The organism is Legionella maioricensis, assembly GCF_023618015.1.
Lineage (GTDB): Bacteria > Pseudomonadota > Gammaproteobacteria > Legionellales > Legionellaceae > Legionella > Legionella maioricensis.
This window is the reverse complement of sequence record NZ_JAJKBJ010000021.1, coordinates 1-57671: the sequence shown is the minus strand read 5'-3', so window position 1 is coordinate 57671 and position 57671 is coordinate 1. Positions and strand designations below refer to the sequence as shown.

Genomic DNA, 57671 nt, shown 5'->3' with positions numbered 1-57671 from the left:
TCAATTCCCAAATTATTTTACCAATTACCGTCAGGAAAGAGTAAAGACTATCTAACTGACCGTCCTTTAAGTTGCAATGAAAATTGATTAACTATAACCTGACTTGGCAGTAGTTATTTATTAGATTGTAACGCTTAATATTAGACGCTTTTTACTTAAAAGAGGTTATTATGCTCAAAAATATATTTGCGACAACGTTATCCCTAGTGGCTGTTATTGCCCCACACTATGCTTATGCTAACGACGATTCTTGCGAAATCCAGGTTGCTGTTTCCAGTCCTCCCATCCTTCCCAATAATAGCGTTGCTTTTAATGTAACTAATGATGAAGGTTTAAGTAAATCAGTGACTCTTCGCGGAGGAAGTGCTCCGAAGACCATAGAAAAACTCAATTGTTCTCCGCGTCCTTATACGGTAAGTGCTACTCTCTACTCCAATGCCCCCCTTGCAAAACTGGCTCCCCCTATTGGTGAATGCACATTAAAAGCAGGAAATGTAATCCTGAATGGTTTTAACAATAGCGTTGCGGTAGTTTTTCCCAATGATTTTATTTGTAATCAATAAATATCTGGTTTGCTATTAAAGAGAAGACGAGTGTGGATAAAAATCCACACTCATTGGAAGAATTAATAAACGGGTACATAACCTTTTAATTGCTGAGCAAATTGTCTTAATACATCAAGGCCTGATTCTTCAGCTTGACGACACCATTGTTGTAGTGCCTCGATCAATTCTTTTTGACTTGATGCGGTTTTCAACCAGACATTTTGTAATGATTGTTTATAGCTATAAACCAATCGCAATTGCTCACGAGCCTCTAACAATGTTTGTAAGCGAGTCTTGGCCTTAGTTGTTAATAACTTATCTTCACGACGCAGCAAACTTCCTGCACGTTGAAACAACTTTTTATCCGCTTTAGTTTCTATGCTGTTGCTCTTTTCGTATTTTAATATTGGTCTAATCACACTTTTATAATAATTAGACATCACTTGAAATCTATTAGAGATCACAGCTTTAACTGTATCGATGTCCACCTGAAGCTTGCCTTCATCCATAGCCAGCTTGGGTGGTAATTTTTTGACTTTGGCCAAACCTAAAAAAGACAGAACACGAATGTACATCCAACCAATATCGAACTCCCACCATTTTACTGAAAACTTGGCTGATGAAGCAAAAGTATGATGATTATTATGCAGCTCTTCGCCCCCGATCCAAAATCCCCAGGGGAAAACATTAGTTGCGGCATCTGGACATTCAAAGTTCCTATAACCCCAGTGGTGACCTACACCATTAACAACCCCCGCAGCCCATAAAGGAATCCATATCATTTGGATTGCCCAAATAGTAATTCCGGGAGCACCAAAGAAAAACAAATCCAGCAAAAACATTAACAAAATGCCTTTTGCAGAATGGCGAGAATAAAGATTGCGCTCAATCCAGTCTGTTGGAGTACCATGAGAATATTTCGCTACCATATCTCTGTCTTTACGAGCAATACGATATAATTCAGCGCCTTGCCAGAATACCTTTTTAATCCCTAACACAACAGGACTGTGCGGATCGCCTTCGACATCGGTGGTGGCATGATGTTTACGATGAATAGCCACCCAATCAGCAGTGACCATACCCGTAGTCAACCATAACCAGAAACGAAAAAAATGACTGATAATAGGGTGCAGGGTTAACGCTCGGTGCGTTTGGTTACGATGAAGATAGATTGTTACAGATGCTATAGTAATTTGAGTTAATACTAGTGTTGCAAGTACATACCCCCAAAACGTCAGGTTCAAATAGCCGAAAACCATAGTAACTCCAAATTAAGTAAAAACAGTTTATAATATTGATGAAAATCAAAAAATATTACATCCAGATAGTATAATCATAACACATTTTCAAGCATTATATTGCATGATTTCACTATGTGGCCGATAATTAATTAAATATTTACTTCAGGATGGAGCTATGAACGATAAATTGCAAAAATTTTTTGAAAATTTACTTCCGTTTGTACTGGTAGGAGTTGCCATTGCATTAGTGATAGGTTTACTGTTTATGTTTTTTTACATTGCAGTTTGGGGATTAATTATCGGTGGAATACTCTGGCTCATCGCTCTAATAAAACAATATTTATTTCCTGATAAAACCATTAAAAACGAAGAAGAAGGCAGGGTAATTGAACATGACGATAAAAAATAATGCCTGAATTACCAGAAGTTGAAACCACAAAACAAGGAATTAAGCCTCACCTGGAAGATCAAATAATTACTCGGATTGTAGTGCGAAATCCTAAACTTCGCTTGCCTGTTCCCTTAAATATCAATGAATTATGTGCAGGAAAAAAAATAGTCGCCCTTAGCCGCAGGGCTAAGTATATTCTCCTGCATCTTTCCCAAGGATATATTTTAATTCATCTTGGCATGTCTGGTCATTTACGCATTGTACCTAGTGACACCCCTCCTGCAAAACATGATCATCTTGACCTGATAATGACTAACGGACTCAGTCTAAGGTACTGCGATCCACGACGATTCGGCTTGTTTGTGTATCTCCATGAAAACCCGAATCAGCATCCATTACTTGCTCATTTAGGCCCGGAACCACTTTCGCAGGATTTTAACAGCGATTATTTATATAAAAGGACTCGTAATAAAAATATCTCAATCAAGTCGCTGATTATGAATAATGAAATCGTCGTGGGAGTGGGGAATATATATGCCACTGAAAGCCTTTTTTTGACCGGTATACATCCCCTCACTCCAGCAAACAAAATAACGGAGCTTGTCTGTCACTCATTGACCATGCAAATCAAACAAATACTAAAGTCAGCAATTGAGGCGGGAGGCACTACTCTGCGTGATTTTTATACGTTTGATGGCAAACCTGGTTATTTCAGTGTAGCCCTGAAGGTTTATGGTCGAAAAAAACAACCCTGTTTTCAATGCAATGCACTAATCGAGACTGTAGTCATTGCAGGACGCCATTCCGCATTTTGTCCTCAATGTCAGCCCCCCTGCCATTGATTTAAGCCACTTTCCATCATTCCGAGGGAGTTTGGTCGAGGGAGCCTGAAATAGACATCGGCCACATTTTAGAGATCCTTCGCTTCGCTCTGGATGACGTTTCTTAAGTCAATGGCAGTGTTCCTCAGCCCTGATGATAAAATGTGATAATTAAGGTCAGTTTATGAGTTAATTGTTCAACAATGCCATATCGGGTAAAATGCGCCCCTTTAAACTCACTTATAGGATTTTTGATGTTGCGTTTAAGGTTAGGGGGACGTTTAACAAGACACTATAAAGCGGAAGGCTTAGTTTATCTTCCTGATTTTATGATCTACACCATTGATGAAAGAGAATATAAAGCTTTTTGGCATGGAATAAAAAGTCATCCCCAAAACCGCTTATACACTGATGGATTACAGGTATATAGAGTCAATTGGCTTCAATCGCTCTTTCAGTTATTCAAAGGATGGCTGGGATTTGATAACCATTGCGATCCGAATAAAGTAGAAATGACATTGGCAAAAATTGCCTATTATGGTTATTTAAGAGGATTTCATCCCGTTGAATTTGAAGAATATGCTCCTTCAATAATCTCTGATCGCTTTAAAGCATTAATTAGCTCCGAACGAAATAATCAAAATTCTGCTGAACTGCAACAACTATTAATGAGTTACTATTTAACTCACTCTCCTAATTTTCCGGCATTAAACCAACCCATTCTCCAAGCTTATCCATTCGGCCATACCTTGGTTAATGAACAATTATATACTTTGGTTCCTTCAATAGATCCTCAGGACGCAGAGATTATTTCCCAATCGATTAGAGGGATGTACTATCAAAATACATCAGCACATTCATCTGATTGTTTTGAGTTAAGCCCCTTTGCCGAAGCCTATGCAGCCCATCTTGTGGGGGAACGCAGATTTAATGAAGCTCTTATCTGGTCAGAGCGGGTTAAAATTAATTTTAAAGAACAATTTATTGTTTTTTATATATCCCAAAGATACCACGACCCTGAAGCACTTCAAAAAGCAATTGAACTTATTGCACTATTATTCCGTTCACTCAATGAGTCAGAACAAAGCAGGGCTGTAAATTATATAAGACAAAATTTCAACATTGAAGAACAATTATACTATCTGCAATCTCATCCTGAATTAAGAGCCAAAGTAGCTGACGCCTATTTAGAAGAGGCAAAAACAGAAAAAAACAGATTTACCATAACCAAATTTATTCTGGGAGATAAGGTAATTCCCCTGCTGGCCCATGCAGTAAGGCTGGAGCCCCATATTCTGGACCGGGATAGCTCGATGCAAGACATTCTCATGAAGGAAGAATGGACTACATATCAATTTAATGAGGCAATTAAAGACAAGCGTTTTCATGAGGCAAAAGAGTTGTATAAAAAACACCCTCACTTCAAATTTGACAAAAATAAACTACTGGAATTACGGAATTATTTTGTTTCAGAAATAGAGAGTAAAACCGCATCAATCAAAACAGCACTGGAAAAAGAAGACCTACATCTAGCAGAAAAAACCGCATTGCAATTAGTAATAATTGCTAAATTAATAGCGCGCATTACCCCCCAAGACAATCCACTTTTAGCCGTTACCGTAGAATATGCTCTGACTCTCTTTAACATTGACAAAATCCTCCATCCTGAAGTTAAAAATGCAGATCTGAAACGGCTGAATAAGGCTCAGGAGGTACTCAATCAATTGAATTTACTTAATGCTTTTCCCGCATCCAGGTCAGCCCTTAATAAAGTGTTATTACGTAAAATTAATTGTCTTATTGAAAAAGTCAGAGTGCCAGTTACCTTTGACGACTCGTGGGAACTACGATCAGACTTTGTAAAGGAACATAAGGCAGAAATAGACGCATTAAAAAATAACTTGCAGACATTTATTGCTCTAAATGAAAAAAACAGATCCAAAGAGTTTCGTCCTATTTTAGGTAAAATGCATTACTTGCTGGGTGACGTCATTTATTATTTCACCCGCAATAAACAAGACGCCCTCCCTCATTTTGAAAAGGCCAGTGAGGTCATGTCAGAAAATCCATACTATCGCTTACGCTATTTTGAGATAACAGAAGACGAAAGACGCCATGACGTGGTAAATGAAATAGAGGAAATGGGGTATCTGCAGCATTCTAAATATAGGGATTGGATGACTGAAAGATGGCATGATGAGCAATTTATGTCTGAAGGAATGGATATACACAATATATCCGCTCAAGATCAGGGAATATTTTCTAGCCTTACCAGAATGTTCGCCTAATTGAATAGTCCTGATTCTAACAGGGTCTCCAGTAAAGAGACCCTGCTCATGAAATCAACTAGGCAAGTTAATCGACTTGCTGTAAGATTACCCGTCATTAAACCTGAATGTCTGACAATGAAAATAAGCCGCATAAAAACTTTTTGGATAGTTACCACATTATTTTTTTATACAGCAATAGTTTCCATCCGCTCAATACTTAAATATATTTTTAGTACGCCAACCCGCCCTTGGGTAGATAAAACCATCCACCATTGGATCGATCAACTATTAAATAAAGTCCAAGTTCAATATAGAGTAGTTAATCCATATAATGTCCAGCCCCAACCAGGCCAGGCAACTATTTTAATGTGTAATCATTCAAGCGCTTATGATATTCCTCTTGGGTTTAAAGTATTTCCTAATCATTCCATACGCATGCTTGCGAAAAGAGAACTGTCTAAAATTCCCTTATTGGGAAAAGGTATGGCTGCTGCTGAATTTCCTTTCATAGACAGAAAAAATAGATATCAGGCGATTAAAGACTTGGCCTATGCGCAGCAATTAATGGAAAGCGGCATCATTATCTGGATTGCTCCTGAAGGTACTCGCTCAAAAGACGGAAAACTCGCCCCCTTCAAAAAAGGTTCCTTCATTACTGCAATTCAAGCAAAGGCAACGATTATTCCCATCGGGATTAGAGGTGCATTTAATATCCTGCCGGCACGAACTTTTAGAATTAATCTAAAACAAAAAGCAGAAATTCATATTGGTAAGCCCATCGACGCAGCACAATTTACTGTTGAAAATAAAGATGAACTGATTAACCAAACCTACCAAAGTATCAAGGAACTCATGGGGGAAGATCTATCCTAATGTTTTACTCCATAGCCGCCCGAACTGGTCACTACTTTTGCAGCTAAACCTATATTTCTTGGGTCTGAAGTGGCAGTCAAGATGTTTCTCTCTTTATCCCAGGTAATAGCCTGCATGTCGCCATAATTCTGATTGAGTGGCATAAGTTGATAGCCCATTGCCTTCAATCCTTCCTGAATAGCAGGGGAAAAAGTATCCGGTTCAAATTGGATTACATCGGGTAAATATTGATGATGAAAACGCATCGCTGAAACCATACTAATCGCCCCGTAGGAATCATTAAAAATTAATGATGCAATTAACATCATGGTAGGAATACGACTCCCTCCTGGCGTACCAAGAATTGCAACTCGCCCAGGTAACTCTAAAAAGGTGGGGGTCATGCTCGACAGAGGCCTTTTGCCGGGCGCAATGATATTTTTCTCACTGCCAACTAAGCCAAATACATTCTGCTCGCCTAACTTAGTAGAAAAATCATCCATTTCATCATTCAACAATACACCTGTTCCCTTTGCAACAACGCTCGAACCAAAAATAAAATTCACCGTCATTGTCGCAGCTACCCGATTACCTTCGGAATCAATAATGGAAAAATGGGTAGTATTTGCTTGTTCCTGACTCGGCGGAGGGCCTTGCAATAGTTTACTGTCTATCGCCTTATCAGGAGAAATTAAAGTACTTAATAGTTTTGCATTATCTGCTGCAATTAATTTATTCACTGGAATAGTTATAAAATCCGGATCACCTAAAAACTGGTCCCGTTGCCAATAGGCTAAACGCATGGATTCAACCAGATAATGCACCCATTTCAACTTGGGAAAGGAAGATAATGGGTAATTCGCCAGAATATTAAGCATGGTTAACAGCCCCACTCCTCCAGCAGAAGGAGGAGGGGCAGTGATAATTAGCATATTGTGATAAGCACCCACCAATGGCTCTCTAATTTTGATTTTATAATCTGCCAAATCATCAAGAGTCCAAATGCCGCCTGCTGCGTTGACGTCATGTACTAAACGCTCGGCCACTTCACCGGTGTAAAAACCTTGCTCTCCCTTAGTTGCAATTAAACCCAATGTTTTAGCCAGATCCGTTTGAATAAGACGTTCACCAATGGCATAAGGTTGATTATTGTTCAAAAAAATTGCGGCTGTTGCTGGATATTTCCTTAAGAAGCTCAACCGATCATCCATCATGGAAAAATATCTAAATTGCTTGTCTACTAAAAAGCCTTCTTTAGCAAGTTTAATAGCAGGAGCAAGAGTTTTTGCAAGGGGCAATTGCCCATAATTCTTTGCAATATAAACCAAGGCAGCGGGCTGTCCGGGAATAGCAGCAGCTAACCCTCCATTCAATGATAAGCCAGGAATAACTTTGCCATCAGCCCCTAAGTACATGTTTTTTTTTGCTTTTTTTGGAGCAGTTTCTCTACCATCTATAAATATATTTTTATGATTTTTTTCCTGATGTAATAACCAGAATCCCCCTCCACCAAGACCAGAGTGATAAGGCGCCACTACTGCCAGGGTGGCTGCTACAGCCACCGCGGCATCAAAGGCATTACCGCCTTGAGCCAGAATTTCTAAACCGGCGTTGGTTGCTAATGGATGAGCGCTGGCTATAGCATAACCGGGTGGATAGGAATGCAATGGTTCAGAATGTAAAGGACTGCTCAGGAACAGTAAAAAAAAGCCCAAGCCTTTTAAGTTTATACGCGGAAACTGGAATAAGTGATACTTATGTTTCATTTTGTCTCTTATGTAATTCCCTCACCACTGCAGCCGGCACAAATTGAGAAATGTCACCATTTAATGCCGCAATTTCACGTACCAGGGTGGATGAGATAAACATCAGGTTTTCAGAAGGAGTTAAAAATAAAGTCTCCACTTGTTTGGATAATTTTCTGTTCATTCCTGCTAATTGAAACTCATATTCAAAATCCGATACTGCTCGTAAGCCCCGTAAAATAATTCCAGCTTTTTGCTCAAGAACAAAGTCGATTAACAGACTATCAAATCCAACCACTTGTACCCCAGGAATATCGCCTACCACTTCCTCCAACAATTGAATTCTTTTTTCTAAAGACAGATAGGGTCGTTTTGCTTTATTGCTGGCTACAGCGACTACAAGTTCAGGAAAAATTTTGGCGCCCCGGCTAATGATATCAATATGGCCATTAGTTACGGGATCAAAGGTACCCGGATATATTGCTTTTTGTTTCATATTCTTTAAACATCAATTGATTATAAAAGCAGTCTAGCGTATTGTTAATTGAAAAACTACAGAAATGGAATTGAGGTGAGTAATGAATACTACAAAACACTTAGGTATCCTGTCTTTTTGTTTATTAACCGCTTGTGCCCCACCCCCGCAGCCAGCTGAAGAACTGCCGACCAATAAAGTGATTCCCTTGGAAAAACGCAAATCTGAAACAGCAACTATTTCATCCTGGCAAATTCAGGGAGCAATGGCAGCCAAGAATAAAGCCAAAGGGTGGTCTGCCACAATGAATTGGGTACAACATGGCCCCAGCTCCTATCAAATACGCTTAATGGGACCTTTAGGCGGTGGTACTGTCGTCATTAACAAAAATGGCAGTGTTATCACATTCAAAGATGGGGCTAAAACTTCTACCTCCACCAATGCAGATGAATTGCTTCTAAAACAAACGGGTATTAGACTGCCAGTCAATAATCTTTACTATTGGGTCAGAGGATTACCGGCACCGGGAGGAGTTCAATCCGAACAACATGATAAATACAATCATTTAGTACAATTAAAACAAAATGGTTACACCATTAACTTTACAAAATATACCTCTGTTAAGGGTATTGATCTGCCTAGCATGATTCGCTTGGATGGTAATGGAGTAATGGTTAAAGTAGTAATAAAAAACTGGACGGTATAATTTATAAGAGTTCCGTTATCACTCATGGCGAAAAAACTGTCGTCTTTGTGGACCAAGTGAATAAATAAAGAACTGAATTTCAATTTTAACTCAGTCAGGATTGCTTCGCTAATGCTCGCAAAGACGGTTCAACTAATCGGCTCACCAATAAACGCCCGGTTATAAGTAGATTAACCAAGTACAATAAAAAAACAGCAGCCTAAATTTAATCCAACTAATAGGCGGTATAGAAAAGACAAATTTTATAAACTTAGGAAATCCGTCATTAAAAATTTAATTAATTTGCGTTCTAAAGTTGACATCATCGTAAAACCACTGCAAAATACGCAGCACAACGCAGGGATAAAAATTTTAGCTCAAGGATGAATTAAGAATCTACAAATTTTAGGGGTGTCGCCAAGCGGTAAGGCACAGGGTTTTGATCCCTGCATACCTAGGTTCGAATCCTAGCACCCCTGCCACTTTCTTGTTGATTCAAGTAAACAGACGGCAGAAGATACCCTGGAAGGATGCGTTCTTCGTATCGCTCAAATAATAATAATATCTTTCTGGCTGTCTTCTGCTATGTGTTTAAGTTAAGTGATTCACCTAATCTAAGGCTTTTTACACATGTCCACAATGATGATTTTTACGGGAAACGCTAACCCTGAATTAGCACTAAAGATTTCCTCTCACTTGCAAATACCCATTGGTCAAGCTACGGTCGGAACGTTTAGCGACGGGGAAACCATGGTTGAAATATTAGAGAATGTCCGGGGTAAGGACGTTTTTGTGCTCCAATCAACCTGTGCTCCTTCAAATAACAACTTAATGGAACTGCTGATTATGGCAGATGCCTTAAGAAGATCTTCCGCCGCGCGTATTACCGCTGTTGTTCCCTATTTTGGTTATGCTCGCCAAGATCGAAGAGTACGTTCTGCACGTGTTCCCATCACTGCTAAAGTGGTTGCTGATATGATGGCATCGGTTGGAATTTGCCGTGTACTTACTGTTGATTTACATGCCGATCAAATCCAGGGTTTTTTCTACATGCCCGTTGATAACGTTTATTCAACACCTATTCTTCTTGAAGACATTATGAGCCAGAATTTAAGTAATATTATGGTTGTCTCTCCGGATGTCGGCGGCGTAGTCAGAGCCAGAGCAATGGCCAAAAGACTGGAAGATGCAGAGCTATCAATAATTGATAAACGTCGTAGTGGGCCCAATAAATCGGAAGTGATGCACATCATCGGTGAGCCTGCTGATAAAAACTGTATTATTGTAGATGATATCGTTGATACAGCCGGAACTTTATGTACTGCTGCGCATGAACTAAAGAAAAATGGTGCAAAAAGCGTGCGAGCATACATTACTCACCCAGTGTTATCTGGTCCAGCCGTCAATAATATTAAACACTCCGGACTTGATGAAGTTGTAATAACAGACACTATTCCTTTATCAGAAGAGGCGCGAAACTGTGAAAAAATTCGCGTAGTTAGCCTTGCAGATATGCTTGCCCAAGCCATCAAAAGAGTTAACGTAGAAGAATCTGTCAGCTCAATGTTTGCTGAATAAAATTGAGTAGCCCGTATTGACGCAGTGTAATACGGGCTACACGCCCCTCCGAATATAATCCAATTTTGCTATGTCTCATTTCTATAAAGACATGCCAATTGTTTTTCTAAAACGTCTAAGCGTAATGGTGAAAAAAGCCGCTCCTATGAGAATAAGAATAGTAAACTGTGGCCATACTACTGGAAAACCCGCACCACGAAATAAAATTGCTTGAGCCAGACTGACAAAATGAGGAGTGGGTGTAAACATCATTATAAATCGAACTGCTTTCGGCATACTTTCCTGAGGGGTAAATCCTCCGGAGAGAAGCTCCATAGGTAACAAAATTAAAATTAAGAGGAGAGCAAACTGGGGCATTGAACGTGCTACTGTTGCCATGAATATGCCCATAGAAGTGGTGGCAAAAAGATTCAGGCTTACCCCGATAAAAAATAAAGTCAGAGAACCTTCAATAGGCACTGATAAAATTCCCTGGACAACAATTAATAACGAGAAAATGGAAGCAAGCAGCACGACCAGAGCCATAGACCATATTTTACTGACCATAATTTCGAAAGGAGTCACCGGCATCACCAATAGATGCTCAATAGTGCCGTGTTCCCGCTCTCGTATTAAAGCGGCTCCGGTTAATACGATAGATAGCATTGTAATCTCATTAATGATCTGCATAAGAGCGCCAAACCACACTTTGGTGAGCGCTGGATTAAAGCGCATCCGTATGGCTAAATCAACTGATGAGAAGGGGGCGGCGCGATAACGACTAATAAATGCATTAACTTCTTGATTAATAATCGTGTAGATATAACTATTGCCGTTAAAAGCTTGGCTCAGACGGGTAGCATCAACATTAAGCTGAATAGTTGGAGATCTGCCCGCTAATAAATCTTTTTGAAATTCAGGGGGAATATCCACAATAAAAGTATAAATACCTTCATCCATACCTTTATCAATATCTGCCGGCGTAATCATTACTGGTTTTATAAAATGAGGGGGGTAGAAGGAATCTGTTATGCGTTGAGATAGAGCTGATTGATCTTCATCAACAATTGCTATTGGTGCTTTGTTCAGGACTTCTGGCAATGCTTTTGCCCCAGAGTAGACCGAAACAGTAAAGGCAAAAAGAATGAGCACCACCATTATTGGATCACGGATTAAACTGTTAAATTCTTTAAAACCCAATTGCAGTATATTTGAGCGTTTCATTTAAGCCTCCTGTTTTTTCAGAAAAAGAAGACAAAGGCCAAATAGAATAGGAATGGTGATAATTAAAGGCAAAAAAGCAAAATACAAATCGTTAAAACTCAGTCCCTTGGAAAAAACACCCCGGCAAATAGTAAGAAAATAAGTAACAGGATAGATACTTCCAATAAAAGCCCCTATTCCCTCTAACGAAGCAACAGGCTCAATCATGCCAGAAAACTGTGTCGTAGGGAGAATAGTTAACAATGCAGTACCAAAAACTGCAGCCGTTTGGCTGCGCATGAAAGTTGAAATAAAAAAACCCATCGCTGTTGCTATAGTCACATAGAAAAAAGCCCCCAGCAGGAGGGTGAGGAAGCTTCCTTTTATTGGTACTTGAAACATCACTATTGCCAGGATAACGAGAAGCAAAAAATTAAATAAGGCTAAAACAATATAAGGTAGCAGCTTACCTAATAAAAATTCCCAGCGGGTAATCGGAGTCACGTAGAAATTGATAATTGAACCTAATTCTTTCTCACGAACTACGGATAGTGCTGTCAGCATAGAAGGAATAAGCATTAGTAACAGAGGAATGACGGCCGGGACCATTGCCGGTAAACTTTTTACGTCAGGATTATAACGAAAACGTGTTTCAATATTAAAAGGTAATAAAGCATTGCCCCCTAAGTTCTTGGTAAGTTGAGTTAACCACAGTGAATGAATAGCATAGAGATAACTTTGCACTGTTTCAGCACGCTGCGGCATTGCTCCGTCTATCCAGGCACCTATTAAGGTTGGCTTCCCTCGTTTCAAATCTTTAGAAAAATCGGGGGGAATCTCCAAGGCTAAACTCAGTTTCCCTGCCCTCATTCGTCTATCAAGATTAGCATAATCACGAATTGGTTCCTGTTCGATAAAATAGCGCGAACCAGAGATATTTAGTTGATAATCTTCACTGATGTTTGTTTGATCCCTGTCAAGAACAGCAAAAGATAAATTTTCCACATCAATGTTGAGACCGTAACTCATTACGATCATGAGAATAAGACTGCCTATCAAAGCCAGTGTTGCCCGAACAGGATCGTGAATTAATTCAATCGCCTCTCGACGCATGTAGCTGTAGACACGTTGCCAAGACTGAAACCGTTGCCGAGTAGGCTCTTGTCTGGATTGAGAAGGAAATTGATTAGGGATTAAAGATGAAAGAGGTTTATTTTCTTCCTCAGCCGTCCCGGAAGCCTCTTGTAAATAGCTGATAAACGCCTCTTCCAGTGTTTGAGAGTTCTTGGCTTTAATTATATTAAGAGGCGTATCGGTAACCAGGATACGGCCAGCATGCATTAGAGAAACACGATCACAACGCAGCGCTTCATTCATAAAATGTGTCGATATGAAAATAGTTACTTGCTCATGGCGTGATAAATCAATGATGAGCTTCCAAAAAAGCTCCCGGGCAATAGGGTCAACACCAGAAGTGGGTTCATCCAAAATTAATATTTCTGGTTGATGAATAAACGCAACCGCAAGAGACAAACGTTGACGTAATCCAAGAGGTAATGAATCAGGAAGCGAATCCCGATGCTCAACAAGTTCAAAGCGTTTCAGTAAAAAATTAATGCGCTCGGGAATATCAGCACTTGGTAAATGAAACAATTTTGCATGAAGCATTAAATTTTGTTGAACCGTCAGCTCTGAATAAAGAGAAAAAGCTTGGGACATATAGCCTATACGCTGTCTCATCTGTAGATTAGTAGCATCCACGTCCTGACCAAATAATTTCGCCTCTCCTTCAGTAGCCGTCAATAAACCGGTTACCATTTTCATGAATGTTGTTTTCCCACAACCATTTGAGCCTAGAAAACCAAAGATCTCCCCCTTTTCTACATGTAAATTCACATGATCAACTGCAGTGAAATCGCCAAATGATTTGGTTAATCCTTTTGCCTCAATGGCAACGGTCGCCTCAGCTTCTTCTTTATCTTTAAATGGAGGGATTACTATTTTTTGATAACCATTCTGTTGCTCCTGTGGCAACAAAGCAATAAAAGCATCGTCTAAGGTTAAAGTTTCTGTTTGATGCAGTAAGTCTTGTGGGGTGCCTGTAGCCATTATGCGACCTGCGTTCATTGCGACCAACCAATCAAATTCTGCCGCTTCCTCCATATAAGCTGTTGCAACCAATACGCTCATTCCAGGATGACTGTTACGAATTTGTCCAATTAGCTGCCAAAACTGATGGCGAGATAATGGATCTACTCCTGTAGTTGGTTCATCAAGAATCAACAGCTCCGGGGAATGGATGAGTACACAGCATAACCCCAGTTTTTGTTTCATCCCCCCCGATAACTTACCCGCGGGTCGGTTTTTAAAAGGTAATAGGCCAGTTACCTTGAGGAGATTTAAAATAACCTCCTCTCGCTCCTCTTTTGCATAACCAAAAAGTCGACCAAAAAAATCGATATTTTCATAGACAGAGAGAGTTTGATATAAATTTTTACCTAATCCTTGTGGCATATAGGCTATTTTTGAGCAGACCGCTTTACGGTGGGATACATCCTGCATATTGCCATCCAAAACATCAACTCTCCCTGATTGAATAACATGGGCTCCAGAAATGATGGACAACAAAGTCGATTTACCCACGCCATCTGGTCCAATAAAACCAATCAGTTTGTCACCTGGCAGTACCAGGCTGATGTCATCAAGAATTAATTTCAGATTATATTTTAAATTCAGATTCGTGATTGTTACCATGCTGTTTTGTTGAGGAAAACGTTTATTTAAAGTGCTAGTCATGAGGTAATTTCACTTGTAATTCTTTGGGCCAGGGCGTATCAGGATTAAGCTTTATATAAGCCACACCTGGCAAACCGGTTTTGACACTGTGAATGTATTTTTTTAATAAGGCAGGGGCAATTCTTGCTTTAATACGAAACATCAGCTTTTGGCGTTCACTAGCTGTTTCCACTGTTTTGGGAGTAAATTGAGCCACATCGGCTACAAAACTGACTTTTGCTGGAATAACATATTTAGGAGCTGCATCGAGAATCAAACGAACTTCTCCACCGATATGTACTTTACCGGCCTCATCTGTCGGTAAAAAAAAGTTCATATAGACATCACTCAGATCGATCATGTTCAATACCTTGCCGCCTGCACTGAGAACCTCTCCTGGTTGAGCAACACGATATTGAACACGCCCATCACGCGGTGCTTTCAGTGCACTGTCTTTCAGATCAGCTTGCAAGCGTTCGATGGTTGCCTTCCGGGCAACAACTAAAAATTGATCCCCTATTACTTGTGACTGAGCAGTCACTATTGCCGTATCAGCGGCAGCAACCTGGGCTTTCGCCGAACTCAGGGACGCTTGCGCGCTATAAAAGTGGGCACGAGCTTCATCAAGCGCATCAGCGGTAGCAATATTTCTTTTAGCAAGAGTTTGGGTGCGTTCAAATCGTTTTTTTAATAGATCTAATTCAGCTTCTCGTTGAGAAACCACTGCAAGGGCAGCATCCTTTTCACTTTGGCGTTGCCTTACTTGACTCTGAGAGGCAACAACACTGCTTTTAGCTTGTTCTTCTTGGGCTTTTGCTTCACGAATCTGGGCCTCAAGGGTTTCCGTATCCATGTTGGCGACGACTTCTCCTGCACTTACATAATCGCCTTCATCCACCTTGATGTCTTTGACACGTCCCGCAACTTTGGTAGCAATATCAATATCTACTGCTTCAATACGCCCATTTCCACTTGCAAAGTCCTTACCGAAACCTTGGGGTTGAAGGTACCACCAAAGTAAAAAAATACTTGCGCCAATCAATGCAGCTCCAAGCAGCCATCCTTTCTTCCATCCGTAGAACATTTTTGACCTCAGTTCTGTATGTTTTGTTTTTTGGTTCAAAAGATAAATCTACTAATATTTTCCAATAACTCTAGTAGTCAAATTAATTTCATGTGATTACCTATAATGCTAGCGTTAATAAGACGAACAATCCATTTATAATTCGTATAGATACTTATTTAAGCTTCTATTAAAAAACTGACGATATTTTATTGATGACCATTTCCGAGACGGAAAAACTATACCCCAATCATCTAGGTTATAAATACTGATGCACTACTTGCATATGATAAGAATCCGGCTTTACGCGAAGGTTGTAGCCCCCCCAACCATGCCCTGTTGACCAGAGAGTCCAGCCGACAAAACCAAAATCCTTGTCTTTAGCCGAATTATCTTGCATGTATTGCATGAATTCATTAAGAGGTTGGCTACAACTTGAAGCATTAGCCCCAGTACCAAACTCAGTAACCATTGCTTTAAGCTTATTCTTTTCCAAATATTGAGTAAAAGCAGCCAAATTAAATCCATTAGGACCTGTTGTTTTAAGATCTTGCTGGCAAGTATCATGAGTACCACTATAATCACTATCCAGATATTGATGCACGTTGATAACAATATTGGATAAATCAATTATTCCGGCTTTAACGAAATTCTCCCGGGTAAATAAACTGGCATTGGTATACGTTTTCCCATCGCTTCCTACCCATTCTCCGGTTGTCCAGGAGTGGAGACCGGTCCAATTATTACCTTCTATTAAAATAGTACCTTTAAATTGCTGCTGACGAAGCATTTTTATCAAGGCGACCTGGATTGTAAACACTTTATCATCAGGAACAGCGACAGGTTCATTCATCAGATCAATCACAATATATTCTTTATCAATGCTGTTGTCTTCCTGGATAAGGGCCACCAATTGTCCCCATACGGATTGATAAGCCTTATCCTCTAAAATTAAACGACCATCAGGACAAGGAGCATTGGCAAAACACCCCGAATACTGCTCACCAAATTTCGAATAGCGCATGTAGGCATGTAAATCGACAACAGCATGTACTTTAGCTTTGGTCAATGTTTGTAAAAGAGGTTTAATATAATTGAGATAATAGTCCTTGTTGATAGTACCACTACCAGGCCCATCCAATTGTAAATATCCCCAACTTACAGGGATTCTAACGGTATTCATGCCCACTTCAATAAAAGAAGCAGTATCTTTAAGATCAGAATAAGGACTATTTTGATCCTGAATAGAAAGGTTAGGAACTACTGTAGGGTCAATGACCTTACCAAATTCAAGACCAGATAAATTAATCCCTGCAAATTGCCAGTGAGTAGCGGGCTGAGCGGTTGTTAAATCCTCATTCATTTCAATTGGTGTATAAGCTATAGAACCGCTAAGCCGTCCATTGATGTCGATACCAGGATTGCTGTATTGAATATGGACCCCCTCAGGAGGTAGATAACGAGTTATTGCATTACTGCCATTGCTTAAATTAAGGTCCATCCACCCTAAGTAGCTATCACTCATTTCACAACCATTGAAGCGGAGTGCAGCCCCTACATAATTATCTGCACCTACATCAACTGACTTTTCAGGAGCCAGTTTCAACTGATTTTTTTGAATACAAACATAAGGTTTCAAACTACCATTAGGCCCAACTCCTTGGATATTATTGGTGAGAACAGTAGCAAGGGCAACTCCAGGAAGTAAAGAAATCAAAGGTATCGCTTTTATCACCATGAGCTCCAAAGTGAATTTATTTGATAAAAGATGTATAATATTGCATCAAAGAAAGATTAATAACCTGTCTTTTATGACAGGTTTTGGAGGAATGATGCATGAAGTGAACTATCGAATGTCCGAAAGCCTTTCAGTAGATGCATTAAAACAGATCCTTATTGAGTACTTTGCTAAAGAAGGTATAACAAGTCTTGCATTTACCTTTTATAAACATCATACCAAAACAGGTGGTCAAATCATTTATGACTGGGTCAGCCCCCCCTTACGCCCATGGCATCAGCATTATTTAGAACAAAAATATGCAGACATCGACAGGACACTCGAGTCATCAGAACGTTCCCTTATTCCTGTTTATTGGGATGTGCATCAACAATTAACGCACGCCAAAAATAGCCGTGAGCAACGGATACGTAAAGAATCTATAGACTTTGGAATAGATAAGGGACTTAATATCCCTGTTCATGGTTCCTCTGGTGATCTTGTCGTTTTAGTATTACATCAGCGAGTACAGCAGAACGGATTAGAACTCTGGCAAAATAAACAATATCACTGGATGGCCATAACGCAGTGTTATTTTCATTACTTAAGAAAACTACTGTTATCCGAGCATGAAGCGGCCAAAATACATTTGACCAATCGAGAACAACAGTGCCTTGAGTTAACAGCGCAAGGTTTTCGCATTGGGATGATTGCAGAGAATTTGGGTATTACCCAACGGACCTGTAATTTTCACTTACAGAATGCCAATAAAAAACTGGGCGTGGCCAATAAATACTTAGCAGCTACTCGCTGGCTGGAAGAGAAACAAAACTAGAATTATAAATAAACCTCCCAGTACGCCTCTTAGCATCCTTCAAATAGGCCTTCGCCATTAAGTTAAGAAAAAACCTCATCTCGAGCATAGCGAGAGATCTCCTGAATATTAAGATATCTTTGTCGCAAGCTCCTCCGAATGACGAAAAAACTCCTTAACTTAAAGGCAGTGGTCATTTTCCTGTCCCGTTATGAAGACTATCATCCAAAGATGTTCTAAAGTTAATGTAACCCATTAATTATATGTTGAGAGCAGCATGTGTCTTGCATTAATAGCCATAGACCAACATCCACTATATCCTCTAATCATTTTATCCAATCGAGATGAGTTTTATAAAAGAGCTACCGTCCCTGCTCATTATTGGCAGGAAAATCCCAATATATTTTCAGGTAAAGATTTGGTTGGCGGCGGTACTTGGCTTGGGGTTAATAAAAGTGGCCATTTTTCCCTGATAACTAATTATCGAAACCCTAACCTTTATGATTTATTGATGCAATCACGGGGGCTGTTAGCAAAAAATTTTCTCTTCGAAAGCATCCATACGACACCCTCTGCCTATGTAAAAAAAATCGCGCGGGTTTCTAATAATTACAATCCATTCAATTTGGTTGTTGGGAATAAAGCGGCTATTACTTATTATTCAAATGTAATAAATAAAACCAAAAAATTAACCAGGAATCTCTATGGTATTAGTAATCATTTATTAGATACTCCCTGGTATAAGGTATTAAGAGCCAAGGACTTATTTAATAAATTAAGAGATGAACTGATAACCTGTGAGGCTCCTGATGCAATAGAAAAACGGTTGTTTTCTATTTTAGAAGACAAGACCCTCGCTCCGGATAATTTATTACCTAATACCGGTGTTTCAGTAGAATTAGAGAAATCACTTAGTTCAATTTTCGTGAATATACCGAACCAAGCATATGGAACCAGGAGTTCCACGATTATCTTATTTGCAAAAAATAATCTCTTTTTTTCTGAAAAAACATTTATAAACGCGCAACTCACCTCTTTGGAAAGAACTAATATAAAAATGGAATAAAAAATAGAAATAGGTCTTATTGCAAACGGATGCCCCAAAACACTGTTTTTAACTTTGTAAATGGTATTGTTCATATCCAAATGATAAGCTCTTTTGGAGCCAAATAAGGGCTCTACCCCAAATAAGTCACCCAGCAAACGGTGCATGATTGGACAAATGCACATTAGCAGAATTACCAGGTTCCTAATATGAAGCATACTTGGAGCAACAATAGATTTTTTAGAGCGATTGATGTTTTTCTCATCTTTTTACGTCTTGGCTTAACCTCATTTGGAGGCCCGGTCGCGCATCTGGGCTATTTCCGAGAGGAGTTTGTCGAAAGACGTCAATGGCTTAACGAACATGCTTATAGTGATCTGGTAGCACTTTGCCAGCTCTTGCCTGGGCCTGCAAGTAGTCAAGTCGGGATTGCCATTGGATTATCACGAGCTGGATATTTAGGTGCTGTGGTATCCTGGTTGGGCTTTACCCTGCCATCTGCCCTTATTCTGGTGCTTATTGCTTTTGGATTAACCAAGATTGGTAATGCACTTGATGCAGGATGGCTGCATGGCCTTAAAATCATAGCGGTCGCTGTAGTTGCTCAAGCAGTTTGGCAGATGAGTAAAACGCTTTGTCCGGATCTCATCCGTAAACTATTTGCTGTAGTAGCCGCATTGATTGCTGTACTGTTTCCTAATGCATGGGGACAAGTGGGCGTCATCCTAAGTGGAGGATTAATCGGATGGCTTCTCTTAAAAAATGCCCCCCTCTTTCCTCATGTTCATTTGCCAATAAAAATAAGCAAATGCTCTGGAATAATTGCCCTTTCTTTATTTTTTACGTTGCTTATTTTATTACCTCTTCTATCAGCGAGCACTCACAATAACTTTTTTTATATCTGTGAAGGTTTTTTTCGTGCCGGCTCACTTGTTTTTGGTGGAGGACATGTTGTCTTGCCTCTCTTGCAATCAGTGGTGGTTCCTGCAGGATTAATAACCAATGAACTGTTTCTCGCAGGCTATGGAGCAGCCCAAGCGGGGCCTGGTCCTTTATTTTCTTTTGCTGCCTATCTTGGAGCTATTTTAAAACTGGCGCCCAATGGACTATTGGGAGCGTCTACCTGTCTCATCGCTATTTATTTGCCATCATTTCTGATAGTTATTGGGGTCTTGCCCTTTTGGGAACAACTTCGCCGTTATCAAGCCATGAAACAAGCGATGCAAGGGATAAATGCAGTTGTTGTAGGCTTACTTCTCGCTGCTTTGTACAATCCTGTTTGGACCAATGCAATTTACAATGCTGTTGACTTTTGTGTCGCATTAGGAGCATTTCTGCTGCTTAATTTTTGGAAGTTTCCTTCCTGGGTAGTGGTATTAATAGGGGCTGGTATTGGGCAAATCATAAAATGAAGTAACCAAACAAGGAAGTCCTGGCATACCCGCAAATTTTATTTTCGAATCCAATTAATCGACCCAATGTGCACCTGATTACCAGGTGTGTCATGGGAAATGCAAAAAATGCGAATGGCCGATAAGAAAGGCTTAATTTCTTTCCCCTATAGTTCTTTTAGTGAACTTATTGGGGAAAATATGATTAACAATGATGAGATAATACGATTAACGCTTTGCAGCGAACTGACTAGCCACATACAGCATTATTTAAAAGCGATGAGTATTGATTGCCTCCCGCTAGAATGGGATATAAGATCAAATCAGCAGATTGTTTCTAACTGTTTCCTTACTGAAAATGCCCCCAATACTACTCCTATTCTAACTGCTTTAACTCAATCAGGGATGTTTACAGGAGTTAGTATTGTTCAGTCAAGAACCGAAGAGGGCAAATCAAGAATATTGCTTAAGACAGATAGTTTCTCAAATTTACTTGATAAATTTAAGCATGCACAATATTTCAATACACTGATACAGATATTACCTATCTCTGGGGTTATCTGTCTTCCTTCATCACAAAGTAATCAATTAACAATTCAAGCATGTAATTTGCAACGTAATAGTTACGAGCAAATACCTAATTTACTCAACTTATTAATGATTTATTGGAAAGAACTATCGCCATCTAAAATCGCTATTTCATGTCAAGAAGTGGACCTCCTCATTAATAAGCACAGACAATTATGTCTGGACTACCTGATTCAATCCATTAAAAATATTGATGAGGGAAGTGAAAATTTTATGTCAGCATTAAATGTCGAATATTTTCACCAAAATAGATTTGGCGTCAATATGAATTACTCCCAAGAATCTTGGAGAACAACACCAGGAGTTCTTTTCCAAGTTAAAAACAAAAAAGCGACGCTTAAAAAATTTGAGGAGATGCATCCGGGAATACTTGAAGTAAAAGTCAGTGGATATTTAATGTTTAAGGATGCGGTAATGCCCTGCGGTATTAAGCCCAAACGCCTTTTGGATATTCCTTTCATCATTAAAGATATAACCTTGGCGAGTATGCGACAATCTCGTAGTAATTATCTTGATAGTCTTCTGGTTTTTAAAGGAAAACCAAAAGATTATGGATTTTCAAGCTTCCCATATGAAATTTCAAAGATGATTTTATTACACGTTTGTGACGATTCTGCTCTGCTCACTGCACGCGAAAAGAATGAACATATTGATCGCATAGCAAATTATAAACTGTCTTAAGTTACGTATTCTCGGTCATTTAGGTTTGCGCCTTCACTAATTGACAGCAGTACCTAAAAAAGTGAACAGTATAAATGGCTAAGTTTCGCTGTTCGCTTATCTAGGTATTTCCAAAACTGCCATAGTCTAAATCAGCTCTTTTCGTATCAGAACTCTGCTTATAACTACGTCTTAGCCATGCTAATGAAACGACTCCCAATAAGGACACTGCAATTAAATAGATGGCAGGTATTGTCATCCAGCTCATATAATAAATAAGGGTTAACGATATAAATGGAGTGAGGCCTCCGAAGATTGCAAAACCCAGATTATAGCTTACGGCGATGCCGCTATAGCGAATTTGAGTAGGAAATAATTCACTCAATAATCTGGGAGTAATGCCCGCAGAAAAGCCAAGCAAAAGGGCACTTGCAGCAAATGCACCAGCATAAAACTGAGGATAAGAAGCATAATAATAAATATGGGGTATGCCAGCAATGAAGTGCTCAAGGACAGTGCTATCACTAATTTATTTACCTCAATACGGTCTGTCAGATAACCGAAAAAAATAGTTAAACAGAAACCAACGACAATAGCGAGTGTATGCTGCCAGACATAGGCATTGGCAGGTAAATGTAAGACTTTGGAGAAATAAGCAGGTGTAAATAAAAAAAGAGACGTCACAATTACAGCACAAATTGCGGTGATAAATAAACCGACCAGTACGCTGGCGAACTGCTTATTAAATACCACAATGATAGGAAGTTTTTCGACCGCATGTTCCTGTTCAACAGCGACAAATTGCGACGTTTCGTGCAACTCCCTGCGTAATGCAAAGCTCAACAGCCCCAGAACACCCCCTATGATGAATGGAATTCTCCAACCATAAGATTGCATATGCTCTGCAGAAAGCAATGTAGCAATAGTCGCATGTACTATTGAACCTAATTCAACGCACAAAAAATGATGCCGCAGGCAAGACCTTTCTGCTGAGTAAAAGACTCACTGACGTAAGTGATTGCACCAGGAGTTTCACCGCCTATAGATAAGCCTTGAATAATTCGTAAACTAATAATTAAAACTGGTGCCAACATTCCCATGACTGAATAAGAGGGAACCAATCCTAAGCCCAGGGTAGCAAAAGCCATCATCAGTATTGAAACAGTAAAGGTCTCCTTACGCCCTACCCTATCCCCAAAATGACCAAAAACAATGCCCCCCAAAGGCCTTACCAAATAGCCAATGGCAAAGGTAGCAAACGTTATCATTAATCCGGCAATCTCAGAATTACACAGGGGCTGCCGATGAATAGGACAATGGATTTCTCGTTTAAAATCCATTTTTAATGGTCAGATGAAAGAATCGCTATCTCGACAAAGTTTCTTAAGGTCTTGAGCGAGATAGCGCTTCCTTTTATTTATATTTTTTGATTCCGGTTTTGATGGTCTTCCTCTAATTGGTTCCCCAAAGCTTCAGCGCTCTCGACTGCAGCAGAAGTTTTAATTGTAAAGAAGCCTTGATGAAAACCAGCGGAAAAGAATTTTGTTGCCGCATTGCAAATTTTTATGGCAAGATTAGACAAGTAATCTCCCCATCCTAAATCTCTCTGTAGTGCAGGAGTTGCATCCCTGATCAGCTCTTTAACCTTTTGCGGAAAAGATGCCGAATTTTTAGTGGGTTCTTTAACGATATTTTCTTTAAGTTTAATTAAGTCATCATATAATTGTTGAGCTATTCCTTTTGCTGGCTGGTGATGCTCCCCGATAGAAGCAATTTTCTCCTTAAAACCATCTAAAATGCCCTGAACCTCAAGGTTTAACTTCATTGACTTGTTAAAAATCTCTCTGGCATAAGAGTTTTCTGCAAACATCTCCAAAGTTGTATCTTGTAGGGTATGCTCCTGCTCAGGATTATCCTGCTCAAGATCCGTTTCCTGCTCAGGATCATACAGACTTGCTAATTGATCTGCGGTTAGAGACGACAATGGCACAGATATATAGTGGGTTTGTTTCGTTAAAGGACAACAATTATCCACACTCCAACCATCCTCAAAATCTTTTTGGGAACTATAATAAGTAACGCGTGGCTTACCCTGAGGCTCGTCTGGCGTATAAGAAATGACCATTATTCCTGTCTCTGTAGTAATGTCCTCAAAATCTATGGGAGAAGTATTGGTATATTTAGGCATGATAGTCCTTAATTATTAACATTGTGTGGTGTAATTATAGATAATGAATATTAAGGGAACATTATGCTCTTTTAATGCAATGGATTTTAGAGGAAACAGATTACTCGCAAAAACCAATGCCCCACTATATAATGGCTCAAATGATGCGATATGAGAGTTTTTTATGCTTCCCCAAAATGAATTTATGCAAGTCATTGGTAATGAAATAAAAGACCTGTTTCCGAAAGAAAACCCGCAAAAAGTCTGCATGCAGGGAACTTATTGTATTTTGGAACCCTTGGATATTACGAAACATGCAGCGCCATTATTTGATTCACTTTTGATGGATAATGATGGTTCTTCGTGGACTTATTTACCCTATGGTCCCTTTGATTCTTGCGCCGAATTTCAAGAGTGGTTAACTAGTACCACCTCAGAATCGGATACAATGCTTTACGCTATATTAGATAGTAAAAATCAAGCTCCGATTGGAATATGTGGGTATTTGCGCATTAATCCTGAACATGGCGTTATTGAGGTAGGTCATCTCCATTTCTCAAAACTGTTACAAAAAACTCCTGCGGCTACTGAAGCAATGTATTTGATGATGCATTATGCTTTTGAGACTCTGAAATATCGTAGATATGAATGGAAATGTAACTCATTAAATCAAGCATCAAAAGATGCTGCTTTACGATTAGGTTTTACTTACGAAGGTACCTTTAGACAAAGTAATGTTTATAAAAATCGTAATCGTGATACGGCGTGGTTTTCAATTCTGGATCACGAATGGCCCGATTTAAAGGAAAAATTAAAACAATGGTTAGAGCCGAATAACTTTGATAAACAAGGCAATCAAAAAATAAGTTTACGAAATATTTGATAATACAAAAAAAAATAAAGGGAGCCAAGCTCCCTTTATTTTTTTTATCTTGAATTTATTAATCACGTGTACCAACGTATTTATCATCAAAATAACGTCGTAATTTAGTTCTTAAAGTTCCACGACTAATTCCCAGCATAATAGCAGCTCGGGACTGATTATACTTGCAATGTTCCATTACTGCACGAAAGAGAGGGGTCTCAATTTCTTCAAGTACAAACTGGTATAAGTCAACAGGATCAGTTCCCTTAAGCTCTGAAAAATATTTTTGTACTGAGTGAGTTACGCTTTCGGCTAGTGATGCTGTGGTATCCCCCGCATCATTACTGATTGTTGTCATTATTATTAGCTCCTCCTTTTAAAAAAGGTATATTACCGAATTGGGCAATTCGAGACAAGGGTAGAACGGAAAAAACTACATTAAAATTCAATATATACCGTTTATCCCTTTACCGGATGCACATCAAAATTCCTTTCCAAACATATCAGGATAAGCTGCATTGAGCAGCTTATCCCAATCCCAAACAGCTAAAACTATTTCAACATTGCAGGATCAAAAGGTTTTCCATTAACGGAGAATTTACCTTGCTCCAATTTAACTTCGGTTACATAGTCTGAATCCTGACTTGTAATCAGACCATTTTGCTCCATGGCTCCAATTTGTTTGTCAGCTTGCATTGCCGCTAACTGCTCTTGACTTGGTGGAGGTTGGGTCGCTTGAGGTTGACTTCCTTGTTGAGTGCTTTGCATTTGCTGAATCAAAGCTTGCTGCATATCAGGCTGTTTTGACATTTGTTGCATCACTGATTGCTGCATCAGCTGTTTTACTAATATTTTTGGCATTCTCAGCTTTGCATTGCCTTGGATCTTTTGGAGCATCTCAAATGGATTAGAACTATCCCCTTGAGGTAATGAAACAAGCAAATTACCTTCTATTACCCCTTCAGGTATTTTCAAACTTAACTTGGAAATTTCAAACTCAGCGCCCTTGTTAAACAATTTTGGGACTTCGGGAAGCAAAGCCATCATCGCTTTCTGACGCTCTGCATCAGTACCATTTTGCATCGCCGTTGCTTGTTTGTTTATATCTGCCAAAATCTCCGCATCAAGATTACGCAGCGATACTTCAAGCTCTCCGGGGCCATAGTTCAGTCCATTAGCTACTACAGATTTTACAGAAACATTAAAATGAGTGCTAAAGAGTTTGTCTTGGATATCACTATCGGAGCTGACAGTAAAATCTCTGATCTCAAACATCTTTTTATCTTTAACCGTTACATCAAAATTAGGTAAGGAGAACTTTGCATCGCCTAAATAGAGTCCTGCAGGAGTTTGATGTAAATTGAAATCACTTGATACTTGACCCAAAGTCACTTTGGTATCGTCTTTAGACATCGTCATACCATCGATAACGATATCACCCTCGACTCTACCCATATCAGAAGACATCTTCGTCTTGCTGTTCATCCCCATCCAATCAAAATGGCCACCGCCATCTTTAGATATTAATTTAAATGAAGGAAGAGATAATTCCACCGTACTCTTGTTCAAGTAGTTTACAAAAATATTTAAATCTAATTGAGGTTTAGTTGAATCTTTGGAGAATGTCTCATCGAATTTTTGATTGTACTGCTCAGGAAATGCGAATACAGTTTCAGCATAACCCATTCCAAAACGGATGCGATTGTTTGCGTATATGAAAGGACCATGATGGATTTTAACTGGCATTTCCATTTGATAATCTTGGGCTGCAACAGTTTGTGACTTACCGTCGTCACCAGTGACCACACGCTCAGGAATATGCAAACGCCATTTAATTTTGGCATCGGAACTAAACCAACCTCTATTGTATTGCTCTATTTGAGCAAACAATCCATTAGATTGATTAATTACTTCGATATTCTTTTTGATTGTTCTTTCAGTAAGAACCCCCATGCCATAATATCCGCCTAGGATTAAAACAGCCAGGATAATTATTAATCCTGTAAGTTTTTTCATTATTATCTCCATGTTATTAGTTTGCGAGCAGCATTACTCGAGTCCAGCAAAGCGCTGGTCAAAGTATAACAGTAAATAACCTAAGAGTGCGATATTCTATTGCAAGAAGATTGAAACTAAACGAAATAAACACTCCCGCTCAGCACCTTTAAAAATGATGCTGAACGGTCAAATTTGAGCACTATTATGCGTGCTTGACGGGCTTACAGTATGTTTCTTTAACAGTAAATGCTAAAACTAAGGCTACTAAAGAACATAAGGGTAATAATTTTAATCCTGCCTGGAAATCCGAGAGCAATAAAGTTTCAACATTATAGGCGCGAGAACCAGAAACCATGTCAACCAATCGTCCAACCAGGGGTTGTAACAGAGCACCAACAAAAATTGAAGTCATATTAGTGAATGCAATAGAGGTTCCTACTACATTTCTATCATGTAATTCTGTTGAAACAGCGTAAGCAATAGCTACACCAGTATTAGTGACTCCGAAAGCAAAAAATATCAAGTAAGCAGTAGTTTGGCTAAGATTAGGCAAGAAAACAAACAAGGCGGTCAAAACAACACCACAAGCTGCCGAAATAATCATTATCGGTTTGCGACGCCCCATTTTATCAGACAGCCAGCCAGACAAAGGACCGCTGATGCCCCAACCAATAAAAATAAGCCCTGTAGCAAAAGCAGCTGCATGCATTCCTAAACCACGTCCATACTGTAAATAAGCAGGGCCAATAGCTTCACCTATTACCGCAGTAGGTCCAAATAAGAATCCAGCGTATAAAGCATTAAGCCAAGTTTGTCGACTTGATAAGATAATCTTTAAACTTTGCAAAATGCTTACTCGGTTCACCGATCTGACCTCATGTCGGTGCCCGCCTGGTTTATCTTGAATAAATTGATACAGTAACCCAGCCAATGCAATAAAAAGAAAAGCAATAATTAACATGCTGTGGCGCCAGCCTACATTGCTGACCAAAAAAGAAACAGGTGCTTCACCTGCCGCGGCACCCAGCATACCCAAGGATTGGGTTAAACCGGATAACAAACCAAGCATTGTTGGAGGAAACCAGGAAGTAGCGAGTCGAAGAGAACAAACAAAAGCAAAAGCGGCACTAAAACCAATTAGCATACGACCTACTGATGCCATCATTAGTCCATCTGCAAGGCCGAAAACACAGCATCCAAAAGCAGTAACTATAGACATAATGGTTAATAACCAACGGATACTAATGCGATCAACGGTTAGTCCCACAGGTATTTGCATAAAAATATAAGGAACATAAAATGAAGCGGTCAATATGCCAAAGCCAGCCTCATTAATGCCAAAATCCATTTGTAAGTATCGATGCATTACACCCGGAGCAACACGAGCCATATAGTCAGAGAAATAAAATGCAGCTGCCAAGCCCCAAACTAACCAGGCGAATCCCATATAATTCTTACGATTGTAAATTTCTACTGTAGACATATTCATTTTGTTCATAAGTTCTCTACTTATTACCATCCTGATTCGATAACCAATCTAATAAATTTACCATTTTATTAGCTCATCACAGATTATATAAAATTAGAATATATGGCTCTAAAATTACTCTCATGATACTCATACTCCAGAAAAGAAAAAAGACAACACCTAGAGCTGATAAGCAAATTTTAAGCACTGCAACATATTACCAGTGAGCCATATGCCATATTTATTTGAAATCTGATCAATAAATTAGCAAAATCCAGCATACATTATACTGTTGTTGTAAGTTATTTCAACACATACGACGTAAAAGATGACAGAGCTATTTTAGCCTTCTGGCATTACTTTTGTCTCTTTTGCCTACGTGCCGCGCTTTATGTGCGGTATTCAGGTATCTCGCCTCAAAAAAGATAGGGTTGTGTTCTATGGATCTGGTAAATGTCGTGCATAAAGCGGCACGTAGGCATTAACTTCACAAATGGTTGTTGCATACCCATTTCGTCAGAATATATCAGTTCGAAGTGAATTAGCAGGAAATGACGTTCCCAGGATTTAGAGAAGCTACAAAAAAACGGACAGTCTCCAGGCTCGATTTCATTTAATTGTAATTAGCGATACCTACCAGACTCGGTTATAATAGTTCTTTTTTACAAGAAATTCAAAATGAACAGTCTTAATACCGCCATCAAAGAAGCGCTTGAATCTTCCGGAAATTTGAAAGAAGCCAATAAAGCATACCTGGAATTTATTAAAGCTAACTTTATTATTCCAATAGAAAAAAATACCGATGATGAGAACCCTAAAGTATTATTCTTGCAAGACAATGCTGACCTTTTTCTTCCAGTGTTCACCGAAATGCACTATCTTGATGCGTGGGCTGCCGAAATCACTACCGAGATAAAATTACTCAAATTATCAGGAGTGGACTTATTGAAAGGATTAGGAGAAAACGTCACTGTATGTCTGAATATTGGTAGTGACTTTTACAAGGAATTTAATCCTTCAGAAACGGCAAGAATGAGATCCATGGTTTTAAAATTCTTCAAATAAGCAAAGAATTATTCTCCCTGAATCATTTCTAATTCATATCCAATTGAAGAAGCATTAAAGCATGCTCTTCAATTGGATGCGAACATCACGCTACCAGCTCAAGTAACTGATATCCTACTATTGCTGAAGCTGCTATCGCACCACTAATTTCAAAAACTAAAGATAAAAAACTATTTTTATGGCAATATTGTTGATCATTTGCAGAAATTACTTTATCGATATGTACTTCTTGTAGTTCTTCCTCTTCAAGACTATTCATATCAAATAGAGGTTTTTCACCATACGCTCCTGCCCACCAGCCCTCCAGCCATTGTTCCGCTTCTTGAGAGCCTTCTCGGAATGGATTATCTTCCTCAGCCACTTCTAAAACAGCACACTCGTAACCAAAGAGATAACACTCTTCGTAACTTGGATGATCAATGTTAAATCTTAATTTAATGTGTGGTAATAAGGCTGTTGTGTCGTTCATGTTCGTACCCTCTTTTATGGATCCAATATATAGTTGCCTATGTTCAACTGTCTTTACTCCTAGTTCAAAATTAAAGCTCATGCAAAAATTTCATCGTTTCCTAAGATAATTTCTGCACTTAAAACAATTTTACGACTTTATAGTACAGCGTGCTTTCCAAAATAAATTATTTACATTTTTTTGACAAAACTCTTTTTATTTCAGAATAAAAATCAATGCTCTGATTATCGATTTGATTTTATATATAAGGATGCAAGTATTGGGCCAACATTTTTATAAATTTTTTCTGTCACTGTTGGCCCATATCTAATGGCAAATTACCTCTAAAAATATGAAGATAATTTTAGAGTTCCGGCAAATTCTGCCGTTTGAGGAAACGGATAAACAATATAAATAATTTAATCCGGACTTCTTCGAGATAACTTCTTTTTATCTATCTAGGGAGCCAGTCTACGGTGCTTCCAATGCCCTTCCTCTTGATAATATTGAATTCTGTCGTGTAAGCGATTATCACGCCCTTGCCAAAACTCAATTTCATCTGGAATAATCATGTATCCACCCCAGTGACTAGGTCTCATCACTAACTCCAGGTTCTGCTGCTGAATTAAATTGTTTAGAGCCTTCTCCAAAAAATCTCTACTCTGTATTTCCTGACTTTGTGGGGATACTATAGCGCTCAATTGACTTTTAACAGGTCTTGATGAGAAATATTCATCTGATTGTTCTTGGCTCACTTTTTTTACTCGGCCTCTAATCCGAACTTGCCTGGCCATTTGTGGCCAATAAAAATTTATCGCCGCATAAGGGTTATTTTGAATCTGGAGGGCTTTGACACTTTGATAATTGGTGTAGAAAACAAAATTACCATCATGCAAACCTTTTAATAAGACTACTCTCGAGTCAGGACATCCTTTTTCATCAACTGTAGACACCACCATCGCAGTGGGATCATTTTTTTCATTCTTTAAAACATCTTCAAACCACACTTTAAATTGAGCTATAGGATCTTGCGAGGTTGAGTCTTCACTCAAACTCAATTCACCATAATCTCGTCTTATATCTGCAAGAGTTCTGAAATTATTCATAAAACACCATAAAGAGTGAAATACCGAGATAATTATACGCCCAAGAATCACCTAGAAGAAATAATAACTTCATATTCGGTTGAAATTCTAAAGGAATAGGAATAAAAAAGGAGAGCCCAACAAACAGAGTGATATGACCATTGGCAAAAACCCATGGAATACGTTAATAATTATAAAGTTAAGCCAAGCAGACGTATCTTCTAAATAAGTCCGGAAAATGTCATCACGGACAGCTTGAGATATCTCCTGAAAATGGCTCTGCTCCTTAATCTGGAGTTCGGGGTGACATAGTTTAATCAGGTTATTGAGAAGTTACAGGCAGACAAAATAATTAAAGGATGATTATGGATAGAAACATGTCACTTTTGGTCACACTTAATAATACTCAAGTCCTGGCCAAGCTAGACAGCTCGCAACAAGGACTTAGCAATGCAGCAGCAAAAGAAAGACAACTGTTATATGGTAAGAATGAACTGGCTCACAAACCTTATCAAGCAGTTATTCTGGAGGCGATTTCTCACGCGATTAATCCGCTGGTAATTATTTTATTTATAGCGGCCTTAATATCGGCTTTTACCGGAAATATGATAAATGCGAATATTATTATTACGATAATAGTATTCAGTGTGGGTTTGGATTATTTACAAAGTCACAAAGCCCTTGTTGCTATAAAAAAACTACAGCAACAAATTACCACATCTGCAACCGTCATGCGTGATGGTTATTGGACGGAAGTACCCTGTAATCAACTTGTCCCAGGCGATATAATTCGCTTTGTAGCAGGGAATTTAGTACCTGCAGACTCTTTATTATTAACGGCAAAAGATCTCCATGTACATCAATCTGCGCTTACAGGTGAATCCCTTCCTGTTGAAAAAGAATCCATTCCGGAAGATAAAATTCTCAAAAATCCGGTAGAGGCAAAAAACGCAATTTTTTCAGGATCGTCTATTATCAACGGCGTAGCTACGGCAGTTATAGTCAATACTGGTAGTAACACCTTATTTGGTCAAATAGCAGAAAGCTTAAAAAAAGCGCCGCCTCGTACTGAATTTGAAAAAGGTACCATGCGCTTTGGCGCCTTTATTATGAAGGCGGTATTTTTTCTAGTGATTTTTGTTTTTTCCGTAAATATTTACCTTAAACGTTCGTTAATTGAATCATTATTATTTGCAGTTGCTCTTGCTGTGGGACTTACTCCTGAATTGTTACCAATGATTACCACGGTTACTTTAGCTGCAGGTGCTGCTCATATGGCCAGAAAAAAAGTAATAGTCAAAAATTTATCCGCCATCCAAAACTTCGGTAGCATTGATGTATTGTGCAGCGATAAAACGGGTACGTTAACCAGCGGAGAAATGGCTCTCGATCAATACACCGATCCCTTTGGAAAAAAGGACGAGCATGTGCTGTTGTTGGCGTATCTTACCAGTTTATTTGGTACTGGAGTTTCTAATCCATTCAATAAGGCCGTATTAAAAAAAACATCCATCAATCCCCTTGATATTGCCATTTTAAAACACGATCATCCAAGCGTACAAAAATATAATAAACTTGATGAGGTTCCTTTCGATTTTGAACGGCGCCGCTCCAGTGTTGTAGTTGATAAAAATGAACATCATTTATTAATAACCAAAGGAGCTCCCGAGTATGTATTGAAGGTATGTACCACTTATGACAATGACGGTAAAACGTCAATATTAAATGATGAGACGCTCAAACAATTCAACTCCTTTTTCGCGTCTTTAAGCCAACAAGGCTACCGAGTTTTAGGGGTTGCTTACAAGAAACTGGAATGCACTCAAATATCCTATAATGCTGAAGATGAACAAGAAATGATATTTGCCGGATTTCTTGCTTTCAGTGATCCACCACTCAGTAATATTCCAAAAGTGATAAAAAAGCTAAATCATCAAGGGGTTAAGGTAAAAATAATCACCGGCGATAATGATTTAGTGGCAACGCACGTATGTAAGCAAGTTGGGCTTGATGTGAGTCGAATTGTACTTGGTGAGGAGTTAGATAGAATTAGTGATTCTGCCTTAGGTAAAGTAGCTGAAGAAACCGAGATCTTTGCCCGTATTTCTCCAGCTCAGAAACAACGAATCATCATTGCACTAAAAACACGGGGACACGTAGTGGGTTATCTGGGCGATGGAATTAATGATGCCCCTTCATTACATAGTGCTGATGTGGGGATTTCCGTAGCGGGTGCTGTTGATATTGCCCGGGAATCAGCCGATATTATTTTATTAAAGCAAGATTTAAGTGTATTACTAAATGGAATTATTGAAGGTCGTAAATCCTTTGGCAATGTCATGAAGTATCTCATGATGGGGACCAGCTCAAATTTTGGTAATATGCTAAGTATGGCAGGCGCTGTTTTGTTTTTGCCTTTTTTACCCATGCTCCCTGTACAAATCCTGCTGAATAATTTGCTTTATGATACTTCGCAAATCACCATCCCTACTGATAACGTCGATAGCAGCTTTATTAAAAAGCCCAAGCATTGGAATATCGATGTTATTAAGAAATTCATGTTTTTTATAGGACCGATTAGTTCTCTTTTCGACTTCATTACTTTTTATGTCATGTTGAACGTCTTTGCTGCTTCTGAAGCTTTATTTCAAACAGGTTGGTTTGTCGAGTCTCTAGCAACTCAAACATTAGTTATTTTTGTGATCCGAACAGCTAAAACCCCTTGGCAAAGCAAACCCAGTTTGTCATTAACCCTGATGGTACTTACTATAGTTAGTATTGGCGTTTTATTGCCCTTTAGTCCTTTAGCTAAGTATTGGGGATTTGTACCACTACCGCCCATGTATTTTCTTTTTCTTACTAGTGCAACTGTACTCTACCTGGGTTTGGTAGAAATTATTAAAAAGAAGTTAATGTGGCGATGGTTAGAAAACCGGTAGGAAAAACCAAAATACTGATGAGAGATAGATACAGAAGTCTGAATGCAAGCCCGCAAAACACCAGGTACTGCGGGCTAAATTAAAGATTACCAGCCAGTTACTTCGGCAATCGCATCTCCTAAATCAGCAGGAGAACGCACTGTTCTTACCCCTGCAGCTTCAAGAGCGGCATATTTTTCAGCTGCAGTTCCTTTACCACCGGAGATAATTGCTCCAGCATGCCCCATACGCTTTCCAGCAGGTGCGGTAACTCCAGCGATATAAGAAACAACGGGTTTGCTTATATTCGATTTGATGTACTCTGCAGCTTCTTCCTCAGCTGAACCACCAATCTCTCCAACCATAATAATAGCTTGGGTTTGCGGATCTTTTTCAAATAACGCTAAAGCATCAATAAAATTAGTTCCGGGAATGGGATCGCCACCTATTCCTATACAAGTACTTTGGCCAAAGCCTTTATCGGTAGTTTGTTTGACTGCTTCATAAGTCAGCGTGCCTGAACGTGAAACGATACCCACTTTTCCAGGTAAATGAATTGAGCCAGGCATGATACCTATTTTGCATTCTCCAGGAGTAATAATTCCAGGACAGTTAGGGCCAATCAAACGTGCTTCAGTATTATTTTCCAGATACACTTTTACTTGTAACATGTCTAATACAGGCACGCCTTCAGTAATACACACAATCAGTTTAATACCAGCTTCTGCTGCTTCCAGGATGGAATCTTTACAGAATGGAGCTGGAACATAAATCACACTGGCATCAGCCCCAGTTGCCTCCACAGCCTCACGCATGGTATTGAATACAGGTAAATCCAGGTGCAACTGACCACCTTTGCCCGGTGTAACCCCACCAACCATACGTGTTCCATAGGCAATTGCTTGCTCTGAATGATACGTACCTTGTTTACCCGTAAACCCCTGACATAATACTTTGGTTTGTTTATTAACTAATACACTCATTGTTAACCTCGAAATTTAATAGCGTTATTGCATCAACTAACTGTTAGCCACTTTTTAATGAATTTGGCAACCACGTATTTTTTGTTGGGCCAATAGCCCAACAACACCCTTGATGCAACACAATAAATAATTAAGCGACCGCTGCGACAATTTTCTTCGCCGCATCAGTTAAACTCGTTGCAGCAATGACGTTCAAATCACTTTTATTTAAAATATCAGCGCCTAATTGAGCATTATTACCTTCAAGTCTGACTACCACCGGAATTTTTACATCCACTTCTTTAACCGCAGCAAGAATTCCATCAGCAATGAGATCACAGCGAACGATACCACCAAAAATATTCACTAAAATACCTTTGACTTTTTCATCAGATAAAATAATTTTTAATGCTTCACTCACTCTTTCTTTTGTAGCGCCGCCTCCTACATCGAGGAAGTTTGCTGGTTCACCGCCATGAAGTTTAATCACGTCCATTGTTGCCATGGCCAAACCAGCACCATTGACCATGCAGCCTATGGTTCCATCAAGAGGGATATAATTTAATTCCCAGTCACTGGCACGATTTTCGCGATCGTCTTCCTGAGTCGTATCACGCATGCTCTTTAATTTGGGTTGTCTGTATAAAGCATTTCCATCTATATTAATTTTGCCATCCAGACAAAGCAGCTGACCTGAGTTAGTCACTACCAATGGGTTAATTTCTAATAAACTTAAATCACATTCCACAAACATTTTACCCAAGCCCATCATCAATTGAGTAAATTGTTTAATCTGATCATCCTTCAAGCCCAGCTTAAATGCTGTTTCGCGACATTGAAAAGGCATCACACCAACTAAAGGATCGACGATTACTTTGAATATTTTCTCTGGACTTTCTTCAGCAACTTTTTCTATCTCAACGCCGCCCTCAGTAGAAGCCATGATCACTACGCGCCGAGTCGCTCTATCAACAACAGCGCCAAGATATAACTCTCTGGCGATGTCACAAGTCTCTTCAACTAATACGGCATTAACCGGCTGACCATGCGCATCAGTTTGATAAGTGACCAAACGTGTTCCCAGTAATGCTTTAGTAACTGCAGCAAGTTCATCTTTAGTAGAAACTATTTTAACTCCGCCAGCCTTCCCTCGACCACCAGCATGAACCTGAGCTTTCACTACCCATTTAGGAGTTGATAATTGAGATGCTACCTGTATTGCATCTTCAACATTATAAGCAACTTCGCCACGAGGAGTAGGCAAGCCGTAGCTCGCGAATAGTTGCTTGGCTTGATATTCATGTAAATTCATTGTAATTACCTTTCTAAAAAAGCAAAACCCGTTAACACGGGTCTGGCAGTTAAACGTGATTATTAAACATTAAGTAAAAGACGAGCCGGATCTTCTAATAATTCTTTAACACTCACCAAAAATTGTACTGAGTCTTTGCCATCAATTAAACGATGATCATAAGATAAGGCCACATACATCATAGGACGAATAACCACTTGTCCTTTCTCTGCTACAGGTCGATCTTCAATTTTATGCATCCCTAAAATACCTGTTTGGGGAGGATTGATGATTGGAGTAGCTAATAAAGAACCAAATACACCACCATTGGTAATAGTAAATGTCCCCCCTTGCATTTCTTCCATGGATAATTTACCTGATCTAGCCTTTGCTGCAGCATCATTTATGGCTAGTTCGATCTCTGCCATGCTCATTTGATCTGCATCTCTAATTACCGGAACGACTAATCCTCTCTCAGTAGATACGGCAATACCAATATCATAGAAACCATGATAAACAACATCCTGGCCATCTATAGATGCATTGACAGCTGGAAAACGCTTTAAGGACTCAACAACAGCTTTAGTGAAAAAGGACATGAAGCCTAATTTTACACCATGTTTTTTCTCAAAACTATCTTTGTACTGAGCACGCATGTCCATCACTGCTTTTAGATTGACTTCATTAAAAGTAGTAAGCATAGCTGCATTATGTTGCGCTTGTAATAAACGCTCTGCAATTTTAGCTCTTAACCGCGTCATAGGAACGCGTCGCTCTTCGCGAGCTCCCATAGGCGTAGCTACAACAGGTTGATCTTTTTTAGTATCAGCAGGTTTAGCGGATTTTTCTCTATTGGATTCTATATAGGAAATAACATCTTCTTTAGTAATCCTTCCTTCTTTACCAGTACCTTGAATTTGCCCAGGCTGTAAGTCATTTTCCGCCAACATCCGTCGCACTACAGGGCTGGTAGATTTATCTTCACTGGCACTTACAGGCTCTTTAGCAGCAGCCTTCTCTTCTTTTGCCGGAGAAGAACTGGCAGCAGAAGCGCCTTCAGTAATTTTTGCCAATAATTGACCTGAATTTACAGTATCTCCGACCTGGAACAGTATTTCAGAGAGAACTCCATCAGCAGGAGCGGGAACTTCAAGCACGACTTTATCTGTTTCCAGATCCACTAAATTCTCATCGCGAGTTACTTTATCACCCACTTTTTTATGCCATGCGGCTATAGTGGCATCAGCTACTGACTCGGGCAGAACAGGTACTTTGACTTCAATAGACATGGTTATACCTTCTCATTTTATATTGTTTAAACTTATGTAAAAATCGGTATTTACTCTCTGATGATGAGTAGATACAAACTTATTTATTATCCAATAAAGCTTGCTCAACTAAAGCATTTTGTTGTTGTGCATGCAGTGCAGGGCTTCCTACAGCTGGAGCAGCAGCAAACTCTCTACCTGCGTAAACCAAGGTTTGTTCTGGACGCAGACAATCTTTCATATTATGCTGAGAAGAGAACCAAACCCCCTGATTTTTAGGCTCTTCCTGGCACCAAACTACTTCTTTAGCTTTTGGATATTTATTTAATTCAGCAATTAGCGCTTTCTTGGGAAATGGATATAATTGCTCGATTCGCACTATGGCTACATGATCCAATTTCTTGTCACGGCGCATTTGCAACAAATCATAATAAACCTTACCACAACATAACACCACTTTTTTGACTTTCTGTTCTTCTATAGCATCAATTTCTGGAATGACCGTATAAAATTTGCCTTTTCTTAAATCTTCCAAAGGAGAAACAGCCAATTTATGCCGTAATAAACTTTTGGGTGTCATTATAATTAATGGCTTGCGGAAATTACGGATGGCCTGTCGGCGTAATAAATGAAAAATTTGCGCCGGTGTTGTTGGGGTACAAACCTGCATATTATGCTGAGCGCAAAGTTGCATGTAACGCTCTAAGCGTGCAGATGAGTGTTCAGGTCCTTGCCCTTCATAACCATGAGGCAGCATCATTACTAAACCACATAATCTGCCCCATTTTTGCTCACCAGAACTAATAAATTGATCAATTACAACTTGAGCCCCATTCGCAAAATCACCAAATTGAGCCTCCCACATCACTAAATAAGATGGCTCAGAAGAAGCAAATCCGTATTCAAAAGCTAATACTGCTTCTTCAGATAGTACTGAATCGATTACCGCAAATGATCTTTTGGGGTTGGTGGATATTTTTTCTAATGGAGTGTAAGTTTCACCGGTTTCTACATCATGCAAAACAGCATGTCGGTGAGCAAAGGTGCCACGTCCACAATCTTGACCAGATAATCGAACACCATAACCTTCCTGCAATAAGCTGGCATAGGCCATAGTCTCTGCATAACCCCAATTCATCGGGATTTCACCCTCGGTCATTTTCTCACGTTCGTTTAATAAACGCTGGACAACAGGATGCAACTCGAAACCATCGGGCAGGATACTCAATTGTTTCGTCAATTTTTGTAATTCAGTCTTGCTAATGGTGGTATCGACCTTATCTGTCCATTTCGCATTGATGTACGGTGTCCAGTCTATAGACAATTTTCCTTCATAATTTTCATGAACAACATTCACCACCGATTTACCCTGATCCAAACTATCTCTATAGTCATTAACTAACTGTTCTGCATCTTTATTAGTTAACAAACCTGCATTAACTAATCGTTCAGCATAAATTTCACGCAAAGGGCGCATGGATTTAATTTTTTTATACATTGTTGGTTGAGTCACCGCCGGTTCATCGGCTTCATTATGACCATTCCGTCTGTAACAAACGAGATCAATAACTACATCTCGCTTAAATTTCATTCTGAAATTAAAAGCGATTTGAGTTGCAAAAACCACTGCTTCAGGATCATCACCATTTACATGAAGAACTGGAGCCTGAACCATTTTAGCTACATCGGTACAATAGAGGGTCGAACGCGCATCAATAGGATTACTGGTGGTGAAGCCTATTTGATTGTTAATTACTATATGAATAGTACCGCCAGTGGAATAACCGCGAGCCTGCGAAAAATTAAAGGTTTCCATAACCACACCCTGACCTGCAAACGCCGCATCTCCATGAATAACAATGGGAACAACAGTTTCTTTTTTCAGCAAGTCATTGCGACGGTTCAATCGAGAACGCACTGAGCCCTCTACCACCGGACCAATAATTTCTAAATGGGATGGATTAAAAGCTAAAGCCAAATGTAATATAGCTCCGGATTCTGTTTTGATATCAGAGGAAAAACCTAAATGATACTTCACATCCCCGGTACGATCGTATTTGACCTTTCCTTCAAACTCTTGAAATAAGTCTCCTGGTTCTTTACCAAGTACATTAACCAATACGTTTAATCGGCCTCGATGTGCCATTCCGATTACTAACTCTTTTACTCCATCTTCGCCGGCCCGATTAATAATTTCCTTCATCATGGGAATTAATGAATCGCCCCCTTCAAGAGAAAAACGCTTTTGTCCAACATATCGGGTACCCAAATAACGCTCCAGACCGTCTGCTGCAATCAAGTCCTTTAAGATCTCAAGCTTTTTTGTTGTGGAAAAAGTGGCTCGTCCACGTGCTGACTCCATTTGCTGCTGTAACCATTCTGTTTCTTTAACATCAGAGATGTGCATGTATTCGATACCAATACTGCCACAATAAGTGTCTCGAAGTGCCTGGTATATTTCACCCAAAGTCATTTCTGGACCATTAAAGCTGGTACCAGCAAAAAACTTACGATTCTTATCTGTTTTATCCAAATGATGGTAAGCCAATTCCAGACTGGGTACAGGTACCCGTTCAGTCATCTCTAGGGGATCAAGTTGTGCCGCATGATGTCCTAAGGCCCTAAAATCATTAATCAAATTCGCAATCTGATATTGCTGACTATCACTTGATTGAATAACTGGACTGATTTTCTTATTTGCGTTCTGCAAAAAATAATCACGAATATCTCTATGAGAGATTTCTTTAGTTGCCCCGTTAACTTTGGGCAAGGCGCTAAAAACAGCCTTCCAATCGTCCGAAACTGATTCAGGATCAGCAAGATAATCCTCGTAAAGACTATCAACGTAAGCCATACTTCCACCAGACAAATAGGAAGAAGCCCATTCATTTTGCAGATCGGAACTGCTCATTATTTTCTCCAAACGGTTTACCCAAGTCTCACGTCATAAGGCCAACGAAATCTCATTAAACTTATCCCTCATACTTTAGCTAATCCATTTCTGATAGAGCATAATGCACCCAGAGAAGGATTCCCACCTTAGTGGGAAGGACAATACTCATTTAACTTATGGCAATGACTCAGATATTAGCTGAGTAACAAAAAAATTATATATTAAGTTTCCTGCGTCAACATTTGTGTGCGAATTTTGGCAATCGCTTGCGATGGATTGAGTCCTTTCGGGCATACATTCGTGCAATTCATAATAGTACGACAACGGAATACACTAAATGGATCTTGTAATTTATCCAAACGGTGTTCTGTTGCTTTATCACGACTGTCTGCTAAAAATCGCCTTGCTTGTAACAGTCCAGCAGGGCCAACAAATTTTTCCGGATTCCACCAGAATGATGGACATGAGCTTGTGCAACAAGCACATAAAATACACTCATAAAGTCCATCCAGTTGAGCTCGCTCTTCAGGAGATTGTAACCGTTCCTGAGCGGGGGCGACCTCATCATTTTGCAAATAGGGCTCTATACGCTCATATTGCTGATAGAACTGCGACATATCAACTGCTAAATCACGTATCACCGGAAACCCTGGTAATGGGCGAATCACGATTTTATCTGTCTTTAAATCTGAAACGTGAGTGATGCAAGCCAATCCATTGGTTCCATTGATATTCATACCATCAGAACCACATACCCCTTCTCGACATGATCTTCTATAAGTTATCGATGAATCCTGTTCTGCCTTCAAGCGCTCCAGCAAAGTGAGCAGCATGGGATCGCTTTTAGCAGGTATTGCCAGCTCATAATCTTTCATATAAGGCTCTGCATCCACCTCAGGATTATAGCGATAAATTGACAGGATTAAATTTCTACTATCGGCCATGATATATCCTCTTTAGTAAACGCGTTCTTTCGGCTCTAAAGGCTCGACATGTTTAGGTGACGTATTCACAGGACGATAATCGATTACCTCACCTTCCTCAAAATACAATGTATGTTTAATCCAGTTCGCATCATCTCGTGCTGGGAAATCTTCCCGACTGTGTGCTCCCCGGCTTTCTGTTCGAGCAATTGCCGATTGTGCCGTAGCATAAGCTGTTGCCATTAAATTATCTAATTCTAAAGCACCGACACGCTCTGTATTAAAAGTATGACTTTTATCATCCAATTTGGCATGAGCCAAGCGCTCACGCAGCGCTTGCAAGCGTTTTAAACCGGAAGCCATTACCTCTCCTGTTCGGAACACGCCAAAATCTTCTTGCATTACTCGTTGCATTTCATCACGAATCACTGCAGGACTATCACCATCTTTTGATTGCTCCCAACGGCCGTAACGAACCAAAGAGGCAGCAATATCATCTTCGCTGATATAAGGCATATCCGGTAATTGATTTGACTGCCATAACTCTTCTACATGTAGGCCTGCGGCTCGACCAAAAACAACCAAATCCAACAAAGAATTACCACCTAAACGATTAGCACCGTGCACTGAAACACAAGCACACTCACCGACAGCGTATAAACCTTCTACCACATGTTCTTCACCATTACTTTTGGTAATTACTTGTCCGTACATATTCGTCGGTATTCCACCCATACTGTAATGGCAGGTGGGAACAACGGGTATAGGTTCTAAAATAGGATCTACGCCAGCGAACTTCATAGAAAGCTCACGAATCCCTGGAAGACGTTTCATAATAAGATCCGCCCCCAAGTGATCCAACTTGAGTTTGACATGATCGATACCTTTAGGATCAAAACCTTTACCAGCACGAATCTCCAAAGCCATCGAACGAGCTACCACGTCGCGTGATGCCAAATCTTTAACGCGAGGCGCGTAACGTTCCATAAAACGCTCGCCGTCTTTGTTAATTAAATAGCCCCCTTCACCACGACAGCCTTCAGTTACCAAAGTACCAGCTCCAGCTATTCCGGTTGGATGGAATTGCCACATTTCCATATCCTGCAATGGGATACCCGCTCTTAAAGCCATCCCAAAGCCGTCGCCAGTATTAATGAATGCATTGGTTGTCGATTGGTAAATACGGCCAGCGCCACCAGTAGCAAGAATACAGACACGTGTTTGAAAGAACACAACTTCACCGGACTCAATATTCATTGCGGTAACACCGGCAATGTGTCCGTGAGAGTCTCTAACAAAATCAAGAGCATACCACTCACTAAACACGTGCGTTTTTGCCTTTAAATTTTGCTGATACAGAGTATGTAATAAGGCGTGGCCTGTTCTATCTGCCGCAGCACAAGTCCGAGCTGCTTGTTCGCCGCCAAAATTCTTTGACTGACCGCCGAATTGACGCTGATAAATTTTACCATTATCCATGCGTGAAAAAGGCAGGCCCATATGCTCTAACTCATAGACGGCTTCAGGTCCAGTTTTACACAGATACTCAATACAGTCCTGATCACCAATATAATCTGCTCCTTTAACGGTATCGTACATATGCCAACGCCAATCATCTTCATGAGCATTGCCAAGCGCCGAAGTAATTCCACCTTGAGCTGAAACAGTATGAGAACGAGTTGGAAATACTTTAGATAAGAGAGCGACCTTTAAACCGGAATTAGCCATCTGCAATGCTGCGCGCATTCCAGCGCCACCAGCACCAATAATTACTGCATCAAATGTGTTACGTGCAATTGCCATGCTCATTGTCCCCAAACGATCATTAAGCCCCAAATAAACTGACTAAGGAGCCATAAAACAACCACCAATTGTACTGATACGCGTATAGCAGTACAGTTGATATAATCTGTAGTTACTGTCCAAATACCTATCCAGGCATGCAATGAAAGTGCTAATAACCCAATTGCTGTTGCAATCTGGAACACATGATTGGCAAACAATTCATGCCATTGTGCAAAATTTAAATCAGGGTGTAAGAGTAAGAAAACAAATAAAAAAATGGTATACACTGCAAAATATACTGCAGTAGCTCGTTGAATCAACCAATCTTTTAACCCATTACCTGTTAAACTGGTGACATTATTTACCATATCCAAATTCCTAGAAAGAGTGTCAAAATAACAGAAAGAACGATAACAAAAAGAGCGCTGAGGCGTGCTGTCTTAAGATGCTCCCCAAACCCCATATCCATAATAAGATGCCTTATTCCAGCAAGTACATGGTAAAACATGGCGGCGCTAAAAGCCCATAATGCTAATTTATAATAAGGACTGTTTAACATGGATTTGGTCTGTGCAAAAACCTCTTCGGATTGCAAAGACTTTCCAAGAATAAATAACATAACGGGGAGCAGTATAAATAATACTAGCCCTGAAATCCTATGTAATATAGAAGCAATAGCCATAGGAGGAAATTTCAAACTACCTAAATCAAGATTAACCGGTCTTTTCTTGTTCACTATTTGTTTCTTCCTCATGAAAATGTTTTAAATAGAGCACCTTCCCAAATACAACTCGAATAAGTTCATTCTCATCACTATCCTTATGATGATTTTTTTACTCCAACCCTAACTTTATTGACACTCATTTTGCTAAAAACAACAAATCAGGTAGAGATAGTACAATTTAGAACAACTAAATTTCAATACGTGCCCGCGAAGTATAGCACTCTGTTTTTATCACGCAAAGTTAAGTCGTAAAGTAAAATGCATCCTCTTCTGGTCAATTATTAAAACCAGTACTATGATTAAATAAAATGATTATTTTGAGGTCGATATGCTGGTTAAAAGGCCGATTTACAATCAACAATTAAAATGTGTAGCCTTTGAAATTTTATCATATCAAAATTTAAAACTTAATGAGGAAGTAACCGATACTCTTTTTGAGCTCATTTATAACTCGGATACCCAGTTGCCTTTGTTTGTTCCCTTTGCTTTAAAAGCTGCTCTGGAGGAAGCCGATCCTCCGATGGATAATCCCATTATTTTAAAAATTCAGGCAGATGAAATTGAAACCACCTATTCCTTAACTGAATTGCAGGAATCCTTATTTTCAATAGCCTTGCTGATTAATACCCCCCAACAGCTAGCATGGTTAAATTTTGCCGAATACATTGCTCTTTCTGAGCAATTAATGAGTAGGGCGGATGTTACTAAAGTAGTCCAGTTCTCTAAAGCAAACAATCGTAAAGTAATCGCTTATAATCTTAATAAACCAATCAGTTTTGATAAATGTAAAGCAATGACAATGGATTATTATTGCGGTGATTTCTTATTTAAACCGCTGAAAAATGATTCGACCGATGTCGCTGCCAATAAGTTAAATCTGTTACATCTTATTCAAACACTGCAACATGAAGATTGTGATTTTAATGAAGTCTCCACGATAATCCAAAGCGATCCCTTGTTAAGTTTCCAACTCCTTAAAATAACAAACTCCCTGGAGTTCTCTGGTGGTCAGTCAATAGAGTCAATTGAGCAGGCAATTGCTCGTATTGGAATAATCCATTTAAAAAATTGGATTATGCTGTTATCTATGAAAAATATTTCTGATAAACCAATTGAAATACTAGAGTCAGGATTAATCAGAGCCCATATGGCTGAAGAGCTGGCCAAAACTACTCCCCAAGTGACGAGCCAAAGTGCCTATACGGCTGGATTGTTGTCTATCCTGGACTGTTTAATCAATAAACCAATGCCAGAATTAATAAGTCAAATTACGCTGACGGAGGAACTGAAAAATGCACTGACAAACAATACTGGTCCTCTTGGAGAGCTTCTGTCTTTAGTCGTTGCTTATGAAGAAGGGCACTGGGAAGATGTTTCAAAACATCATTTTAACGGGCAGGATTTAAGTAAATTATACATTGATAGCCTGAATTTTGTGGCCAAAACAATGCATAACTAATTAGTACGTGATATTGCGTGATTTTTAGATATAGGAATTCAAAATTTAAGAATCAGTTCGGGTCTATTAATATTTAATGCTATCGCTTTGTACTGTGACGTCCCGAGACTTGTTCGTGGGATCTAGGATATAATCTAGGATTTGCGCTTATTTCAAGATCTCTTGGATCCCGCGAACAAGTCATGGGACGTAGGTGCTAAGAGAAAATATTCAAAACAGGCTTGTTCTTCTAATCGTTACTCCAGGTATTTTGTCAACTAAGGCTTTAGAAGCACTACGCTCAGGATGAGAATTTTAATTGAAAAGGTAATCCAAATGATATTTTTTATAAGATACATCGGTGCACTGCTCTATGATACCATTACTGTATTAGCCCTACTTTTTATTTTAACAGGCATAATCGTTTTATTTAATCGTGGGCAGGCTGTTCCCCCAGAAACGCCCTGGTACCAATTCATTCTTGTCTGTGGAGCATTGCTTTATTATTACAGTTCTATGAAATTCGGCGGACAAACTTTAGGAATGAGAGCATGGCGACTTAAATTAGTCGGGCTGACTCAGCAAAGGCTATCAACACCACAAATTCTCGCCCGTATCCTGTGTTTCTTGCCGGCAATACTTATCGCCCCTTTTTACTTCACTGGGAACTACACCTTGTTGAATCGATGGACTAAGACAGATTTTATTATGAATGGCAGTGCTCTCAGGACAATCCCCTGAAAGCACTTCTCTTTGATTACCGCTTAATTCCCACTGAGCTGGAGTTAAATGACTGTTTGTAGCTATCACGCGGTGCTTCAGGAGGATAGCCGTACTTGCTCGCCATTCGTTTCACATTTTCTAAATAACGCTCGCCCCATTCACCCGGCTCAAAGTTAGTGACAACTACGTTATAACTTAAATTAATAATAGATTCAAAGGCCTTTCTTTGAGCAATTTCATGCCCTCCAAAGGCAACCTGAACCTCTGTCTCTTCACTTACCCCTCCAGATTGGAGGCGAGATATCAGGATACTAATCATTTTTTCTATAGTAAAAAATAATTTACACATCGACATTCCGGCACTCATCATGTCTTGGCTTTTAGACGTAGACAATTTGTTTCCAGAATCATGGATAGGATAAACAAACTCAACTTCGCTGTCAGATATCGATTCCGGCTCAATAATGATAGGTGGCGAAATTCTTTCTATGTGAGGTGATGAAATATAGAGATGAAAATCGGCCCAATGCCACCAAATTTGATAAACCCGCTCTATTATGGTTACAGGATTATTTAAATCCTCCTCTAACGTTAATTTACGAAGATCAAGAGAGATCTCTTTGATACCGGGTTTATTATCAATCTCGGGCTCTGCCATTTTCTTACCCAAATATAAAAGGTGATATTGCTATATTAGCTCAAATTTAATTGATGAGCACGAAGGATAGTTTTTTTAACGGTAAAAAATGCGTAAACATTAGTTACTTATAACAGAATTATTTTATTCAATCACCGATATTCGGCTTGGAGCAAGATATTGATAATACTCAGGTGGTTGGATGCGACATTTAAAACAGGTACTTTGGCAATTAGCCTTCTCTTGGCATTTTCGTATTGTTCCTTTGCTAACCCATAAATCCAGCATGGGTTGCAAAGCGGTCAGCTCCAAATGAAACTCTCGAGTTAATTGTTGGGTACTCACTACCCCTTCACGACAGATGTAATCACGTATTTGCAGCAGCACCTTGCCTCCTTAGGCTTTGCCCGCTATAAAAAAACAGAACCAGAACGAGGATCAAACCAAGTAACATGCTTATTATCCAAAGCCCACTGGACTGAGGATGTTCTAAAAATGTAGCCGCCTGATAAAAAACAACCGCAGCAATATAAGCGATAATAAAAGACCAAATGACTGAGATCCACATCAATTGCTTATTTGCTTCCTGACGAATCACAGCCATCGTTGACACGCAAGGAATATACAGAAGAACAAAGAGTAAATAGGCATAGGCCCCAATTTGACCATCAAACCGTTGAAACATTATTCCATATACCGATTGAGATAACTGGCTGTCTGCTGCACTGGCTACTACGGGATTCCATAAAGCCGAGCCCAATTGAGCCAAATTATGAGGAATGGACCACAAGGCGGCTTGAATACCCCCCAAAAAATCAAAGTGTGCTGCTGCGGCTTCGCCCAAATGACCGACTTGAGCATAGAGCGAATTTAAAGTACCCACAACAACTTCTTTAGCCAACATTCCAGTTAATAGCCCTACTGTTGCAGGCCAATTATCCTGATGAATTCCCATGGGAGCAAATAAAGGGGTAATCCATTGCCCCATTAAAGAAAGCAAAGATTGCTCACTGGCGTCGCCAGAATTAATCCCTCCCCCCAGCGTAATAGCATTCAATCCGCCCAGGATAACGCAAATCGGGATAATTAATTTTCCGGCTCGAAAAACAAAAAACTTCAATCGAAGCACTGTTTCTTTAAGCAAACGTTTGATTGCAGGCCTGTGATAAGCAGGCAACTCTAAAATTAAAGGTGAGGCATGACCTTTCAAAGTCGTCTTGCGTAAGAGAAAACCGGTGAATACAGCCATCAAAATACCAACAAGATATAAAGAAAACACCACATTTTGACCACCAGTCGGAAAAAATGCAGCAACAAATACCGCATAAATGGCCAAACGTGCACTACAGGACATGAAAGGACTCATCATCACAGTCAGTAGACGATCCCGTTCTGAGTCCAGAGTACGTGCGGCCATAATAGCCGGCACATTACATCCAAAACCAACAATCATCGGTACAAAGGATTTTCCAGGCAACCCCATGGCACGCATGGCCTTATCGACGACAAAGGCCGCTCTGGCCATATAGCCAGAAGTTTCCAGCAACGATAAAAAGAAAAACATGGCGGCAATAACAGGAATAAAAGTCAGGGTAGTATTGACCCCTTTGCCGACCCCATTTGCAATGATAGCAATTAACCAGTTAGGTGCGTGCCATTGTTGTAACAACCAGGCACTACCCTGGACAAAAACAGTGTCAGTACTGATGTCAAAAAAATCCTGGAATGCTCCACCAATGTTGATAGCGAACAAAAACATCAAATACATCATGGCGAAAAATATAGGAAGGGCCAAAAAACGGTGTAACACGATTCTGTCTAATTTTGCGGTAAAATGCTCACTGGCATCACTGTGTTTTTTCTGGACAACAGAAACAATCTGGTGAATTTTCTGATAACGAGCATCAGCTAATAAAACATCAATACTCAGCCCTGATTCAGATTGAGCTAAATCAATAGTTATGGATTCATCCGCAAGTAAAGAATCGCCTTCTGCCAGTCTACGGGAATAATAATAGGCAAGCGCCTTATTATAGCCTTTGTTGATTAATTGTTGTTCCAGATGGCTTAATGCGTGTTGAACAAGTGGTGCTACGGGAAGAACCAGCGGTGAAATTTCTTTGGGCAGCTTGACCAATGCCTGCTGAAGGGCTGGAATACCTATATTTTTATGTGCTTGAATTGGAATAACTGGGCAACCTAATTGTTTTTCTAATGCTTTGATATCAATAGATATACCGCGTTGTTGAGCGATGTCCATCATATTAAGTGCCACAATGACCGGCTTGCCAAGCTCTAAAATTTGACTGGTTAAATATAAATGTCGCTCGACATGACATGCATCTATAACATTAATAATGCAATCTGAGTCCATTGTCACAATGGACTGAGCTGCAATTTGCTCATCCTGGCTTAAACCTTTAGCATTAGCGACCAGGGAATACACCCCCGGCAAATCGGTTATACCAATGACTTGTCCATTAAAAGACAGCTCACCTGTCTTCTGCTCAACCGTGACTCCTGGCCAATTTCCCACGCGCTGATTATCGCCAGTTAACGCATTAAATAGAGTCGTCTTACCACAATTAGGATTGCCTATTAATAACACATGAGTCATACACGCTCCAATACTAATTGACTCGCTTCTTCTTTGCGTAAAGTTAAAGAGGTACCTCTGACTTCAATTTGTACCGGACAACCTAAAGGGGCAACTCGCACTACGGAAAACTCTACGCCACGAGTAACTCCCAAAGATAAAAGTCTACGTCTGTATTGCGCCTCGGTAGAACCAAAATCAACCAGACGTACCCGATCGCCTCGTACTAACTCTTTAATTTGCATGATGTAACACACTATTATTAAATCAATTGATATTAACACAAATGCTATCGAGAATCATTCTCAATTAAGCAAAAAAATAAACATTTTTTCCCAAAACTGCCTCAGACTGCAGCCATCAAGGATGTAGCCTGGGTGAAGGCGCGGCCGTAACCCGGGTTCGAAACCTGATTCAAGCCTTTATCCCGGATTACGCTTCGCTCCATCCAGGCTACATATTATTTTAAGTTGACGCCATTAACTGTTCACAGGGTAAATGTCGTTGCGAACGAAGTGAACGTTCGCAGACGACTATTTTGGTTATGTCATTTTAATAAATTACATGCAGAGATAAAACCTGTTCTTCTTGGAATTACAAAAATACGAGTCCTCATGCTATATCCTCTACTATTCGACGTGGATGGCGACTGAGGTAATCAACGGATTGCATTTCGGTTAAACGACTTAGGGTTCGTTTAAAAGTTTCTTTCATCTCACCCTTAACATACAGCTCGTCAAGAGGAACCGCGGCAGAAATAATAATATTAATTCCCCTATCGTACATGACATCAATCAAATGAATGAACATAATGGTTTGTGCTGTATGTCCCTCAGTTAAACGAGGTATACCACTAACAAATACACTATCAAATTTATCCGCTATTTCTAAATAGTCTAATTGACTGCGCGGCAGGTTACAAAGAACATCAAAACCAAACCAAATGGATTTCTCATCCCGGCGAATATAAGGAATATCACGATTTTGGATGGTGATGGTTCCATTTTCCTTTACCTCTTTAGCCAAAAGGACAAATTGTTGTTCCATTGTTTTTGCACTGACTTCATTTAAAGGATATAAATAGGCGTCTAATAAGGGTTGTCGCCCTATACGATAATCTCGATTTTCATGCAGTAAAAGTACCTCACAATTATTTTTAATTATTGCAATGGCAGGCAAAAACCGGGCACGCTGCACACCATTTAAATACAAATCATCCGGTTTAGTATTAGAGGAAATGACTAATATAACCCCCTGAGCATGCAAAGCTTGTAACAATTCGGCCAAAATCATCGCATAAGCTACATCATGAACTAAAAATTCATCAAAACATAATAATCGAGTTGATTTGGCAATATCTTTTGCAATTTGCTTCAATGGATCTTTTTGTCCCTGTAATCGTCTTAACTGAGCATCAATTTGCTGCATAAAATGATGAAAATGAAAGCGGGCTTTTTGCTTTTCCTCGACGTGCTGATAAAACAAATCAACTAAGTACGTTTTTCCAACACCGACTGGGCCATACAGATACAAACCTTTAATTGAATTGCGCCTCCCCCAATGAAACCAAGAAGGTTTAGGCTTTTTTAACTCATCAGCAAGCCTTTGCATGTGCCCCAATACTTCTCTTTGTAAGGGATCATTATCAATATCATTACGCTGAATAGCTGCTTCATATTGGGCTAACAAAATCATAACGAAGGAACCTGCCTATGCATGTATTCCATTAGTTGCGTTTTAAGTTCCACCAATTTCCCGTGAAAAAAATGTCCTGTCTCAGCAAACTCAATCACTGGTAATACAGGAGAAGACTGCCTGGCAAAATCAATGACTAGAGAATGAGGCACCACTTCGTCAGCATCCCCCTGAATGATGAGCCAGGGATGTGGGGCGGGATTAAACTCCCTGTAATCATAATGATGGACTGGTGGTGCAATAGTAATTAATAGAGCATTCTCAAATTGCGCAGCTGTCCTGTAAGCAACATAAGACCCAAAAGAAAATCCGGCCAATACAGGTCTCAGATCTGGTTGTTCTTTTCGCCATTCGTTAACCAGGGCGATCATATCCTCACTTTCACCGATGCCGTCATTGTAAGATCCTGCAGACTGACCAACACCGCGAAAATTAAAGCGTAACGAAGGAATACCTAATTCCTTAAAGGCCCGCGCCATAGTAGTCACGACTTTATTATTCATTGTTCCACCCTGTAAGGAGTGGGGATGACCTAGAAAAGCGACAAAGGTATTATTTACGTGCTCGGGAACCGTTAACACCGCTTCCAGTTGCCCCGAAAAACCTTGAAGAAATAAGGGATGCTCGCCAGGACTAGCTAATTTTTCAATGAAACTCATAAAAAACCTGTTATTATAAAATACATAAATAATAACCCAGATTTCAAGTCGATATAACTAGAGATTTAGGATATTGCGATTGTACTTCCTCTCATGTCACGAAAAAGCGTACATAGGGCGTCTTATTGGCACCTGAGTTATTAGAGCTGTTAGCTCTCCTGGCGATATTATAGAGGTATATGCTGTATGCACCAACATCGTTTTTTGAGTGCTCAGTAAAATAAGGATAAGTAAAATGAATGAACTAAAAGAGACTCAAAAAGAACTCATAGAAATACCCCCCACAGCCAAATCCAGACGTTTTATTCTCCTTATAGCTATTCCTTCAATTTTTGTAGTAATCGCCGCCATCTTATATCTTATGGGCGGTCGTTATGTTGAAACAGACAACGCATATATTAAAGCGGATAAAGTACCTATCAGTTCGCAGGTTTCAGGTGTTATTAAAGAAATTCTGGTTCAGGAAAATCAATCAGTAAACAAAAATCAAATTCTATTTCGTCTTGATCCGCAACCCTTTCAAGTAGCATTGGCCAAAGCTGAATCACAATTGGCTCAAGCGAGAATAAACATTCTGGCAATGAAATCCAGCTATCGTGAAAAACAAGCGGAAATCGCCTTGGCACGAACCAAATATGCTTTTTCTTTACGCAACAAAAAACGCCAGTCGGATCTCGCGGCAAAACATTTTGCCTCTGTATCCAATCTCGATGATGCCCAAGAAGGAGCGGAAATTGCAGCGCAACAATTAGTAACAGTGGGACATGATTTACAGCGTTTAGCGGATTCGCTCGCCGGAGGCGTGGATGAACCTGTTGAGCAGCATCCCAGTTATTTGATCGCAAAAGCAGAACTGGATCAAGCCAAACTGGATCTCGCTCATACAGAAATAAGAGCCCCTATGTCCGGCTTCATTAATTCGCCTCCTAAACCTGGCCAATACATCCCGGCAGGCACCATTACCATGACTCTAGTTGCTAATGACCATCCCTGGGTTGAGGCTAATTTTACTGAAAAAGAACTTGCTAATATCCGTCCAGGACAACAGGTTATTGCAACGGTGGATATATATCCAGGCAAAAAATGGAAAGGGATTGTTGAAAGTTTAAGCCCTGCTACAGGCTCAGAATTCTCCATTATTCCTGCTCAAAATGCTACCGGAAACTGGGTTAAAATCGCACAAAGAATAGCCGTTCGAATTAAATTAATTGCAGAACCGGATAGCCCTCAACTTCGTTCAGGATTAAGCTCTTGGGTAAAAATAGACACCAAATCACTGCAAAACGCAACGAAAAAGACATCTTGAGCAGATTGCCATGTCTAAACTTTTAGAGAGCAATCAAACCCAAAATAGTTCGCGAAGACTATTTATAACCCTTTCGGTAATGCTTGCAACGATTATGCAGGCATTGGATACCACTATAGCCAACGTGGCCTTGCCCTATATGCAAGGAGGAATGGGCGCTACTCAGGAACAAATTTCCTGGGTACTGACTTCTTATATTGTTGCCGCCGCTATATTTATGCCTATGACCGGATTCTTGGGTAATCGATTTGGGCGTAAACGCCTGTTTATCTGGTCGGTGGTGGGATTTACTATAGCATCCATGCTTTGTGGCGCAGCTCAAAGCTTACCCCAAATTGTCATTTTTCGTTTGCTCCAGGGGATTTTTGGAGCCAGTCTGGTTCCTATGTCACAGTCTGTATTATTGGATACTTACCCCCCCGAAAAACATGGTGCAGCTATGGCAATCTGGGGCATGGGGGTCATGGTAGGTCCAATTTTAGGTCCATCTCTCGGAGGATGGCTCACTGAATATTACAGCTGGCGGTGGGTATTTTACATTAATTTACCTCTAGGATTACTTGCCTGGCTTGGTTTGGCTTCTTTTCTGGAAGAAAACGTCCTGGAACATGAAAGACACTTTGATTTAATGGGTTTTGCATTTTTAAGCATTGCTATAGGCTCCTTACAATTATTTCTAGATAGAGGAGAGTCCCTTGATTGGTTGAATAGCAATGAAATTATCGTTGAAGGGATGCTCGCAATACTCTGCCTCTATTTATTTATCGCTCATATAGTCACTTCACGCCAGCCATTCCTTGATCCGGGCATGTTTAAAGATCGCAATTTCACGGTGGGCCTTATTTTTATTTTTATTATCGGTATTATTCTCTTGGCCACAATGGCATTGCTCCCTCCCTTTTTACAAGGCTTAATGGGCTATCCAGTGATTGATATCGGTTTGGTACTTGCTCCACGAGGAATAGGGACGATGATGGCGATGATGATTGTTGGCAAACTGTCTGGCAAATTAGATACGCGCTATCAAATCTTTTTGGGTTTAATCCTGACCAGTTACTCTTTATGGCTTATGACTTTATTTAATACGGATATTAGTAGTTATGACATCGTGTATACCGGGATGATCCAGGGTTTTGGTTTGGGTTTTATTTTTGTTCCTTTATCCACCGTAACTTTCGCTACCTTACCCGCACAATATCGTAACGACGGCACCCCCCTATTCAGTCTGTTAAGAAATATAGGAAGCAGCATTGGTATTTCTGTGGTCATGACTAAATTAGCGCAAAATCTCCAGGCCAACCATGAAGCGTTTACCGCGTTTATTACGCCATTTAATCTCAGTTTGCGACAGGCAACCGAATCAGGAGTCATGAATATTACATCAACACCAGGACTTACCGCTCTCAATGCAGAAGTGACGCGTCAAGCGGCAATCCTTGCCTATTTACAGGATTTTCGTTTTATGATGTGGTTAGTCATTGCTGCCCTCCCGCTGCTCTTATTCTTGAAAGCCCCGGTTAAAAATTCAAATAAAGCAGCTCCGACTCAAATACCGGAATTTGAAGGATAACTTAATTGTCGAAAAAATTGTTTTAATTTAGTGAGAGGTCGCCAAAATATAATAAGTTTTTTCCAGACTTAGACAATAGACATTTTGCCATAGCCCCTAATAAATCCTTAATCTATATTTATTACAATTCTTTCTCTGCAACTGTAATGGAGAAACTATATCAATGGGAAAAATTAGAAAGGTTGTTATTCTTGCTAACGGAACGGTCTCAATAACACAGAATAAACCAAGTCAAGCAGGCAGTTTCGGATTTTTTAGTCTTAGTAAAGTAGCAGCATGGTTGATGCATGATCCAAGTAATTTTATTAATCAATTAGCGGAACATTGCAAAGAAAAAAACATGCTTATTCTTGATGGCCCAGGAACAGACATTACTACTCCTGATGGATCGCTATTAAAATCAATAGGTGCCCTGATCGATGGACATATTGGTAATGGTGGTCTTAATGCTAATTTTGAAAAAATAAAACAGTTTTTAGAAGAGCATTCCAAACAAGCGGTAGAAGCAGAAGAAACGTTGATCATTTGCGCTGTTGGCTGGAGCCGGGGTGGGTTTGTTTTGAGTCAAATAAGGGAATGGATTGAACAAAAATCAGCACAAGGAGCCATTAGAGTACACATGGCGAATTTGCATTGTATTGATTCAGTAGTAGGTGGCCCTACGGACAGACTGCGCTATCTCTTCAGGGAAGAGGGAGATGACCAAAAAGCGCCAGTTAATATAAAAGTACATAATTATTTATCAAATACGGGCAATCTCAATCTATGGGCCTATATTCTCCGGTATCTTCCTGAAAAATATCAGATAAATTTGCCATTCTTTAGTGCGGTTATCGATAAGACTCAAAATATAACCTACTCTATTAGTGGAAAAGAATACACGCACAGTTCAACTAACTGGCTATTTCCTGCAACTCATGAAGCACTGGTAGGAAAGCCGCAAAATCAAGTTGATCAATGGGCCGGAGATATTGTTCTAGCTGATATTGTTCGTAATTTCCTAGATCTTTCCTTTTCTCTGGATGAGGACTGGGCGAAAGAAGCGATAAAAAAAGGGAAAGTTGGATTAGAACAGTTACGTCAAAGCAACATTTCCTTGGTGAGTTATAGAAAATATTTAGATTTTGCTAAAGTGACAACCACCTTTTTTGGCAGGAAACCAACAGAAGACGATAAGATTAATTCATTTTTAGATATGGGGGATTTTCCCCTTGAACCCAAATTTGATGCAAAGGCAAAGTTATGAGCTCTTTTTGCAAAAAATTCCCATTGTCTCTAATTAATGAATCAAAAGGTAGGAGAAAGGAAAGAGTAACGTGGCTATCCCAGATAGCCTCAACTCAGGCAAGTAAATTGTTGTTGGAATATATTCACCTCTATCCTATTTAATTATATGATGTCAGGTGACGCGTTGACCTTCATTAGGCAGCGACTTTACTTAAACTATTGGAGGACTTGATCTATGAGACAGGTACCTGAATTGCTACTTCCTTTCTTCGTCCATTTTCGTTTTCTCCAATTAAGGAGAAGTGTATGAAAATTCAGGATTTTAAAAGAAAAAAACAAGAACATCATAAAATTTCCATGATAACCTGTTACGATTATCCGTCAGCATGTATTGTTGCCGAATCGAACATTGATTGTGTTTTGGTCGGGGACTCAGTAGCCATGGCGGTGCACGGGCATGAAACCACCATTATGGCTACTATAGACATGATGGTCCTTCATACGCAGGCGGTTGCACGAGGATTAAAACAACAATTTTTAATCAGTGACCTGCCCTTTTTAAGCCATAAAATCTCTCACACTCATACCATTGAGCAAGTTAAGTGCTTGTTACAAGCCGGAGCACAGGCAGTCAAGATTGAAGGGGCAGATACCGATACATGTCAAACGATTACCCATTTAGTAAAAGCTGGAGTACCAGTAATGGGCCATATAGGATTAACCCCTCAATCCATTCATCAATTGGGTGGTTATAAAGTGCAAGGAAAAAATCAAGAGCAAGCAGACAGTTTATTGCAACAAGCTCGGGATTTAGAACAGGCGGGTTGTTTTGCTTTAGTTATTGAATGTGTACCACAACATTTAGCAAATACCATAACAAACGCATTAACCATCCCAACTATAGGAATTGGTGCCGGCTCTGATACCGATGGCCAAGTGCTTGTTTGGCACGATATGTTGGGTTTGCAAACTTCATTTAATCCCAAATTTGTAAAACGATACGCCAATGGAAAAGACCTTTTTGTCGATGCCTTAAATACTTACGTGCAACAAGTACAACAAGAACACTTCCCTACAGCTGAATATGCTTTTTAAGAAGAGATACTAATGCAAATTATTTCTAACCTGAATGATTGGGTAAGCTTACGTAATAGCTTACCCAATGACCGCACCTTAGGCTTTGTTCCAACTATGGGTAATTTACATGCTGGACATGCTTCTTTATTTTTAACCAGTAGTAAGGAGAATGACTACACCATTGCCAGTTTATTTATTAACCCGACTCAATTTAATAAACCAGATGACTTTACTCATTATCCGCGAACTCTAGAGGCAGATATCGAACTGATGGCCAATTCCGGGGTAAATTTTTGCATTCTTCCCACGGAGCAAGAGATTTACGCCGATGGGTACACTTATCAAATTCAGGAAAATCGCCTCTGCCAATTAATGGAAGGCCAATACAGACCAGGACATTTTAATGGCGTATTAACTGTTGTGATGAAACTGCTTAATTTAACTCGCCCACACAGAGCTTATTTTGGTGAAAAAGATTATCAACAGTATTTGTTAATCAAGGGAATGGTTAAAGCACTGTTTATGAATGTAGAGATAAAATCTTGCCCTACCATTCGTGAAGCCAGTGGTTTGGCATATAGCTCACGAAATAATCGGCTGAATGAGGAACAACGAATACTTGCAAATCAATTTGCAAATATGTTCCATCAGAACAAGCCTTGTGCCATGATAATTGAAGAGCTAACTGCCGCGGGTATTTCGGTAGAATATATTGAAGAATATCAAAACCGCAGATTTGCTGCAGTAACGATAGGTGACATTCGTTTAATTGATAATTATTTATTATCCTAGGGGTTAAGCTGCTTTCCGTCATCTCGAGGAATTTGCGACGAGGAATCTCCTGAAACAGGCATGAGCCACACTTGGGAGATCCTTCGCTTCGCTCTGGATGACGTGGCAGTGAGCCTGAGAGAGGCACTGCCATTGACTTAAGCTGCTTTCCGTCATCCCGAGGAGCTTGCGACGAGGGATCTCCTGAAACAGGCATGAGCCACATTTGGAAGGTCCTTCGCGTCGCTCTGGGTGACGTGGCAGTGAGCCTGAG

At 39.7% G+C, this 57671-nt stretch carries 50 protein-coding genes and 1 tRNA gene; 22 read left to right on the top strand and 29 right to left on the bottom strand.

The features are described from left to right. Positions 1-170 precede the first annotated feature (170 nt). Entirely contained in the window at positions 171-563 is a 393-nt protein-coding gene (locus LOX96_RS14310; RefSeq protein WP_250423254.1) for a hypothetical protein, read from the top strand. A gap of 62 nt (positions 564-625) precedes the next feature. On the opposite strand, the gene LOX96_RS14305 is transcribed toward LOX96_RS14310, so the two are convergent. Further along, positions 626-1804 carry a DesA family fatty acid desaturase gene (locus LOX96_RS14305; protein ID WP_250423252.1) on the bottom strand — a complete coding sequence of 393 codons (1179 nt, stop codon included), beginning with the start codon at positions 1802-1804 and terminating at the stop codon, positions 626-628. A gap of 157 nt (positions 1805-1961) precedes the next feature. Between LOX96_RS14305 and LOX96_RS14300 the strand changes: the two genes are divergently transcribed. The 4 genes from LOX96_RS14300 (at position 1962) to LOX96_RS14285 (ending at position 6141) form a co-directional block, all read left to right on the top strand. Then, positions 1962-2195: a hypothetical protein gene (locus tag LOX96_RS14300; RefSeq protein ID WP_250423250.1), complete on the top strand. Its 234-nt coding sequence runs from the start codon at positions 1962-1964 to the stop codon at positions 2193-2195. Then, entirely contained in the window at positions 2195-3019 is an 825-nt protein-coding gene (gene mutM / locus LOX96_RS14295) for a bifunctional DNA-formamidopyrimidine glycosylase/DNA-(apurinic or apyrimidinic site) lyase (RefSeq protein ID WP_250423248.1), read from the top strand. Before LOX96_RS14300 ends, mutM begins: the two co-directional genes overlap by 1 nt. A 233-nt stretch (positions 3020-3252) precedes the next feature. After that, complete coding sequence (locus tag LOX96_RS14290; protein WP_250423246.1) at positions 3253-5286, top strand: hypothetical protein; 2034 nt, start codon at positions 3253-3255, stop codon at positions 5284-5286. Between the two features lie 117 nt (positions 5287-5403). Next, positions 5404-6141, top strand: a complete 738-nt coding sequence (locus LOX96_RS14285) for a lysophospholipid acyltransferase family protein (protein WP_250423280.1) — start codon at positions 5404-5406, stop codon at positions 6139-6141. Here LOX96_RS14285 and ggt read toward each other — a convergent pair. Together ggt and coaD are read right to left on the bottom strand one after the other, a co-directional pair. Next, entirely contained in the window at positions 6138-7886 is a 1749-nt protein-coding gene (gene ggt, locus LOX96_RS14280) for a gamma-glutamyltransferase (RefSeq protein ID WP_250423244.1), read from the bottom strand. The genes LOX96_RS14285 and ggt overlap by 4 nt on opposite strands. Next, positions 7876-8361: a pantetheine-phosphate adenylyltransferase gene (gene coaD / locus LOX96_RS14275; protein WP_250423242.1), complete on the bottom strand. Its 486-nt coding sequence runs from the start codon at positions 8359-8361 to the stop codon at positions 7876-7878. Before coaD ends, ggt begins: the two co-directional genes overlap by 11 nt. Before the next feature lie 82 nt (positions 8362-8443). Between coaD and lolB the strand changes: the two genes are divergently transcribed. From lolB to LOX96_RS14260, 3 genes are all read left to right on the top strand, one after another. Beyond that, a complete protein-coding gene (lolB, locus tag LOX96_RS14270) occupies positions 8444-9046 on the top strand; it encodes a lipoprotein insertase outer membrane protein LolB (RefSeq protein WP_250423241.1) in 603 nt (200 codons plus the stop codon). Between the two features lie 386 nt (positions 9047-9432). Then, positions 9433-9507, top strand: a tRNA-Gln gene (locus tag LOX96_RS14265). Positions 9508-9655: 148 nt separating this feature from the next. After that, entirely contained in the window at positions 9656-10603 is a 948-nt protein-coding gene (locus tag LOX96_RS14260) for a ribose-phosphate pyrophosphokinase (RefSeq protein ID WP_250423239.1), read from the top strand. Between the two features lie 81 nt (positions 10604-10684). On the opposite strand, the gene LOX96_RS14255 is transcribed toward LOX96_RS14260, so the two are convergent. From LOX96_RS14255 to LOX96_RS14240, 4 genes are all read right to left on the bottom strand, one after another. Further along, positions 10685-11806, bottom strand: a complete 1122-nt coding sequence (locus tag LOX96_RS14255; protein WP_250423235.1) for an ABC transporter permease — start codon at positions 11804-11806, stop codon at positions 10685-10687. After that, positions 11807-14581: a ribosome-associated ATPase/putative transporter RbbA gene (gene rbbA / locus LOX96_RS14250; RefSeq protein ID WP_348645855.1), complete on the bottom strand. Its 2775-nt coding sequence runs from the start codon at positions 14579-14581 to the stop codon at positions 11807-11809. It lies immediately after the preceding gene. Next, a complete protein-coding gene (locus LOX96_RS14245) occupies positions 14574-15644 on the bottom strand; it encodes an HlyD family secretion protein (RefSeq protein ID WP_250423232.1) in 1071 nt (356 codons plus the stop codon). Before LOX96_RS14245 ends, rbbA begins: the two co-directional genes overlap by 8 nt. Positions 15645-15882: 238 nt before the next feature. Next, positions 15883-17361: a glycoside hydrolase family 5 protein gene (locus LOX96_RS14240; RefSeq protein ID WP_250423231.1), complete on the bottom strand. Its 1479-nt coding sequence runs from the start codon at positions 17359-17361 to the stop codon at positions 15883-15885. A 91-nt stretch (positions 17362-17452) separates the two neighbouring features. Here LOX96_RS14240 and LOX96_RS14235 point away from each other — a divergent pair, with 91 nt between their 5' ends. From LOX96_RS14235 to LOX96_RS14220, 4 genes are all read left to right on the top strand, one after another. Continuing rightward, entirely contained in the window at positions 17453-18175 is a 723-nt protein-coding gene (locus tag LOX96_RS14235) for a helix-turn-helix transcriptional regulator (RefSeq protein ID WP_250423228.1), read from the top strand. A 256-nt stretch (positions 18176-18431) separates the two neighbouring features. Beyond that, complete coding sequence (locus LOX96_RS14230) at positions 18432-19220, top strand: NRDE family protein (protein ID WP_250423225.1); 789 nt, start codon at positions 18432-18434, stop codon at positions 19218-19220. Between the two features lie 188 nt (positions 19221-19408). Next, on the top strand, positions 19409-20611 hold the full coding sequence (gene chrA / locus LOX96_RS14225) for a chromate efflux transporter (RefSeq protein WP_250423223.1): 1203 nt from the start codon (positions 19409-19411) through the stop codon (positions 20609-20611). A gap of 99 nt (positions 20612-20710) precedes the next feature. Beyond that, the gene (locus LOX96_RS14220) at positions 20711-21859 is read left to right on the top strand and encodes a hypothetical protein (RefSeq protein WP_250423220.1); all 1149 of its coding nucleotides are present in this window, start codon (positions 20711-20713) and stop codon (positions 21857-21859) included. A 360-nt stretch (positions 21860-22219) separates the two neighbouring features. Here the strand turns inward: LOX96_RS14220 and LOX96_RS14215 are convergent, their stop codons facing one another. From LOX96_RS14215 to LOX96_RS14205, 3 genes are all read right to left on the bottom strand, one after another. Next, entirely contained in the window at positions 22220-22798 is a 579-nt protein-coding gene (locus LOX96_RS14215; RefSeq protein WP_250423218.1) for an MFS transporter, read from the bottom strand. Further along, entirely contained in the window at positions 22783-23178 is a 396-nt protein-coding gene (locus LOX96_RS14210; RefSeq protein WP_250423216.1) for an MFS transporter, read from the bottom strand. The genes LOX96_RS14215 and LOX96_RS14210 overlap by 16 nt, the downstream gene beginning before the upstream one ends. Before the next feature lie 77 nt (positions 23179-23255). Continuing rightward, positions 23256-24026: a hypothetical protein gene (locus LOX96_RS14205; protein ID WP_250423214.1), complete on the bottom strand. Its 771-nt coding sequence runs from the start codon at positions 24024-24026 to the stop codon at positions 23256-23258. 163 nt (positions 24027-24189) lie between these two features. On the opposite strand from LOX96_RS14205, the gene LOX96_RS14200 reads away from it, so the two are divergent. After that, entirely contained in the window at positions 24190-24888 is a 699-nt protein-coding gene (locus LOX96_RS14200; protein ID WP_250423212.1) for a GNAT family N-acetyltransferase, read from the top strand. Between the two features lie 58 nt (positions 24889-24946). Here LOX96_RS14200 and LOX96_RS14195 read toward each other — a convergent pair whose 3' ends face one another. From LOX96_RS14195 to LOX96_RS14185, 3 genes are all read right to left on the bottom strand, one after another. Beyond that, positions 24947-25228: a helix-turn-helix domain-containing protein gene (locus LOX96_RS14195; protein WP_018576070.1), complete on the bottom strand. Its 282-nt coding sequence runs from the start codon at positions 25226-25228 to the stop codon at positions 24947-24949. A gap of 194 nt (positions 25229-25422) precedes the next feature. Next, complete coding sequence (locus tag LOX96_RS14190; protein ID WP_250423210.1) at positions 25423-26886, bottom strand: YdgA family protein; 1464 nt, start codon at positions 26884-26886, stop codon at positions 25423-25425. A 184-nt stretch (positions 26887-27070) separates the two neighbouring features. After that, positions 27071-28357, bottom strand: coding sequence for an MFS transporter (locus LOX96_RS14185; RefSeq protein ID WP_250423276.1), 1287 nt, complete (start codon positions 28355-28357; stop codon positions 27071-27073). 657 nt (positions 28358-29014) lie between these two features. On the opposite strand from LOX96_RS14185, the gene LOX96_RS14180 reads away from it, so the two are divergent. After that, positions 29015-29401 carry an SseB family protein gene (locus LOX96_RS14180; protein WP_250423208.1) on the top strand — a complete coding sequence of 129 codons (387 nt, stop codon included), beginning with the start codon at positions 29015-29017 and terminating at the stop codon, positions 29399-29401. Between the two features lie 85 nt (positions 29402-29486). Here LOX96_RS14180 and LOX96_RS14175 read toward each other — a convergent pair whose 3' ends face one another. Both LOX96_RS14175 and pdxH read right to left on the bottom strand, forming a co-directional pair. Beyond that, positions 29487-29870 (bottom strand): transmission trait enhancer LetE, encoded by a 384-nt coding sequence (locus LOX96_RS14175; protein WP_250423206.1) that lies wholly within the window; start codon positions 29868-29870, stop codon positions 29487-29489. A 437-nt stretch (positions 29871-30307) separates the two neighbouring features. Further along, the gene (gene pdxH / locus LOX96_RS14170; RefSeq protein ID WP_250423204.1) at positions 30308-30955 is read right to left on the bottom strand and encodes a pyridoxamine 5'-phosphate oxidase; all 648 of its coding nucleotides are present in this window, start codon (positions 30953-30955) and stop codon (positions 30308-30310) included. Positions 30956-31311: 356 nt separating this feature from the next. Between pdxH and mgtA the strand changes: the two genes are divergently transcribed. Beyond that, positions 31312-33873 carry a magnesium-translocating P-type ATPase gene (gene mgtA / locus LOX96_RS14165; protein WP_250423202.1) on the top strand — a complete coding sequence of 854 codons (2562 nt, stop codon included), beginning with the start codon at positions 31312-31314 and terminating at the stop codon, positions 33871-33873. 86 nt (positions 33874-33959) lie between these two features. Here mgtA and sucD read toward each other — a convergent pair whose 3' ends face one another. The 8 genes from sucD to sdhC form a co-directional block, all read right to left on the bottom strand. Beyond that, the gene (sucD, locus tag LOX96_RS14160) at positions 33960-34835 is read right to left on the bottom strand and encodes a succinate--CoA ligase subunit alpha (RefSeq protein ID WP_250423201.1); all 876 of its coding nucleotides are present in this window, start codon (positions 34833-34835) and stop codon (positions 33960-33962) included. Positions 34836-34965: 130 nt separating this feature from the next. Then, on the bottom strand, positions 34966-36126 hold the full coding sequence (gene sucC, locus LOX96_RS14155) for an ADP-forming succinate--CoA ligase subunit beta (RefSeq protein WP_250423199.1): 1161 nt from the start codon (positions 36124-36126) through the stop codon (positions 34966-34968). Positions 36127-36188: 62 nt separating this feature from the next. Next, positions 36189-37394, bottom strand: coding sequence for a 2-oxoglutarate dehydrogenase complex dihydrolipoyllysine-residue succinyltransferase (gene odhB / locus LOX96_RS14150; protein WP_250423197.1), 1206 nt, complete (start codon positions 37392-37394; stop codon positions 36189-36191). A gap of 79 nt (positions 37395-37473) precedes the next feature. Beyond that, positions 37474-40284: a 2-oxoglutarate dehydrogenase E1 component gene (locus tag LOX96_RS14145; RefSeq protein WP_250423195.1), complete on the bottom strand. Its 2811-nt coding sequence runs from the start codon at positions 40282-40284 to the stop codon at positions 37474-37476. Positions 40285-40487: 203 nt separating this feature from the next. Further along, the gene (locus LOX96_RS14140) at positions 40488-41210 is read right to left on the bottom strand and encodes a succinate dehydrogenase iron-sulfur subunit (RefSeq protein ID WP_250423193.1); all 723 of its coding nucleotides are present in this window, start codon (positions 41208-41210) and stop codon (positions 40488-40490) included. A gap of 12 nt (positions 41211-41222) precedes the next feature. Further along, a complete protein-coding gene (sdhA, locus tag LOX96_RS14135; RefSeq protein ID WP_250423191.1) occupies positions 41223-42992 on the bottom strand; it encodes a succinate dehydrogenase flavoprotein subunit in 1770 nt (589 codons plus the stop codon). A gap of 2 nt (positions 42993-42994) precedes the next feature. Beyond that, on the bottom strand, positions 42995-43342 hold the full coding sequence (sdhD, locus tag LOX96_RS14130; protein WP_250423189.1) for a succinate dehydrogenase, hydrophobic membrane anchor protein: 348 nt from the start codon (positions 43340-43342) through the stop codon (positions 42995-42997). Continuing rightward, positions 43336-43710, bottom strand: coding sequence for a succinate dehydrogenase, cytochrome b556 subunit (gene sdhC, locus LOX96_RS14125; RefSeq protein ID WP_250423187.1), 375 nt, complete (start codon positions 43708-43710; stop codon positions 43336-43338). The genes sdhD and sdhC overlap by 7 nt, the downstream gene beginning before the upstream one ends. Before the next feature lie 316 nt (positions 43711-44026). On the opposite strand from sdhC, the gene LOX96_RS14120 reads away from it, so the two are divergent. Together LOX96_RS14120 and LOX96_RS14115 are read left to right on the top strand one after the other, a co-directional pair. Then, positions 44027-45157: an EAL and HDOD domain-containing protein gene (locus tag LOX96_RS14120; RefSeq protein ID WP_250423185.1), complete on the top strand. Its 1131-nt coding sequence runs from the start codon at positions 44027-44029 to the stop codon at positions 45155-45157. A 315-nt stretch (positions 45158-45472) separates the two neighbouring features. Further along, a complete protein-coding gene (locus LOX96_RS14115; protein ID WP_250423183.1) occupies positions 45473-45877 on the top strand; it encodes an RDD family protein in 405 nt (134 codons plus the stop codon). A 16-nt stretch (positions 45878-45893) separates the two neighbouring features. Here LOX96_RS14115 and LOX96_RS14110 read toward each other — a convergent pair whose 3' ends face one another. From LOX96_RS14110 to LOX96_RS14085, 6 genes are all read right to left on the bottom strand, one after another. Further along, positions 45894-46517 carry a virulence factor gene (locus LOX96_RS14110; RefSeq protein WP_250423181.1) on the bottom strand — a complete coding sequence of 208 codons (624 nt, stop codon included), beginning with the start codon at positions 46515-46517 and terminating at the stop codon, positions 45894-45896. A gap of 123 nt (positions 46518-46640) precedes the next feature. Beyond that, positions 46641-46883, bottom strand: coding sequence for a FeoC-like transcriptional regulator (locus LOX96_RS14105; protein WP_250423179.1), 243 nt, complete (start codon positions 46881-46883; stop codon positions 46641-46643). Next, positions 46864-49113, bottom strand: a complete 2250-nt coding sequence (gene feoB, locus LOX96_RS14100) for a Fe(2+) transporter permease subunit FeoB (protein ID WP_250423177.1) — start codon at positions 49111-49113, stop codon at positions 46864-46866. The genes LOX96_RS14105 and feoB overlap by 20 nt, the downstream gene beginning before the upstream one ends. After that, on the bottom strand, positions 49110-49337 hold the full coding sequence (locus tag LOX96_RS14095; protein ID WP_250423174.1) for a FeoA family protein: 228 nt from the start codon (positions 49335-49337) through the stop codon (positions 49110-49112). Before LOX96_RS14095 ends, feoB begins: the two co-directional genes overlap by 4 nt. Before the next feature lie 367 nt (positions 49338-49704). Further along, entirely contained in the window at positions 49705-50787 is a 1083-nt protein-coding gene (gene zapE / locus LOX96_RS14090) for a cell division protein ZapE (protein ID WP_250423171.1), read from the bottom strand. Continuing rightward, complete coding sequence (locus tag LOX96_RS14085) at positions 50784-51446, bottom strand: alpha/beta hydrolase (protein WP_250423168.1); 663 nt, start codon at positions 51444-51446, stop codon at positions 50784-50786. Before LOX96_RS14085 ends, zapE begins: the two co-directional genes overlap by 4 nt. 235 nt (positions 51447-51681) lie before the next feature. Between LOX96_RS14085 and LOX96_RS14080 the strand changes: the two genes are divergently transcribed. The 5 genes from LOX96_RS14080 to panC all read left to right on the top strand — a co-directional run bounded on the left by LOX96_RS14080 (position 51682) and on the right by panC (position 57418). Beyond that, positions 51682-52752, top strand: a complete 1071-nt coding sequence (locus LOX96_RS14080; RefSeq protein WP_250423165.1) for an HlyD family secretion protein — start codon at positions 51682-51684, stop codon at positions 52750-52752. A 10-nt stretch (positions 52753-52762) separates the two neighbouring features. Further along, positions 52763-54322: a DHA2 family efflux MFS transporter permease subunit gene (locus LOX96_RS14075; protein ID WP_250423163.1), complete on the top strand. Its 1560-nt coding sequence runs from the start codon at positions 52763-52765 to the stop codon at positions 54320-54322. A gap of 163 nt (positions 54323-54485) precedes the next feature. After that, positions 54486-55568, top strand: coding sequence for a hypothetical protein (locus LOX96_RS14070; protein ID WP_250423162.1), 1083 nt, complete (start codon positions 54486-54488; stop codon positions 55566-55568). A gap of 287 nt (positions 55569-55855) precedes the next feature. After that, the gene (panB, locus tag LOX96_RS14065; protein ID WP_250423161.1) at positions 55856-56644 is read left to right on the top strand and encodes a 3-methyl-2-oxobutanoate hydroxymethyltransferase; all 789 of its coding nucleotides are present in this window, start codon (positions 55856-55858) and stop codon (positions 56642-56644) included. A 12-nt stretch (positions 56645-56656) separates the two neighbouring features. Further along, on the top strand, positions 56657-57418 hold the full coding sequence (gene panC / locus LOX96_RS14060; protein ID WP_250423160.1) for a pantoate--beta-alanine ligase: 762 nt from the start codon (positions 56657-56659) through the stop codon (positions 57416-57418). Positions 57419-57671: the final 253 nt, after the last annotated feature.

Excerpts from the sequence above, each read along its gene's own strand:
- LOX96_RS14310 (WP_250423254.1), top strand. The coding sequence starts at position 171 with ATGCTCAAAAATATATTTGCGACAACGTTATCCCTAGTGGCTGTTATT.
- LOX96_RS14305 (WP_250423252.1), bottom strand. The coding sequence starts at position 1,804 with ATGGTTTTCGGCTATTTGAACCTGACGTTTTGGGGGTATGTACTTGCA.
- LOX96_RS14300 (WP_250423250.1), top strand. The coding sequence starts at position 1,962 with ATGAACGATAAATTGCAAAAATTTTTTGAAAATTTACTTCCGTTTGTA.
- mutM (WP_250423248.1), top strand. The coding sequence starts at position 2,195 with ATGCCTGAATTACCAGAAGTTGAAACCACAAAACAAGGAATTAAGCCT.
- LOX96_RS14290 (WP_250423246.1), top strand. The coding sequence starts at position 3,253 with ATGTTGCGTTTAAGGTTAGGGGGACGTTTAACAAGACACTATAAAGCG.
- LOX96_RS14285 (WP_250423280.1), top strand. The coding sequence starts at position 5,404 with ATGAAAATAAGCCGCATAAAAACTTTTTGGATAGTTACCACATTATTT.
- ggt (WP_250423244.1), bottom strand. The coding sequence starts at position 7,886 with ATGAAACATAAGTATCACTTATTCCAGTTTCCGCGTATAAACTTAAAA.
- coaD (WP_250423242.1), bottom strand. The coding sequence starts at position 8,361 with ATGAAACAAAAAGCAATATATCCGGGTACCTTTGATCCCGTAACTAAT.
- lolB (WP_250423241.1), top strand. The coding sequence starts at position 8,444 with ATGAATACTACAAAACACTTAGGTATCCTGTCTTTTTGTTTATTAACC.
- LOX96_RS14260 (WP_250423239.1), top strand. The coding sequence starts at position 9,656 with ATGTCCACAATGATGATTTTTACGGGAAACGCTAACCCTGAATTAGCA.
- LOX96_RS14255 (WP_250423235.1), bottom strand. The coding sequence starts at position 11,806 with ATGAAACGCTCAAATATACTGCAATTGGGTTTTAAAGAATTTAACAGT.
- rbbA (WP_348645855.1), bottom strand. The coding sequence starts at position 14,581 with ATGACTAGCACTTTAAATAAACGTTTTCCTCAACAAAACAGCATGGTA.
- LOX96_RS14245 (WP_250423232.1), bottom strand. The coding sequence starts at position 15,644 with ATGTTCTACGGATGGAAGAAAGGATGGCTGCTTGGAGCTGCATTGATT.
- LOX96_RS14240 (WP_250423231.1), bottom strand. The coding sequence starts at position 17,361 with ATGGTGATAAAAGCGATACCTTTGATTTCTTTACTTCCTGGAGTTGCC.
- LOX96_RS14235 (WP_250423228.1), top strand. The coding sequence starts at position 17,453 with ATGATGCATGAAGTGAACTATCGAATGTCCGAAAGCCTTTCAGTAGAT.
- LOX96_RS14230 (WP_250423225.1), top strand. The coding sequence starts at position 18,432 with ATGTGTCTTGCATTAATAGCCATAGACCAACATCCACTATATCCTCTA.
- chrA (WP_250423223.1), top strand. The coding sequence starts at position 19,409 with ATGAAGCATACTTGGAGCAACAATAGATTTTTTAGAGCGATTGATGTT.
- LOX96_RS14220 (WP_250423220.1), top strand. The coding sequence starts at position 20,711 with ATGCAAAAAATGCGAATGGCCGATAAGAAAGGCTTAATTTCTTTCCCC.
- LOX96_RS14210 (WP_250423216.1), bottom strand. The coding sequence starts at position 23,178 with ATGGATTTTAAACGAGAAATCCATTGTCCTATTCATCGGCAGCCCCTG.
- LOX96_RS14205 (WP_250423214.1), bottom strand. The coding sequence starts at position 24,026 with ATGCCTAAATATACCAATACTTCTCCCATAGATTTTGAGGACATTACT.
- LOX96_RS14200 (WP_250423212.1), top strand. The coding sequence starts at position 24,190 with ATGCTTCCCCAAAATGAATTTATGCAAGTCATTGGTAATGAAATAAAA.
- LOX96_RS14195 (WP_018576070.1), bottom strand. The coding sequence starts at position 25,228 with ATGACAACAATCAGTAATGATGCGGGGGATACCACAGCATCACTAGCC.
- LOX96_RS14190 (WP_250423210.1), bottom strand. The coding sequence starts at position 26,886 with ATGAAAAAACTTACAGGATTAATAATTATCCTGGCTGTTTTAATCCTA.
- LOX96_RS14185 (WP_250423276.1), bottom strand. The coding sequence starts at position 28,357 with ATGAATATGTCTACAGTAGAAATTTACAATCGTAAGAATTATATGGGA.
- LOX96_RS14180 (WP_250423208.1), top strand. The coding sequence starts at position 29,015 with ATGAACAGTCTTAATACCGCCATCAAAGAAGCGCTTGAATCTTCCGGA.
- LOX96_RS14175 (WP_250423206.1), bottom strand. The coding sequence starts at position 29,870 with ATGAACGACACAACAGCCTTATTACCACACATTAAATTAAGATTTAAC.
- pdxH (WP_250423204.1), bottom strand. The coding sequence starts at position 30,955 with ATGAATAATTTCAGAACTCTTGCAGATATAAGACGAGATTATGGTGAA.
- mgtA (WP_250423202.1), top strand. The coding sequence starts at position 31,312 with ATGTCACTTTTGGTCACACTTAATAATACTCAAGTCCTGGCCAAGCTA.
- sucD (WP_250423201.1), bottom strand. The coding sequence starts at position 34,835 with ATGAGTGTATTAGTTAATAAACAAACCAAAGTATTATGTCAGGGGTTT.
- sucC (WP_250423199.1), bottom strand. The coding sequence starts at position 36,126 with ATGAATTTACATGAATATCAAGCCAAGCAACTATTCGCGAGCTACGGC.
- odhB (WP_250423197.1), bottom strand. The coding sequence starts at position 37,394 with ATGTCTATTGAAGTCAAAGTACCTGTTCTGCCCGAGTCAGTAGCTGAT.
- LOX96_RS14145 (WP_250423195.1), bottom strand. The coding sequence starts at position 40,284 with ATGAGCAGTTCCGATCTGCAAAATGAATGGGCTTCTTCCTATTTGTCT.
- LOX96_RS14140 (WP_250423193.1), bottom strand. The coding sequence starts at position 41,210 with ATGGCCGATAGTAGAAATTTAATCCTGTCAATTTATCGCTATAATCCT.
- sdhA (WP_250423191.1), bottom strand. The coding sequence starts at position 42,992 with ATGGCAATTGCACGTAACACATTTGATGCAGTAATTATTGGTGCTGGT.
- sdhD (WP_250423189.1), bottom strand. The coding sequence starts at position 43,342 with ATGGTAAATAATGTCACCAGTTTAACAGGTAATGGGTTAAAAGATTGG.
- LOX96_RS14120 (WP_250423185.1), top strand. The coding sequence starts at position 44,027 with ATGCTGGTTAAAAGGCCGATTTACAATCAACAATTAAAATGTGTAGCC.
- LOX96_RS14115 (WP_250423183.1), top strand. The coding sequence starts at position 45,473 with ATGATATTTTTTATAAGATACATCGGTGCACTGCTCTATGATACCATT.
- LOX96_RS14110 (WP_250423181.1), bottom strand. The coding sequence starts at position 46,517 with ATGGCAGAGCCCGAGATTGATAATAAACCCGGTATCAAAGAGATCTCT.
- feoB (WP_250423177.1), bottom strand. The coding sequence starts at position 49,113 with ATGACTCATGTGTTATTAATAGGCAATCCTAATTGTGGTAAGACGACT.
- LOX96_RS14095 (WP_250423174.1), bottom strand. The coding sequence starts at position 49,337 with ATGCAAATTAAAGAGTTAGTACGAGGCGATCGGGTACGTCTGGTTGAT.
- zapE (WP_250423171.1), bottom strand. The coding sequence starts at position 50,787 with ATGATTTTGTTAGCCCAATATGAAGCAGCTATTCAGCGTAATGATATT.
- LOX96_RS14085 (WP_250423168.1), bottom strand. The coding sequence starts at position 51,446 with ATGAGTTTCATTGAAAAATTAGCTAGTCCTGGCGAGCATCCCTTATTT.
- LOX96_RS14080 (WP_250423165.1), top strand. The coding sequence starts at position 51,682 with ATGAATGAACTAAAAGAGACTCAAAAAGAACTCATAGAAATACCCCCC.
- LOX96_RS14075 (WP_250423163.1), top strand. The coding sequence starts at position 52,763 with ATGTCTAAACTTTTAGAGAGCAATCAAACCCAAAATAGTTCGCGAAGA.
- LOX96_RS14070 (WP_250423162.1), top strand. The coding sequence starts at position 54,486 with ATGGGAAAAATTAGAAAGGTTGTTATTCTTGCTAACGGAACGGTCTCA.
- panB (WP_250423161.1), top strand. The coding sequence starts at position 55,856 with ATGAAAATTCAGGATTTTAAAAGAAAAAAACAAGAACATCATAAAATT.
- panC (WP_250423160.1), top strand. The coding sequence starts at position 56,657 with ATGCAAATTATTTCTAACCTGAATGATTGGGTAAGCTTACGTAATAGC.